Source organism: Metabacillus sp. Hm71 (assembly GCF_051842955.2).
GTDB lineage: Bacteria > Bacillota > Bacilli > Bacillales > Bacillaceae > Metabacillus.
Genome location: NZ_CM200278.1, coordinates 5,590,438 through 5,648,108, shown reverse-complemented (window position 1 = coordinate 5,648,108; position 57,671 = coordinate 5,590,438). Strand labels below are relative to the sequence as shown.

Below are 57,671 nucleotides of genomic sequence, written 5' to 3'. Positions count from 1 at the left end.
TTTAAAAATGGAGAGATCTATTTACATAAACTTTTGTATGATCATCAAGTTCATTCTATTTCTAAGCTGCCGGAAGAAGAAATTATTTCAGTTATAAGAAGGTTTTTTAATTTCCATGCCTTAGAAGAGCAAGGTGAAGTCATTCTCCAGTTAAAAAGTGAAGAATTTGAAGAACTATTAGAAGATGTAAGTCAATCTCATACTTTACAGGAATCAATTATTCAGAAATGGATAAGCAAAAAGGGGTATTCTAATAGTATTCTAGAGTTTTTAAGTGACCTTTCTAATAGAAACGGGAAAATGGATAGTTTATTAAGCTTAAAGTATAACTCAGATAATAATCCAGATGTAATGGATCTTTATTTTATTATTCCAGGAAAAACTGAATGTTGGCTAGCTACAAGAGACAACAGCCTTGACCTAAATTTTCAAAAAGTAAATGAGGCATCTATTAAAAAGCTTTTATCAACGAACAAGATTTTATCAGCTTAAGGAGGTGCACAGTTTGTTAAATGTTAAGAAAGATAATGAAGAAATAAAAATAAAAGGTTCAAAGTTCATGTACGGGTGGATATTCCTTTCTTTAATTGGAGGAATAGCTGCATGTATATTCTTAATTACACACGGTTTGAAATTTGATTCAAAATATTCATTGTTTTATCTTGGCGGCGGTATTATGTGTATGCCTTTTTTCGTTTATATCACTCTCTGGCACTTACCTGCCCTTATCCCAGGGAAGATACTATTAACGATAGTCCAAGGTGAGACCTGCACGATAAAATCGAAAAAAGGGTCAGTTTTAATTAAGAATATCCGGAATATCAATTTAATAAGAAATCCACTAAATTTGATCAATGATATTGTCATTGAAACCTTCGATAACAAAAAAGTAAAAATTCGTACTTATAATCTCCTTGACGACCTAGATTATGAGGTGATGGTTGATAAATATATGTATCCTTATATGACAGAAAATGCAAGAAAAGTATGGGATCGCAAGGTTAACTTAGATTTATTGTTAAAGGAAGTAAAATATGAACGGCAGGAGCAGAAAGTTGATTAAGCTTACTTCTTCTATGTAAATAATGCTACACAATGTCGAAAAATCACTGTTTCTTTATGTATGGTTACCTACTTAGGAGGAAAAAGTTTGGTCAATATAAAAGCAGAAGAAAATTTGATTAAAATCAAAGGCTCAAAGTTCATGTACGTATGGATGGCATTATTTGTTTTAGGTGGTTTAGCAGCCTGTTTATTCTTAATTTTTGAAGGCCTTTCATTTGAATCGAAATATTCGTTGTTTTATATGTTTGGAGGCATCATTTTTTTCCCTATTTTTCTATATTTAACTCTCTGGGCACTTCCAGGTTTTATTCCAGGAAAGATCCTGCTAACAATTGTTCAAGGAGAGAACGGTACGATAAAATCGAAAAAAGGTACCGTATATATTAAGAATATCCGTAATATCGATTTAGTGAGAAATCCACTAAATTTGATCAATGATCTAGTCATTGAAACCTTCGATAACAAAAAAATAAAAATTCGTACGTATAATCTTCTTGAGACCTGGATTATCAGGTGGTCGTAGATCAATATTTGTACCCTTATATGACTGAAAATGCAAGAAAAGTATGGGATCGTAAGGTGAATTTAGATAAATTACAAAGAGTAGCTAAATACGTGCGGCAGGAACAGAAAATTGATTAACTTTCATTTCCTTTAGTATTACTAAAATTAAACCATTTCACTACAGAGGGATAAACCATGAAAGCAATATATTTTCATGGTTTATCCCTGTGTCAAACAAACAGTTAATCTGTTAACACAAGCTAATGAATGTCAGCTTCATAAACTAAAAATCCTCAATAGATTGCTTCTTCAGTCGAGCGATTGCATCTTTTAACAAGCATGCACTACAGTATCATGTCCATCTCAAAATTTCACTTTCTTAGCTCTGCAAAATTCCCGCTTGTTACTAAGGAGTATCCAATTAGAAAGAGAAAAAAATAAATAGGGAGTGAAAAAAGGTGATTCCAGTTTATTAATTTATAAAATCCTAACCATTCAAATAAAGGTTCTCCTATAAATGCACAAAACATTGAATAGAAAAGGCCCTTTAAAATAGAAGAAGTATTTCGTTTTATCTGCATAAGAACAAGAAAAACCACTGGGAGAAGGCTTAAATCCCAAGGTAAGAAAGACGGCAAGAACGGAATAGGTTCAAATCTATAATCCCAAAGATTTAATTCTGCTCCAAACGAATCTAAGAACATCGAAAAGATTATGATAAAAAATGCCCCGTATAATAAACGACTTGTGCTCTCTTTTTTTCTAAATTTCCACCATAAAACCCAAGGGATAACTGTAAGTGTGACACAAAACCACCATTGCCAGGATAGAAACACATATTCAAACCAAATTTCATGATCTTTTTGATCAGCAAAAACTAACATCTTATAGACATCATCTATTTTTTTCGCAGCTTCCTCTGGAATAAACATTTTCCCATTCCTTTACATCAATTCCGTAAATTATTAAAACTACATGAAAGGCTTATTTTCATCTAAAACTTTGATCATTATTCAAAATCTTCAATCACTATATTCATAAGATTTTCCACTTTTGTCTTCATAATTGATGTTATCGGCACTTTAAAAAGGGCTTCATTAGGTATTTATTCGTTTTAAAGGCAATAAAATTAAAAATAACAAGTCCAATTATGTAAAAAAATACCTTTTTTAATTGGATTTTCCCCTTATTCTTATTATTCCCGCTAGTTAATTGTTAGATAGTTTGGAGTTCTAAAATTAATTAAATGGGAAATGTAAACTTTTCACCCTGAACTCGAATCAAAAGCTTGCCTATCAAATTGTGACTCTCTTAGGCTGTGAAATGGGAAGAAGTTCGACATCAGCAGAAGAAATGCGATTATCATTGACGATTTGATTGATACGGCAGGCACTATAACATTGGCTGCGAATGCATTGATAAAGAATGGAGTAAGAGAGGTTTATGCCTGCTGTACCCATCCCGTCCTTTCAGGCGCAGCTATAAATAGGATTGAATCGTCAGCCATCAAAGAGCTGGTTATCACAAATACGATTGATCTACCAGAAGAAAAACAGATTCCTAAAATCACCACTTTATCTGTAGCTCCGCTTATAGCAAGGCAATTAACCGTATTCATAATGAGCAATCTGTTAGCATTTTATTTGAATAGCGTAGTAAAAGGAGATCATGCTCTGTCTTGTTTCCAAGAGGATGACGATCTCCTTTTATACGGAAGGAGTATAACCCCACCAGCATATTTAATCAATGATGTTGTCATCGAAACCTTTGATAACAAAATCAATTCTTATTTCAGGATCCATTTTTAAGGTTTCTTAAAACCATAGGCATTTCCTTTTCTTCTTTTCCTTTCTTCTCCTTAAGCTTCCTATCAGCTGAATTTGCTGATTGAAATCTTGCAGCGTCCATGCCATCGATAATATTCGTCAACCTAACACCTCCTATTTGCATTTATTATTTCCTTCAATGTGAATATTATCTTGATAATTATTCAATTTTCTTCGATAGTTGAATATCAAAAACCATTGATTTCGGATGGCTAAGTCCTTATTCCTTTTTGAAAGCAGCCGTTAAAAAGGAAATCATAACGATTGATGAATTGGTAAATACTAACCAAGAGGTGATAGGTATGGATAAGAATAAATTAAAACTCACATCTTCCGAAATAGGAACACTGTGGGGAGAATATATAAACGGAACAATGACAGATGTAGTAAATAGATATATGTTCTCTATAATTGAGGATGAGTCAATCAAAACTATTTTCGAGGATGCGATCAAGACCTTTGAAAAACAAAAGAAACAAATCGTAGCTTTTATGGAGAATGAGGGATTTCCAGTACCAATTGGATTTACTGAATCTGACCTTAATAAAGGTGCAAGGAAATTGTTTTCTGACATATTTTGCTTGAATTATTTACATATTATGACTCTGCATGGCTTGCTGGGACATACCACTGCATTAGGCGTCTCTGTCAGGGAGGATTTACGTTTTTACTACGACTCAAGTGTTAATGATGCAAAAAGAATGTACCATCAAACCATTGATTTACTGCTTGAGAAAGGGAATTTTCAGAGAGACCCATTATTTTATCCTGCCAAGAACCCTGAATTTATTACTAGCAAAGATTTCACGGATGGAATTTTTGGAAAAGGGAGGCGGTTATCTGCAACAGAAATCATAAGTATTTCTTTAAACCTAAAAAAAAGTATTATGGCTAAAACTCTTTCTATCGGATTTAGCCAGGTCGCTCAAACAAAAGAAGTAAGAAAATTTTTAGAGGATTCCGAGAAAACCTCAGATAGTCAAATACAAGCCCTTTCAAAAATCATGCACGACGATAACTTGCCAATTCCAAGGTCTTGGGAAACAGAAGTGACAACTTCAACGGAATCTCCTTTTTCGGATAAGTTAATGTTGTATCATATTGGTTTCTTGTATCAAGCAGCACAAAACTATCACGGGACTGGTCTAGCATCAGCCATGCGAACAGACCTTGTAGCGACTTATGAAAGCGTCATTCTAAAAAATCTAATGGTAACAAAACAATGGTTTAATCTTATGGTGCAAAATAAATGGTTAGAACAACCACCACTTGCTCCTAATAGAAAAGAAATTGCAAAAGAAAAATAATGAATCGCACTTCCTGAATATCACTTCACTACAGGCAGATAAACCATGAAAACAGCAATTTTCATGTTTTATCGTATGATTCTCAGAGATATACTTTATTTGAAACGTAGATATTCTAAGCGGCAATTTCCAGCAGTGACATGATGTACCTCTTTTGGAGTGGCCAAAGTATTTAACATTTCAATTATATAACCATTTGCTTTTCCAAAAATTATCTGTTATCATTAAGATGAATTATTTTTGTTCGGTCTGTAAGGAAAGATAAGTATTTAAACTTTTCGCCTTTGATATCTAATTGAGCAAGGATAGTATTAAACAGTGGGTATATTCCACGCAGGAGGCAAAAAACATGCAACAAGGTACAGTAAAATGGTTTAATGCAGAAAAAGGGTTCGGATTTATCGAAGTTGAAGGCGGCAGCGATGTATTCGTTCATTTCTCAGCTATCCAAGGCGAAGGATTTAAATCTTTAGACGAAGGTCAAAAAGTGACTTTTGATGTTGAGCAAGGTCAACGTGGACCACAAGCAACGAACGTACACAAAGCATAATGAATGAACAAAGGGACTCTAATACATTTTAGAGTCCTTTTATTGTTTAGGAAAACTTTTTGTGATCGGCGACAATAAAGTTGTTTAATTTTCATGTAAAACACTTTTTCTATACCAAAAATACAACTATAAAATCGTTTAAATTTAAAGGTTATGCAACAATCGCGCCCGTAATATTAGTTTAACCAGTTTTTACTGGTTGAACTTTTTTTATTTGGTTTTATTATAGCGGTAGTCGGAGTAGAACGTAGCGCCCGTGGGACATGATCCCGTCCGCAAAACTGTTCACTCCCTACTTGTATAAGCATGTTTCAGGCTGGTTGGGAAAAGATCCCGTTTAACAAGCGAACCTATGACAGTACAAGCAGCTCTAGGGACAACCGACTAATCTTAATTTCTAAGGAGAAGATGATGATGAATCCAGTAGTAGGTCTGGATGTATCTAGAGGGGAAAGTCAAGTACAAGCATTCTTGGATAAGGGTCAACCGTTTCGTAAAAGTTTTAGTATCAAACATACTGTATACTGTGGAGGGCTTTGAGCATTTATTAGGATTCTTAAAAGAGATTGAAAGAGTAGCTGATGGTAAGCAACCTTCGGTTATCTTAGAATCAACAGGACATTACCACTCTCCTGTTATTCAATTTTTGGAGGAACAGCATTATGTTTATATTATTGTGAATCCCCTTATCTCTCATCGAGCAAGGAGTGCAAGTCTAAGAAAGGTAAAAACAGACGCTGTAGACGCCTATCTACTTTGCGAACTATTCTATAAAGAAGAAATTGAGCCATATAAGAAAAGAGGTATTCAACTCTTAAACCTTCGTAATCTTACAAGGCAACAAGAGACAATTTCAGGAATCTCTACACAAACTAAGGTACAGCTTCTAACAGTGCTAGATCAAGTATTCCCTGAAGATAGAGGTGTCTTCGGTAATTTATATTCGAAAGTCTCTTTACAGACTCTTTCCTTATTTCCTACTTCTGAACATGTACTAAGTACTACCGAATCCGTATTAACTGACAGGATTGTATCGTTATGTACCAGACGTTCAGAAAAGTGGGCAAAAGAAAAAGCACAAAAGCTTATTGAAGCAGCATTACGAAATCCATTTCAAAACAACTTGTATGAAAGCCACATTTATAACCTAAAGATATAACCTAAAGATGTTAATTACCATCGTTCTTCAATATCAAGAGCATCTATCACAACTAGAAGCAGAAATAGATGCCCTCGCAAAAGAAATTGAAGAATATAAGATTATCCAGACTATCCCTGGTATCGGAGAAAAGATTGCGGCAACAATCATTTCCGAAATTGGAGAGATAGATCGGTTTAATCACCCTAAAAAGTTAGTTGCCTTTGCAGGAATAGATCCTAGTGTTTACTCTTCCTCGAGCCCTTTTAAGTAGTGATTCTATAGATGTCTTAACTTTTCCGGATTTGCGACAGTATAGATCGCTTCGATCTTATGATCTCGATAAGCAAAAGAATAAACATATTGAATCCCTTCATCCAAACGAAGGCGGATTCCGGGGAGCCCATTTACCATGAGGAACGAGTACGTAAATTTACCTGCATGCATGTTCAACACATTTTGATGTAATCTCAGCACTTGCTCAAACCCGACAACAGGCACTTGCGCCGCTCTTACTTTGCCTCCGCCGTCCGAGTATAACACAACATTTTCACTAACCAGTTCAAGAAGCTTTGTCGTATTTCCTTGCAACAGCGAATTCACAAACTCTTTAATCTTCTCCTCCGCAATAGAAACCGACGGTTGTTGGTCCGGGTCGAAAAAGATGCTTTTTTTAGAGCGGTGGAAAATTTGCCGGCAATTCGTACTGCTTTTCCCGACTATGTCGGCAATCTCTTCAAAAGAATAATGAAAAATCTCTCGAAGAAGAAAAACCGCCCTTTCAGTTGCACTCAATTGCTGCAGAAGCAGAAGATAAGCCGTAGAAATCGACTCCGACCGCAAATACCTATTGGATGGATCGTCGTCCGAAGCCCCTCTTTCAATCAGGGGCTCCGGAAGCCATGGACCGACGTACATTTCCCGTTTTTTGGCCGACGAGCGCAAAAGATCAAGACAACGATTCGTTACGATTTTATATAAAAATGCCCTTTCGTTTCGGATTGTCCCGACGTCAGACAGTCCGTCATAGCTCAAAAAAGCATCTTGTACGATATCTTCCGCATCCATGACGCTGCCGAGCATTCGATAGGCTAACGAAAACAGCTCCGTTTTATAACGTTTATATAATTCCTCTGTGCTCATAAAAGGCATTCCTCTCCTTACCCTCAAGGGAGAGCATGTGTTGTATAGCTCTTTTGGCACTTGCCGTCGCGGCATCAACCAATACTTCACCGTGCGACGCCCATTCTCCTGCTACATATAATCCTTGTATTTCAGGGACAGCGGGTCCGGGATTCTCATGACGTTTCATATGCATAAAGTCGTGACAAACCGTCATTTTAGGAAGGTATTGCTTGACAATCAATTCTTCCCGCCATCCCGGCTGCATCAAATCCAGCACGCCTTCCAGTTCTTGCAAATCTTTATCCGGGTCCGGTTCTTTCCCTTGGTACTTAATGAGCGATATGACTTGCGCGCCATCGTCGCTTAGATAAGCCGCACGCGAATGATTGCTAAGAAGCACGGTCTGATCAATCCCGTAAGCAAATTGTTGTTTAGGCTTGGGAAGTCGTTTCAAGGCCACATCCAGGCAAGCCGCTGTGATCTCAATCGCTTGCTCTTTCCAGGTATGAAGGGCGGTTACCTCTGCAAAAGGCACGAGCTGATTTGCAATAGAAGGCGCCGTAGCAAGGATAACATAATGCGTATCGATTTTCGTTCCGTCTTTACAGAGAACCTGCCGCACGATCCCGTCACGGGTATCGATGGACGAGACTTTGGTATTTGTTAATAACCGCACTCCCAGGTCGGATGCCTTTTTCCGCAATTCCTCGATCAATTCGCCCCAGCCACGATCCAGGTACAACGCGCCTTTAAGGGCATTCTGCAGCTGTTTCAATACAGGACCGGCGGCTGGCAAATCCGGCCCGACCACATAACTGGCGGCACGAAGTAACGAATAAAAGATATTGCGCGCCATAGGATCTCGCAAATTCCCTTCTACCCATTCGCGGATACTGATCCGGTCAAATTGACGAGTATCCGCTTTTGAAAGTTTCATAAGACAGGAAGCAAACTCCATCTTTCCTTTCCAAGACAACAGCGGGGTCGTAAACAAGGATTTCATATCCGAAGGCAAGGTTTTCAATTTCCCTTTCCAAACGCCATAAGCGAACGATGTAGGCCGCTTTCCTTGCAAGGTCAGCCCCAATTCCCGGAAAGTCGCGTACGCATCTCCCTTATACAAGGAATGCGCGCCCAGATTGAAGTAAGCCCCTTTTTTCTTATTGGAAATGGCTCGGCCGCCTAAGCGATTCTGTTTTTCAATGACCACCGTTTGTTTCCCGGCTATGGCTGCGTAAATTGCAGCGGTTAAACCCGCAATACCTCCACCAACCACGACCACATCAACCTTTTGCATTGCTCATCATCCCTTTCAAATTTTACCTGTATGACGGGCAAGGGATGTGATTTGTGACAGAAAAGCAAAAAAAAATTAAGGGAAATTTCCTCGGTTAACCCGGTTTTCGAATTAGTTCCTTATTCATGCTGATTTCTACTCTTCGCTTTACCACTATTTGTGATACGGTTTACCGTGATGTGTCTAAATGAGGTTCTTCTTTTCCCCCTCTATACATGGTTAATTATCTAATCTATCGTCATTGTAGCTAATTCTTGTTTATTACATTAAAATGCTCAGGGACTGACTTCTTCCCATTCTTTCCTCTATTTACAACATAAAAATCCCAAAGATTTAATATTATATTGATGACCTGAATTTTCTCAATGAAGGAGTGAACTGATGCATTATTTTATTGGTAAAAATCAAAATAATCATGCTCCTATTTCAAATGGTAATGTATTAGCTTGGCTTCAGCAATATGATGTTGTATGTCGTCCAGTTGATAAAATAAGTCAACTTTTTTTCGAAAACTTTGACATGTCAAGTTCACTTTTAGATAATTCAGGTTCTTATATACTAGCAAAAGACCAAAATGAGAGAATTTGGTATGATCCATATGGAATCGTTAAAGAAAAGCTGGGACAAATCGGGGAAATTATTTCAATAAATAGCACAAGGTACAGTCATGGCTATGGAATATATGAAGTAGTCTCTCATAAAGGTAATACAGTAGTTAGGACAAAAACATGGGCTCCTCCTAATAGAAACTCTTTTATACGCTCTATCGAAATTAAAACTCTCCGCAGCAATCCTTCAGAAGTATCGATCTTTCCTGTCGTGCATTTAAAAAACATTGTTCAAAGAATTGATAACACCTTTATTTCACGAATTTCTGAAAACCAATGGCTGGCAACCACTGTTTCCCCCTCTGTAGAAGGAATAACAGGCGATATTTCTAAAGCAGTAACTGGAGGTCAGGTAACGATCTTTGAACACAGCTTGCTCCCTGTTCCCTTGGTCTTTACCATTCCCGCTCAAAAGGTCCCAGGTCCAGAATACAGCAAGCCTGTCTTTCAGGTATTTGCAGCAGGTGCTTCTAAAGAGGAAGCCCTTAAAGAATTAGAGAATACATTAGTTCACATTAATCAAAGTGAACAACAAACATTAAAAGAATGGCAAACATGGCACAGTAAAACAGTAAATATCAAAGCACTCCCTCCTAAACTAGAATATTTTTGGAGAGTTAGTAACACGTTAACAAAAATGAGCCTACAAAAAGATGGAACACCTATTATCATTGGATTTAAACCCTATCAAGGCAATGTATGGATTCGTGATAGCTTGTGGATTGCATCTACTTTAGCGCTAGCGGGGCATCATGAAGACGCCGTAAGGGCATTATACGCAACGTTGAGTTATTTAGTAGAACGCCCCGATGGCAATTATTACTTTGCTTATAATGTAGTAACACGTTTACCGAACGAGCATGCTTATGAAAACGATACGACTGGACTCATTTTATATGGAATATGGCAAGTATGGTCGTTGGTAAAAGATCATTCAATCATACTTGATCTGTGGCCAATTATAAGTCAATCTACCGAATGGATTTTGAAAAATCGTGATTCAAGCGGACTTATCTTCCCAGATGCGGGCATTTGGGAAACATTCGGGCCGCATTTAGGAGAAAAATTCGAACATATGACTTGGACATCAGCTATTTCAGCATTTGGATTAATAAGAGCAGCCGAAATGGCTGAAGCTATCTTTGAAAATGAGAAAGCATATCAATTTAAACTAGGTGCCTCTGAATTAATTCAGGCAATTTCTAAGCATAACGTTCATAACGGAATTGTAACTCGATCTTTGGAATCAAGACGATTAGATGCATCTGTTACTCTATTTTTCTCTGAATTTCCTATATTTCCAAAAGAGTGGCTGAAACCGACACTTAAAGCCATTCAGCAAAGACTTGAAGATCCCTTCATTGGAGGTATTTGGAGACATGAGAGTTTAACGACAGAAGAAGGCGATTTAAAACCGTGGGCTGGGCCAACCTTTTGGTTAGGTGAAGCATTCTTAGTTAACAATGATATAAACCAAGCATGGAAATATTTTAACCATAATTACAATAACAGTGCTTTTTGTGGTCTTTTACCCGAATTATTGTACAGCAAAGGCTGTCCAAGAGGGATTGGGATGCCAAGTTATTCTCAATCAGGTGTGATAAGATCACTATTGTTATATAAAAGTTTATATGGCTGGGAGCCATCATAATTTTCTAAAAAATTAACTCAAAAATTTTTACGGAGAAATCTTTTCAAAAGTCATTCCTATTTATAATCCCCCCATTTGCTCCCACTCAGGAGAAAGTAGTTTAACTATTACTTTCTCCTTTAATTAAGTAAAAACCTTATTTACTTATAATAAGGCTCTCCATGACACATCTAAATGAGGTTAATAAATTTTGTATTCCCTGGTAAAAAAACTTATGGTTTTTGCTAGAAAATCGAGAAATGATGGTAAACTTTTCTTGAGTCATGACCTTTTAAAAGATCTTTCATGCTTAAGCAGCCATTCCTTCCTCCATAAACCACCTGCATAGCCGGTTAATTTTCCATTTGAACCGATAATTCGATGACACGGAATCACAATACTTAACTTGTTTTTACCATTTGCACTTCCGACTGCTCTAATGGCTTTTTCATTCCCAATCAAAACAGCAATATCCTTATAGGATCCTGTTTTAGCGTAGGTTATTTTTGTTAAAGCAGTCCACACTGTTTTTTGAAAATTCGTACCCTCAAAGATATAGGAAAACGTAAATTCTTGACGTATACCTTTAAAATATTCATCAAGTTGATCAAAACAATCCATTAAAACCTTGGGAACTTCGTCCTGCATGACATTTTCTGTTTTGTCCCGTTCAGAGAACATGATTGAACAAATACCTTCATCTGTTCCCAATATTTCTATAACTCCAATCGGAGATTCGTAATCTAATTTATGTAGTTTACTCATATAAGGACCTCCATAGATAAAAGGTAGCATATGCTTGCCAACCTTCCCAATTCGTTGACATTTCTCTTATTTCCTCTATTGTTGGTTTTCGCTCAATCCCTAACTGAAGCATTAATGCATGATGAAGGCCAACATCCGCTATTGGAAAAGCAGATGGATAGTGTAAACATTTCATCATCACATAATCTGCCGTCCATGCTCCTATACCTCTAATACTCATTAAAGATTTTTGAATTTGTTGATAATCTTGTTTTTGGAGCAACATTTCTTTTGACAATTCACCACTTGTCATGGCTTTCGCGACACCAATAATATATTCAGCCTTCCTACCAGTAAATTGAAGTTTCCTTAAATCACTCACTTCTATGGATGCAATTTTTGTGAATTCAGGGAATAACCAGAAAGTGTATCCCTCGATAGTATAACTTTCTCCGAATTGTTCCACGAAACGTTTCTTTAATGTATATGCAAATGTTAAATTGATTTGTTGTCCAATAATCGCCCAGGTCAGTGCTTCAAATAGATCTGGAATACATATTATCCGTAAACCATAATATTTAGGGGCAATTTGTTTCAAAATCATATCTTTACTAGCTACTTCATAAAAATCCCCCAACGCTTGATCCAAATCAAACCATTCCCATATATAGGATACTACTTTTTCAAGAGTGCTTATAGATGGGGTACTCATTGGGAATTCAACTTGAATTGAATGTGAGGTGCTTCCTATTTTTAATAAAACCACTTCTCCGTTCACTTTTACCAGTTTATATAAATAACCATCCTTTATTAGATGCATTACTTCCTGCTCAGATCTACCTAAGAAAACTAAACACTCCTTAAAATTAAATTCGGGAGGCGGATAAATCTCAATAGATAAACCTTTATTGATCCATTTCATTTCTGTCATTCCTTATTTAAGAGTGTTCGATATTCACTTGGTGAGGAATTTTTTAAACGTCGAAACACCTTATAAAAATTTGAAGGACTTTGAAATCCGACCTCATAGCAAATCTCAAGGTTCGTTCGATCTGTACTTGTAAGAAGATAAGCCGCTTTATCAACTCGTATTTTTTCCAAATAGGTACGAGGAGTTTCTGAAGTTTCTTGTTTAAATAACCTTTCAAGATAATAAGAACTTACACCAACATGATTTGCAATATCCTGTAATTCAAGCTTTTGTTTATAATGATTTACTAAGAACGCAACGACATTTCTGACAAGTTCAATATGTGGAGAATGATCAGATTCTGGTTGACATCTTTTGCAAGCACGAAAACCAGCTTTTTCAACGTCTTTGATATCATAGAAGAATTCTACATTTATTTTCTTCGGCTTTCTTGATCTACAGGAAGGACGGCAGTAAATTTTGGTTGTTTTCACTGCCGTAAAAAATAACCCATCATATTTACTATCACAAGCAATGATTTTCTCCCACATTTCTTCAAAAGAAAGATTGATATTAGCACCCAATATACTCTCCGTCCTTTCTAGTTTAATTTTCATATAAATGTGAAGTATCCTTAAACTCTACTAATCGCTCCGCATTCTTTTCCAAAAAAGCAATATAATGGTCAGATAGTGCATTTCCAAAACTAAAACGTTTAACACCTAATTCCCTAAGCTTATTACAATTCGTTAGTCCAGGTAAAGATAATACATTAAGTGGTGCATTTACATTCATAGTAATTTTTCTTATCTCATCATGATCGATCAATCCAGGAACAAATATTCCACTAGCTCCACTCTCCACATAGGACTTGGCTCGATCAATAGCCTCCAATAATGATTTTTTGCTCTGTAAATAAGTGTCCGTTCTAGCGTTAATATAAAAATTTTTATAACCATTTTTATCTAGAGCCGATCTAATTTTTGATAAAAGGTTACAGTGCTCCAATATAGCTCTTAACCCTCTTTGTTTTTTTAATGAATCCTCAATATTTATTCCAGCAACTCCAACATCTGCTGTTTTTAAAACATTGTTAACAATTTGTTCCTTGCTATCACCATAGCCTGCCTCAATATCTGCGGTTACAGGTATTTTAACATTTTCTGTAATTTTTTTGATGATTCCAAGATGTTTTTCAAAATCAATTAATTCACCATCAGCATATCCAAGAGAATTAGCAATCCCCCAGCTCGTCGTTCCAATCGCTTTAAATCCCACTTTCTCAAGTGTTAAGGCGGATAGGATATCCCACGCATTTCCTAAAAATAATACTTCCTTTGACGAATGCAGCTCATTGAATTTCTGAATTTTGTTCATTTTATTGCCTCCTAATGGTTGTTGGACCCATTTTAACAAGGAAGCTATCTTCTTTTCGTCCTCATTCTTGCTCTTATGGTCTATGGAAATAAAAAAGAGAAATTTATTCAATTCCTCTTAAAAAACCTCATTTACTTATAATATGGTTTACCGCTATTAATGCTGAACTACATCCTCCACAATCTGGACCTTATATGCAAAATGGGAACTACTCTTTACTAAGGAATAGCTCCCGATCGGAAGATTGTCATAAGGAGAAAGGAGACACGCCTTTGTGAACATGTCCTCTGATGTTGAGAAATATCATTTTAAGTTTATCGCCACTCAACAATCTCATCGAGATTTTGTCTTGTTTTTGGACGTTTGGGATCCTCTTGCCGATATCCGAAAGCGACCATACAGGCTACACCGAAATCGTTGCCGTTAATGATACCCTCATTTTGCAAAATAGTGGTCACCTGCTTTTTATCAAAACCTTCGATCGGACAGGAATCAATACCGATTTGAGCCGCAGCTGTCATCATGTTTCCCAATGCTATGTATGTTTGTTTGCTTGCCCATTCAAAAATGAGACGGTCATTATCTTCGAGTTCTGTTTCGACGAACGATTTGTAGAAACCGGTAAGAACTTGCACAACCTCTTCAGGCATATGATGAATGTCTTTCATCATTTTAATCACGTGTGCCGAATCGTGCCTTAAACCTTCTTTTCTTCTGGCCAATATAACTACAAAATGACTGGCAGTGGGCAGTTGTCCCTGAGCACCGCCGGATACAGATTTTAATTTTTCGCGAAGCCCTGCATCCTGGATCACGACAAATTTCCAGGGCTCCAAGCCTACTGAACTTGGAGATAATCTTCCTGTCTCCAAAATAAAGTGAAAATCTTCATCCGAAATCTTTTTGTTTTTATCAAATGCCTTGCAAGCATGTCTGAACTGGTAAGCTTTTAAAATTTCTTGTTTTTTACTCTCCGTTCCTACCATGTGGAATCAACCTTTCTTTTCTGTTTTTTTGTAAACAGCTTTTTCAGACAATCACTGGATTTATATTTCCTCTGTTTGATAATAGATCTGCTGTTAGAATAACCAATTTTTGGATTGATGTCCATTAAAGTCTCTTCTCATGAACTAGCTTCTTTACAAAACTCCCGTTAATTGAACAACTTATAGATCGATTTTAATTACGAATAATTCCTTTTCTTATTCAAGAATATGGCTCTTTTCAAATATTTACTATAAAAATCATGTCTCAATTTCCCGCTTAGCTGAGCAAGGAGCTTGTGCTTTTCTGTGGTATAATTGTACATATGACATTTGCGGCTGCATATTGAACTCAACGTCAATAGAGGTGAGATAAAATGGATATTACCATCCTGTTAGTTGCACTAATCACTTTCTTATTAATTTTTAAAGGAGTGAAAAAAGGTACTATAACTTTCACTTGTAAAAAAATTATTCTTGGATTGGTTATAACTTTGTTAACAATTAATGTGATAATGTTTTTTATTATGTAGTAAGCTACTTAAAAAGAAAATGTTAATTACTTAGAAATATTTAAAAAAGATTAATTTCCATACTATGTTAAAAAGTTGGTGCTGCTCCAATAGAGTAACTCCTTTTTCTAAGCATAGGAAAAGAATGTACTAACATGGGATTTTCCGTTCACTTTCCAACAAGTGAGCGAAGAAGCCTTTTTTGTTCTTAGACAATAAAAATCCCCACTCAATAATGAGCGGGGGAGGAAAACATGAAACTAGTATTAAAATGGTGAGTATTTAAACTTTTCGCCTTTGATATCTAATTGAGCAAGGATAGTATTAAACAGTGGGTATATTCCACGCAGGAGGCAAAAAACATGCAACAAGGTACAGTAAAATGGTTTAATGCAGAAAAAGGGTTCGGATTTATCGAAGTTGAAGGCGGCAGCGATGTATCCGTTCATTTCTCAGCTATCCAAGGCGAAGGATTTAAATCTTTAGACGAAGGTCAAAAAGTGACTTTTGATGTTGAACAAGGTCAACGTGGACCACAAGCAACGAACGTACACAAAGCATAATGAATGAACAAAGGGACTCTAATTCATTTTAGAGTCCTTTTATTGTTTAGGAAAACTTTTTGTGATCGGCGACAATAAAGTTGTTTAATTTTCATGTAAAACACTTTTTCTATACCAAAACATGCAACAATCGCGCCCTAAATCGGAATAACAATACCTAATCTAAACTAGCTAGTTTAATTAAAGAGAACAATATAATATACCTAAGCACATTTTTTTGTGCAACAAGGGCCAGATTCCTTGTCACCCTCAAGTATAGGGGAACATTATCTCAGTCTTTACGTCCCATCATTTATTAATCTTTAAAACAATTACATCAAATAATTCCCTATCCGCGTAAAGTAAGAATGCCCATTCGCCTCGTTCAGGAATGGTAACAGTTGATGGGGCATGGACATCTGCACCATTATTCTCTCCACCTAGATCAATTGTCCAGCCATTTTTTAAAACGGAATGGACTGTTCTAGAATCTCTGTGAAATCCGACAACGGTTAGTTCTGAAGCGTCTGTACTCCATAGATGCCACATCCATTTTTGACCGGTTAAGCTTGGCATATCTGCACCTATGATACCTGATTGATTTTCATTTCCGATGATGTTTCCAAACGTGGTTGCTTTTCGATTCCAATTGATTTTTTCAAAATGACTTTTTTGAACGTAATCTGGGATATCTTCGGGTAAAGTGACAGCGATTTCTTCTGCTTTTTCAAACACTCTAACAACAACATCACCGTATGCTTTGCCGTCTAAGTATACCTCATACATCCATAAGCCTCCAAAAGGAACTTGGAATGTAACCGTAAATCGCTGTAAACTTGAGTATCCAGTTGATGGTTTAATTATTTTTTTAGGAGATAATACTTGAATTCTTTCACCGGTTTCCTTATGAACGGCAGAAATGGAAAGTTCCTTTCCTTTAAAAGTGTCAAAGGGCTCTTTGAAACTAAAGATATAGCCATATGGAGTTCCTGCTTTTAACTCAGGGTCAAGAAAAATGCTAAATATTAAATTCTGTTTCTCCTTATATTCGTGTCGTTCTTCCCACATATTAAGAGCACTTGGACCACCATTTATCTTTTCATTATTTTGCATGATTAACATCTCAGTCGAAACGAAGAAGGCTAATAAACAGATGGCAAAAGTGGAAATGACGAATATAACTGATTTATTTGGTCTGTTTGACTTCTCTTTTATATCTGTAAGGACTGCTTTCCTAATATTATTTTTTTGAAATTCCGTAAAGTGAACTCCTTTGTGAGTCGTAGAATCCATCGTTTTCCGTAACTGTTTAAGCTTACTCTCCATCATGCTCCCACCTTTCCATCATTTTTTTCAGCTTTACCCTACCTCCTCAATCTTGTTTTGATCGTATTTTGGTTAACACCTAACATCCCATTAATATCTTCAATTGAAAACTCTTCATAATAATAAAGTGTAACTACTTCCCTATATTTCACAGGCAGAGACAATACACACATAGAAAGAAATTCTTCTTCACTGCGTTTCAATAGATCCTTTTCAGGTGACAATTCCTTTGATGGGAAAAGGGTAAAAAGGCTCGAATTCATCACCACTTTTCGAAAAGCCGAACTCTTCAATACATCCTTTGATTTATTAATGGCTAGTCGATAAATCCACGATTTTAATGAAATAATCTCATCTATTTTTTCATAATTCTTGTAGCACGTGATAAATACATCTTGAACAATATCTCTCTGTTCTATATAAACACCTAATTACTTAATACAAATTACCATACTCAAATTCAACTCTATCTTTTTCCACAAAAAAGACACTTACCTTATTACGGATAAGCGCCTTATGGAATAACTGAGTAGCTTCTATTAGGCTGGTTTTGGGAAATAAGAAAAGAATATTTCTATTTCTGTATATTTAACATAAGTAAGGATTATCAGCAGTTAGTAAAAAAACTATTTTTTCGTATTCATTGCATACAAATAAACAACATAATCAGTCATAACCCCAGGATACCCTAACTGTCGCAACATAGCTGTTATATTCCCACGATGATACGTTCCATGATTGACAACATGCTGTACCAATTCAAAAAAATTGGTTTCCAGCCGACCAAAATGAGGATGCTCATAGAAAGTTGCTTGATCGAGATTTCCTTGACGATCGAAAAATTCCGCAAATTGCTCAGATAAGTTAAAATACATCGTTTCCATCTCTTCAATACTTTTTCCTTTTGTTTTCTCTCGCAGTTGTACTCTCAATTCTGCTTTATCAAAACTGATGCCTGACATGACATTCAACCATATAGTATCGGCAATATAAATATGCACTAATACCTCTGAAATGGAAGAGAAAACACTTTGAATCTCCTTGCGATAAATGTCCTGTGGCAGTTCTTTTAAGTACTCAAAAATTCTTTGATTTGCCCAAACGTGATAATCATACAATTGTAATGCATGAGGCTTCACTTGAATTTCCTCCCTAGTCTGAAATTTGTAACCTATATGGGTTATTCTTCATTGATTTTATAGCACCTTTAAAAGAATAGCGTACCATAGTGTTTTCACAACATGGCACGCCTTTTGAAACTTTATTATCACAAAACACTTGAGCGCTTATTCTTGTTCCAGAATCGCTCCCTTGAATAAGCTAATCTTATATTGCATATTTTTAAGGGTCTGACGTAATAAAACATTGTGGTATAATTAACCAAAAATAGGATGTAGAATTTATATAGAATGATATTCTTTAATTTTAGTTCAATACAGTTTATGAATGGTTGTCTTCTGAAAATCTGATTTGAATCCAAATGAATGTGTAAAGCAAAAATGACCTAATTTTGTTACTTTTTTGCTGAATTTTTTAGCCCTTCCAATAGTTTCGTGATCGTAGCAATTGCGTCTTCTAAGGAGTTTTCATCATCTGGATTATTTGCTATCCAAAGGGCTGCTTCATTCATTGCTCCCGACAGACAGTGGGTCAGAGCATCCACAGATATTGGTTTTAAGTATCCTTGATTTTTTAAATCTTGTAATTGCTCGCGCAAATGTCTCATTGAGTTTTGTTCATCCATTAATCTAAAGACATCCCACCCTAAGATTGCAGGACCGTCAATTAAAAGGATTTTCAAGTTCTGTTCTTCAACTGCAGCTGATAAAAAGGCTTGACAGCCAAGTAGTAATTGCTCCCAAGGCTCTTCACTTTTTAAAGCCTCTTTTTCAACCCGTTCTCCAACTTCCTTTTGTACGAGTTCAAAAATGTGAAAAAAAAGTCCCTTTTTATGTTTAAAATGATGATAGAGAGCACCTCTGGTTAAATTTGTCTCTATAACGATATCTTCTAAAGCTGTGTTAGCATATCCTTTTTCTGCAAAATGTTTCCTTGCAATTGAAAGTAATTTCTGAACAGTTGCATCGGTTTTCATTTTATTTTTTCTCATAATATTAAGCCTTCCTAAATTGTGAGCTGTTTTTATACTTGCTGTGTTGGAATCAGTCATTATTTTTCAGACCATATTTTCTCATTAAATTGAGAACGATATGTCTCATCAGGTGGTATGATTTGAATCACATCGATTAAAATGCCATTCGGGTCACTTGTGATGAAATGTCTTTGACCAAAATCTTCATCTTTAATATCCTGGATGATGGGCAATTTTTCACGATGAATTAATCTTTCATACTCGTCATTGACATTATCAACCTCAAAATTAAGAATCAATCCCTGTACTGATTTACGATAATTTGAAGGAATCGTTTCATGGGTTTTGTCAATGATTGCTAATTCGTAAGGGACAGGATTTTCATTCATTTTTAAACTCACATACCAATCTGATTGGAAAACAGGCTTAAATCCAAAATTCATTTCATAAAAATTGGCAGTCGCTTCTAACTTTTCAGTTAAAATAACTGGATAAAAACCATTAACCAACACAACCATCTCCTTGTTTTAGGTTGATTAATTTTAACATACATTCAGTATGTATGTAAAACGATTACGAACCTAAAAATAGGAAGATTACTGTTAGTAGCAATCAAACATGACAGGTAAGTAGATGTTATTCCTTGTCAAGAATTTGCTGAATTGCCGAGTGTAATGACCTCATCAATTAATGTTGGAAAAAGAAAAGGAAACCTCTCGGCTGAACCCCTGGATAATAACCAAGCTTTCTTTGTAGCAATAAAAGGGTTTAGGAAAGAAAAAGGATGCCAGAAGCATCCGAATAAGGCTAGTGAAATATCTCAACTACATAAAGATAGATTTTTTTATTATTTAGTTGGATTCAGCAACCTCATTAGTTACAGACTGCTTTTCATCTGAATAAGTATTTTCTCTTTTTATTAACAGTACTTGAATGGATGTCAATATCAGCATAAGAGCCAAGAACGCTAACCCAAAGGCGATACTGCCAGTAGCATCATTCAACATTCCTATTACATATGGTCCTACAAAGCCACCGAGGTTACCTACCGAATTGATGATGCCAATTCCTACTGCTGCAGCTTCAGCTGCCACAAATGAAGAGGTGAGTGCCCAATACGGCCCAGAAAAACTATACAAGCCAATTGTTGCTACACACATCATTATAATAGCCAGAATGGGATTATGTGATGATACTAATACTCCGATTAATCCTAAACTTCCAACAACAGGCCCGAATGCCGCATGGTATTTTCGTTCCCCTGTCCGATCTGAGCGCCTAGCCATCAAAACCATTGCAATGGCTCCAAGCAGATAAGGAATCATGGTAATGAGCCCTACTTGGGTATTCGTTAAAATACTAGACAGCGATTGAATAATACGAGGCATCCAAAAACTGATACCATACAATCCGACAACGAAGGTAAGGTTAATAGCTGTGAATTTCCATACGATTCGATTTTTAAAGACTTCTTTAAATGAAAGTTTTTTAACATTTATCTTTTTGGCATGTTCTCGCTGCAACTCATTGTTCAGCCAGTTTTTCTCTTCTGATGTTAACCATTTTGCTTGTTCAGGACGGTCATTTAAATAGAAGAGTGTGATAATCCCTAGAATAACGGCTGGTAATCCAGCAATGATGAAGAGCCAGCGCCATCCTGGCATTCCTGCCCAATGAATATTTTCAACAATCCATGTTGAGATTGGAGCACCAAATGCATTCGCAAGCGGTGGTGCTGTCATAAATAGAGCTACAGCCCTTGCACGTTCCTTAGAACGGAACCAGTAGGTAATATACAAGATCATTCCTGGGAAGAAACCTGCTTCTGCCACCCCAAGCAGGAAGCGAAGAATATAAAGATGTGCTGCACTATTCACCCAAGCGGTAATAACGGTTACAATTCCCCACGTAATTAAAATACGGGCAATCCATTTCCTTGCTCCAATGCGCTCTAGAAAGATATTACCTGGGACCTCAAAAAGAAAATACCCTAGAAAAAAGATACCTGCGATAAGACCAAACGCTGTACTAGTTAAATTTAGTGCTTTGTCCATCCCGCCTATAGAAGCATAAGTAATACTAACTCTGTCAACAAAAGCTACCAGATAGGCTATGAACATATAGGGGATGATTCTCCATGCTACTTTTTTTACAGTCCTTGTTTCTAATGTTTCTGCACTTTTCATTTTTTATTTCCTCCTCGTATAGTATTTGCCTTTAAGAAAATAAAAGCTTATTAATCTGTAATCACAGGAATCCTCTTAATTCTAGGATCTGTAAAAATATCATTTTCATCTGTACTAGTGGAAGAGAACTCAGATACAATGGCGCCTTCCTCCCCTGCTTGGAACCAGTGAAGTGTATTAGGCGGTATCGTATATTGCTCACCTGGGCGTAAAATAATTTCGTGCCAAACAGTCAAATGTTCTTCATACTCTTTCGGAACTTTAGCATGAATCACCTGAGGTTTGGGGCCAGGTACATATAAGTAGACAGTTCCTTTCCGGCAACGGAATGTTTCTTCCTTTCCTGGTAAGTTGTTAATAGGTGGATGCAAATGCTCAGGGCATGTTTGACCAGGCAATAAGATAAGTTCTTTAGCACAATAACGATCTGTATTTGCATATACGACTAACTGAAGTCCCAAATCACGTATATTCCCTAATCCGAAGTCTGCTACTTCAAATGATTCTACTTCTTCCTCTGTAAGAACAATATTGGCCTCCTCTAGGTATTTTAAAGATTCAGATTTAATTAACTCATATTCCTGTCTATTCACAACGATTGTAACCCCTTTCATATTTTTGTTTATTGTATCCTGTAAGGATATAGATGGCGATATCTAAAACACACATCTTGTTAACCAAAATTCAGATATTTGCGCAAGAAGTTATAGATAAAGAAATACATGAGTTTTGGAAAAGAATAACTGTATTTTCGATATGGATAGCTTCAACCGTATCACTTAGACTTGAAATTATTAATGACGCTATATACACAAGCGTCCATTAAAAATAATAATATTAGGGGGTTTTATATATGGTAAGAAAAATGACTGTCCCACCAATGGAATTAGTAGAACAGGATGGACTAGACACTCAAATGTGTGCGGTTATGGATGATGTTGGTTCTATTTCTATTAAGAAAGCGCTTATTCCTGAACCTAAGGAAGGAGAAGTAAGGATTAAAGTAAAGTGGGTAGGAATTTGCGGAAGCGACCTAGAGGTGTATAGAGGAGCCCGGGAGCCTGAATTCATTACTTATCCTACTCGATTAGGGCATGAAGTGGCTGGCGTTATCGATAAAGTAGGAGAAAATGTTATGGGGTTAAAAGAAGGAGATCATGTAGCATTACGCTATGTATGGGGGGCATTTGCAGAGTATATCTGCTGTACTCCGTTTGCTGTAAAGGTATTGCCGAAGGATTTCCCTTTAATTGAAGGATCTCTGATTGAGGTATTACCTCCACTACTTCATACAGCTGAACGTGCTGAAATTTCCCCTAACAAAAATGTGTTAATTATGGGGCAGGGGGTAAGCGGACTTGCAATGACACAAGTTATTAACCTGTTTAGTCCCCGAAACCTGGTAGTAACAGATCTATTTGATGAGAAACTTGAGCTCGCTAAAAAGTATGGTGCTACTCATACTTATAAGCTACCTACACCAGAAACCAAAACTATGGACGTTGTAGGTAAAGACTTTCCAGAAGGGTTCGACGTAGTAATCCCATGCTTACTTGAAGGATCAGGAATGGTGGATGCGATTGATGCGGCAGCCCAAAATGGACGAATTGTTATGTATGGTTGTATAGGAACAAGCCATAAGCCAATTGATTTCTTTAAGGTTCATAAGAAACGTCTGGATATTTTATCGACGGAGCCTAAACGGGACATTGATAATAGAAGATTCTTTGAGGAAGGGTTACGTTTAGTCTTAGACGGACTAATTAACACGAAAGAGACTGTTACTCATATCTTCCCTCTAGAAAAAATAGAAGAAGCCTTTGAATTACGCAACGCCCGTAAAGGGGATACTATCCACGTTATGATTGATTGTGAAGCAAAGTCAGATATGAAAGAATAAGGTGCGATGATATAGTATGCATGATTTAGAATGTTTCTATTGTACAAAGAATCAAGATTTACAAAACTTGATGATTGAAATTGCAAAATTGAAAGTCTCTACACTCTATCTTAACAAGGATCAAACTCATAAAGGACGTTGTATCATTGCATTAGACAAGCATGTAACCGAGTTATTTTATTTAAATAAAATTGAGCTTCTTTATTTTATGGATGATGTTTCTAGGGCAGCAGAAATAATCCAAACTACATTTAAACCGAATAAGATAAATTATGCTATCTATGGAGATCTAGTATCACATCTACACTTTCATCTTGTTCCTAAGTATGAAGGATCTTTAGAGTGGGGAGAAGCTTTTAATCATTCACCAAGCGATAAGCAAATTTTGGGCGATGCTGAGTACCGAGCGATGGTTAGCGATCTCCAAACTAATTTGCTGCAGACTAAGACTGTTGTTTAATAAATGGTTATATACAAAGAACCCAGTAATCTAGATTACTGGGTTTCTATTTTACAAGTAAAGAAAGAATATTTGAACTTAGTTTTAGTGTCTAGCTCCAGCGCCTAGCCCCGAAGCACAGGACGTGCAAGTGCAGTCAAGAGATAAGGACGTCGCATTTTTGACTGCCTCTAGGGTCTAGCCACTCATGAATTGAAGGCAAAGAACGCCTTCTATTCATGAGCGTCTTATTTGCCCTAGGCTGATCAAGACGCTTGCACTTTTCTTAGTAAATGGATGGCTGTGAGTCAATGATAAAATCTTGTTCTAAGACAATGTCTTTGCCTACTACGGTCCGCATTTGTTCCCGAATTTGAGTTGGGGGCATTCCTAAGCGTTCACAACATAGTCTTGAAAAATAAGGCGTAGTAAAGCCGACTAACTCAGCAATTTCCGACACAGAGTATGAGGTAAACTCTAAATACTCTTTTGCTTTCTCCAACCGCAGGGATTGCAGATACTGCATAGGTGTAGTGCCTAAATTTTTTTTGAAAAGTTCGATCAAGTAATGCGGATGGAACCCGAAATGAGCAGCCATTTCTTCTAGACTCACTTTGGATTGTAAGTTTTGCTTTAAATACTGTACCATTGGAAATCCTTCATCTGTCTCCCGGACAGGAATCTTTAATTGGTTTTTAAATGAGTTATATTCAGTAATCTTATCTTGTAACATACCTAGTAAAGCGCTTTTAAACCCTACATCTATTTGAAAAGGAAGCAAATTATTTGGATTCTTAAGGTTGGCACTTGAAAGCTGAAACAACTGCTTGAATTCATCTATATTATTTACTTTACAGGCTCCCATTAGATTACTAGATTCAATTAACTGGATTAGATCTTTACTTAATGAAAATTTAGCATCAATAGTAATAGTTTCTTTTGAAAAGTGGAATTCATGAGGAATATTCTTCTCAAAGATATAACAATGGTTGGCTAATACTGGGTAGCTCTGTCCATTTATTTCTATGATTCCTTCACCATCAATGATTAGCTGAAGTTGATAAAAATCATGGGTGTGCATTTTTACACCACTGTTTTTTAAATAGTCAATACGCGCCATCCATAACACTTGCAGCTGACTGTCTCTTACTTTCATACGTTTTGACTCCTTCTCAACAGAATATTTTTATCTTAGCATAATCAAAAAAGAAATTATATTTGATGCAAATAAAAGAAGGGAGAAATCAAATGACATACTCACTTGGTATTGACCTTTGAACTTCTGGGGTAAAGATTGTATTAGCAAGTCCTAAAGGTATGGTTATTAAAGGAAACATCAAAAACATATCCTTTACATTATCCTCAACCAAGCTGGGTGGAGCAACACCCAGATGATTGGTGGGATAGTATTAGAGACCTAATTTCGGCTCTTTTAAAGGCAAAATGCATCTTCTACTTATGAGCGTCCTATTTGCCCAAGGCTGAGCAAGGAGCTTGTGCATTTCTAATTAGACAATAAAAATCCCCATTCAATAATGAATGGGGGAGGAAAACATGAAACTGGTATTAAAATGGTTAGGTAAAGCATAACACACTATTTGTAGATTACCTAATTAAAATTAAAAATAAAGTGTGAACTAGCTTTCTTCTCATTTATCTTCCGCCATTCCTAACTATTTTTTATTACATGTTTGCCCCTACATGATATAAAAAACAATATAAGCAATAGTGAAACCCTCATCTTTCCAGGTGAGGGTATTGTCTTTATTAAAATTGCACTTGATAATACGAACGTCTGTTCTTATAATATTTCTTAAAGGAGCGTGATGTTTATGTATAGTGATCTTGAAAGGAAAATTTTCCGCATTTACTTTAATACGTCAATACATGGTAAAAGTCCTACACTTAAAGAATTAATGCGATGGACTGGAAAATCGGAAGTAGATGTAAAAGAAACTGTGAAGATACTACTGAAAAAAAGCTTATTGGTTAAGGACGAGAAAAATAATTTGATTGCAAATAGGATTAAAGTCAAAGAATTATAAAGCATTTCCATTTAAGTTTAGCCTCCTGCGATTTACTTGTCTTAGGGTTAAATAATCATAGGAGGCTTTATTTTGTATGATCAAATAATAGATAAGAAAAGACTTCAACATCAGGCACTTATATGATTGAAATCTTAAGTGGGATATTGACCAATTAACACATAGTAGTAACAAGCTGCTGCTTCAATGATCTCTACATCCTTCCTCATCGTGTACAGGGAATTTACCCGATGTGTTTCTTATTTGTACAATTCCTGCAAATCCATCTTTCCTTCCGCTGATTTTGTATTCAACTAGCTCCCTCCTTAAAAGCTGTAAACCGCCATGTTTAGACAAACCTCTACAGGTATTTCGAATATTCAGAATCCAATGACATTTTCAATAAAAGTTATGTACAAACAAAAAGTATGTATGTTATACTAACAACTAACAACTATGATAACAAAAATAACAAAATTAAGTGTGAGGGGGAAGGAGATACAATCATTTTTAAAACAGTTTGTTGGGGGATTTTTATTTTTTAAGTTTTGTAACCGTTTGCACTTTGTGGTGGAGACTCAAAAATCGCAAGGGGATCCATGAAAAGGATGGTTCGCTGAACAAAAGGAGGGGGATTGGTTTTGGGGACTTCCATAAGACGGATGTTCAAAAGTAAGACATCCATATTTTATTTGTTTATTTCTCCATGGTTGCTTGGGTTTTTGGTTTTAGCGGCCGGTCCAATGTTGTTTTCGCTCTATATGTCGTTTACCGATTGGAAAATCTTTGGGGGAACAACTTGGGTTGGACTTGAAAACTATAAAACGCTTCTAAACGATCCGCTATTTTGGAAATCATTGTGGAACACGGTTTATTACACGGCGATAGGTGTTCCGCTAGGGCTTGTAGCCGGGTACTTGCTTGCAGTGCTATTAAATCAAAAGGTAAAATTCATGGGTTTTTTCCGAACGATTTTTTATTTGCCGTCCATTGTTCCGGCGGTAGCAAGTTCTCTGTTATGGATACTTATTTTCCAGCCGGAATTTGGCTTAGCGAATGCGATGTTGGATCAATTTAATCTGCCCACCTCAAAATGGCTGCTTAGTGAGACAATGGTGAAACCAGCTCTCATTATTATGAGCTTATGGGGCGTAGGTGGGGGAATGGTGATCTATTTGGCAGGACTTCAGGGAATTCCAACAAGCTTATATGAAGCGGCTGATATTGATGGGGCAGGAAGCTGGAGCAAATTTTGGCATATTACCGTACCGATGTCTTCACATGTCATCTTCTTTAACCTCATCATGGGGATTATTGGCTCGTTTCAAGTGTTTACACAGGCCTATGTGATGAGCAGCGGCGGACCGAACTATGCATCACTATTCTACGTTCTATACCTTTATAATAATGCCTTTGAATATTTCAAAATGGGCTATGCATCTGCACTGGCATGGGTATTGTTTCTCATTGTTCTACTCTTTACATTGCTTCAGTTTAAATTATTTGGAAAAAAAGTCTATTACGAGTTTGATGATTAAAAAGTAGATTTTTAGAAAGGAAGGAGTTATATGGAGAGAGTAGCTGCTGCAACGAATGGCAATGTGGAAATAAAGTATAAAAGCATGTCTAAAACGAAGCGGTTGCAACGTTTTGGAATCTATACTCTATTAATCCTGTTTTCTATTTTATTTATTTTACCGTTTGTTTGGCTGATCAGTACATCGTTGAAGCATGAGGCGCAAGCGATTACCTATCCGCCTACGATTATTCCGACTGATTTTGATTGGGCAAATTATCAGGAAGTCTTTCAAGTTGTTGATTTTCTCAGGTTTTATTGGAATACCATTTTTATTACCTTTTTCACTGTCATTGGGACGATCTTATCGAGCGCGATTGTTGGCTATGCCTTTGCGAGAATCAACGGAAAAGGGCGTAACTTTTGGTTTGTGATTTTGTTAAGTACGATGATGCTGCCGCAGCAAGTGACGATGATTCCGCAATACATCATTTTTTCTAAGCTGGATTGGGTCAATACCTTTTTGCCATTAATTGTTCCAGCGTTTTTAGGGAATGCCTTTTTTATCTTCCTGCTGAGACAGTTTTTCAAAACGATTCCACGTGAATTAGAGGAGTCTGCCATCTTAGATGGATGTAACACATTTGGTGTCTTTTGGCGCATTGTCCTTCCACTATCGAAGCCGGCGCTGATTACGGTTGCCATTCTAAGTTTTATGTGGACATGGAATGACTTTATGAATCCTTTAATCTATTTGAATGACCCAAATAAATATACCCTGGCACTTGGCATTCAAATGTTTAATGGACAATTGAATATGCTTTGGGGTCCAATGATGGCTGCAAGTACTTTGGTGATACTGCCACTGATTCTCTTATTCTTCTTTGCTCAAAAACATTTTATTGAAGGAATTGCTTTATCGGGCATTAAAGGGTAGTTGGGACTGTCTCCGAAGCCCCATTTTATCAGCGTTCGCCGATAAATTTAGAATTTCGCTGATAAATTTAGAAATACGCCGATAAATAAAAAAAAGCGCCGATAAAATTAGAAATACGCCGATAAATAAAAAAAGCGCCGAAAAATTTAGAAATACGCCGATAAATAAAAAAAAGCGCTGATAAAATTAGAAATACGCCGATAAATAAAAAAAAGCGCCGAAAAATTTAGAAATACGCCGATAAATAAAAAAAAGCGCTGATAAAATTAGAAATACGCCGATAAATAAAAAAAAGCGCTGATAAATTTAGAAATACGCCGATAAATTAAAAAAAGCACCGATATATTTTAAATTTCGCCGATAAATTAAAAAAAGCGCCGATAAAATTAGAAATACGCCGGTAAAATTAGAAATACGCCGGTAAATTAAAAAAAGCGCCGATAAAATTAGAAATACGCTGATAAATAAAAAAAAGCGCCGATATATTTTTAAATTCGCCGATAAAAAGATTTTTTAGCTGATATTTAAGTAAACCGATCGGGGGACAGCCCCAAATAAAAGACCATGAAGGGGGAAGTATGGGATGAAATTGAAGAAGCGTTTCACTTTATTTGTAAGCGTTTTACTAGCATTCGCACTACTGCTGGCAGGGTGCAGTGAGAGCTCTGGAGGGTCTGGAGAATCATCAGATGGGAAGAAAACAACGTTAAGAGTGCTGGTTTGGGGGAATGGGCCGGAAGAATTAAAAGGTGAGGAAGAAATTTATGCGAAGTTTGAAGAGGAAAACCCGAATATAAACGTTGAGTTGATTCATGCTCCTTATGATCAAGTGATGGATAAATTCGTCACCATGTCGGCAGGCGGAGATCAGCCGGATTTAGTTTGGCTGCAGAGTGCCTATTTGCCTGGGTTTGCAGAACAAGGCCTGCTGATGAAATTAGACGATCTTATTGAAAAGGCAGGGATCAATAAAGAAGATTGGCTTCCTGGCGGCGTCGAGATGGGGACTTGGGATGAAACGATCTATGCCCTGCCAAGAGATATTATTTCCCACCACATCGTCTACAACAAAGATATGTTTGATAAAGCGGGAGTTCCTTATCCTCAAGATGGATGGACATGGGATGATTATGTAGAGACGGCCAAAAAATTAACAATCGAAGAGAATGGCAAAATTGTTCAGTTTGGTTCTGCAAGCTACTCTTGGGAAGAAGCTTTAGTTGAAAACGGTGCTGCGAAGTTCTCTCAGGATGGTTCAGAAGTATTAGTTGATTCACCTGAAGCAATTGAAGCTATTCAATGGGCAGCAGACTTAAGCAATGTGCACCATGTCTCACCGACTGCAACAGAATCACAAGGTCTGGGCGATTTATTCCTTGCAGGAAAAGCAGCCATGGCGTTTACCGGTCCATGGAACTGGAGACCTTACACAACGGAAGGCAAGTTTAACTGGGATATCGTTGAAGTTCCAGCAGGAAAAGCAGGAAATAAATCACAATTACTAGGCTTGCCGATTGCGATTGGGGCAAATACGGAGCATCCTGAAGAAGCATGGACGCTGCTTGAATACTTAACACATGGCGGCGGTCAAGAAATCCAGTCAGAAATCGTTGGTGCCTATCCTTCCGTTAAGAGTGCGACTGAAAAATTCTCTGAGGGAGAATATGCTCCGGCAAATGTCGACACGGTGCATCAGGCAATGGAGGAAAATACAGTGGTCACGCCAAACTTCCCGACATACTCTGAAGCGATGAATACACTGCAGCCTGTTATCGATCAAATTATGAATGGGGAAGTAAAGGCAGAAGATGCGCTTCCAAAGGTCGCTGACAAAATACGGAGCCAATTAAATATGAAGTAAATGGAAAGAGAGGAGAACCTTTCGAATAAGGGGGTTCTCCTTTTATTCAAAAATTAAAAAATTTTACTCTATGAAACTATTTCATAACACCTAGGAGGTTACAAATGGGCAGGTCGCTTTTATTTTATGATCAATCGTTTCCATATGCAGGGGTAAGACCCAGCAATGAGGTTTTTATGAATTTATCCAAACAATTCACAATCGTCTCTGCAAATGAGCTGAAGGAGCATTTAGATTCTAGCAAATTTGATTGCTTGATTCATCTTCATGGCGCTTATTTTCCCAAAGAATGTTGGAGTGCGATTCTATCATTTTTGAAAAAAGGCGGGAATCTCCTTCATATTGGCGGTGCTCCCTTTAAACATCCGGTCTATCAGGAAAATGAAAGATGGGTAGTAGAGCAGGCGCAAACAACTTATCATCAAAAGCTTTTGATACATGAAGCTTTACCAGTTGATGTAACGGGCATAAAACAACATAAACATCATCGGGATATTCCATTGTTCGAAGGAAAAGAACATCTTTTCACAATCGAACCTACATATGGGTTTATTCTTCATGTCACGAGACATTGTGATACGCCAAAGGAAATGGGCTCGGCTGGACCAATGGATGCTCACATTTATCCTCTGCTAAAGCTTGTCTCGGATGAAGGACGGGAAGTGGGAGCCCCAGCTGTCTTATTGGAATATACAAAAGGTGATTTTGCCGGGTGCCGGATGATGTTTATCAATCAACCATTACAGGAACAATTTTGGACGAATAATGGAAGTGAAGCATTAATTGAATGGGCAAATTATTGTGCTCAAGGGGTAACAGAGGTGTGGCTGAAATCCAACTATGCGTCCTATGATGCAGGGGACAGACCGACGATCACGATCCAAACGCAGTCATTAAGGAGAAAAGATGGGCTTGCTCCTAAGGAATGGACGTTTGACCTGACCGTTAGGAAGAAGGATGCCCCAAATGAATTGGAATGGAAAAAAACGCTACAAATCGAGACAACGAATCAATTTCAACGAACTCGGATTCCTGTTCCAATTCATGTGGAAAAAGGAATGTATGAGGTAGTTTGTGAGGCTAGGTCCCAAACGGGTGAAAAACGTATCTTTAAACATGGTTTCTGGGGTTTTGATGATCATCTATTGAAGGATGGAAGCCCTTTAAGCTGTGATCGCGATTATTTTTGGAAGGATCAGCGCCCTATGCCGATTGTCGGCATGACGTATATGACGTCTGATGTAGCAAGGAAATTTTTATTCCTACCGAACCCGGCTGTCTGGGACAGAGATATGGCGCAAATGAAAAAGGCTGGGATCAATTTCATCCGCACAGGGATCTGGACAGGCTGGAGAAAGATCATGTTCGAGGATGGTCATGTCCATGAAGAAATCCTGCGCGCGATTGATGCCTTTATTTTAACAGCGAAGAAACATGAGCTTGAAGTAACGTTTACCTTTTTTGCGTTTACCCCGGAAAACTGGGAAGGGGCAAATCCATATTTGGATCCAAGAAGTGTCGAAGCGCAGAAACGATTTATTACGACTATTGTATCGAAGCATAAAGAGACAACAAATGTCCATTGGGATTTAATTAATGAACCATCGATGTTTGACCCTAATCGCATCTTTTCCGGCCCGCGGTCTGCTGGAGACCGGTTTGAGAAGGCTGCTTATTGTGAGTGGGTAAAGAATCGCCATGGGACGATCCGGAATCTCCAAGAAAAATGGAATATGACACCTGATGAATTACCAAGCTTTGAGGCAGCAGTCCCACCGGAGCCGAGTGAGATTAATTTTCATATTCAGGATATGGGAACGGAGAAGAAGGGGACAAGGTGGCTTGACTACTCCCTATTTACGATAGACATGCATAATCGTTGGGCAGCGGAGCTTACATCTGCCATTAAAGCGATAAACCCAAATCAGCTTGTAACGGTTGGCCAGGATGAAGGACTTGCAGGTGGGCGCCCATCGCCATTCTTTTATGAGGAGGTCGTTGATTACACAACTGTTCATTCCTGGTGGCATATGGATGCCCTTGTTTGGGACGGTATTTTTACCAAGACGCCTAACAAACCAAATTTGGTGCAGGAAACAGGCATCATGTATGTCGAAACGCCGGATGGACGTGCGAAAAGGTCTGAAACAGAGTTGCGAAATATATTGGAGCGCAAGTATGCCTATGCTTTTGCAACAGGCGGAGCCGGGGCCGTTCAGTGGATTTGGAATACAAACATTTATATGGATAATATTAACGAATCAAATATCGGGGCCTTACGAGCAGATGGAACGGAAAAGCCGGAAGCGAACGTTTCCTATGATTTTGGCAAGTTTATCGAGGGAATTCGCGACTTGTTTGTCGGAAGAGAACTTGAAGATGTGGCCGTCATTTTTCCTTATTCCAATGACTTTTCGAATCGGAAAGTAGCCTATGACGCCACAACCACCTTAACGAGAATTCTCACATATGAGATGAAGGTGCCATTCCGTGCACTTGGTGAATACCATGTCGATTCTCTATGGACAAATCCACCTAAACTCCTTATTCTTCCTAGTGCCCATAATGTGAGTGATCAGGCATTTAAGAAAATCGTAGAGGCTGTAAAAGAGAAGGGAATCACCTTACTGATGACAGGACCTCTTGGGCTTAACGAGTATTGGCAGCCGACTAGCCGTCTCATTGATGAGCTTGGTCAACGAACGATCTCCAATGTAGTTCGTGAAGAAATGCTAAGACTTGAGGGGGAGCTGCTCCCGGTTTCATTTGGTGCCAGCAGAATTGCCGAACTGAATAAGGAAGTAGTGATGGATGAGAACGGACATCCTTCACAAGTAACGAATATCCATGAAATCCAAATTGGAACAGGATCGCTCATTTGGTGTCCGTTGCCAATTGAGTTGAATGAACGGAAGGACACGATGAGAAAAATGTATGACTATGCCTTAACAAAGGCGAACATTCATCGTCCATTAAAGTGGCATGTTGGTGGTGATTTGCCGGGAATCTATGGACGAAAAATGTCCTTCAGAGAAGGAGCCCTCTTTGTCTTTACATCTGAATATGCATGTGATACTGAGATTGAGGTAACAGATACAGCGACAAACATGACGTACTCCTTTACACTGGAGAGTGAAAGGTCAATCCTGTTTGCGGCAGATCGATCAGGGAGAATTGTCGGAACCTATCGTCCAAATGAGGTCACGATTCAATCTTCCCCATATGTACTGGCATAATCCAAAGCTGCAATCTAGATAACCATTTTGTTAGGTTTGATTGAATGGTATAATAACAACGATTAGTTTCAGAAACGGATAAAATCCCCTTGGTTGGAGGTGGTAGAATGGCACGCAAAGTAACCATGCAGCAAATTGCAGATTACTTGGGGGTATCAAAATATGTCGTTTCAAGAGCACTTTCAGGTAAGAGTGGTGTCAGCCATTCAACCAAGGAGAAAGTGTTTCAAGCCGCATCACAATTAGGTTATTTCGCTCAAAAAAACATGAGTGTTAATTTTGACCATCTGGAGAAGGAAACAGCTTCAGAAATCGAGGAGCAAAAAGAGACCGTATTAGTGTTAATGCCGAATATCCGTCATCAAACGAAAGAATCTTCTTATTGGGGCAGAATTGTTGACGGAATCTCTGCGGAATTAGAGCGGAATGGATTTGGATTAGTAATTATTACAGAAAATACGGTCAAAAGCATCGCAACGATGATAAACCCAAACGGTTTGCTTGGCGTCATCGGAGTAGGGGTTGTATCGACTTCGCTTCTATTAGAGGTTCATCAATTAAACATCCCAATTATCTTAGTGGATCATGAGGATCCTCTCATTCCAACAGATACAATTTTTAATAATAATTTTGATTGCAGTGCCATGCTGACAAATTATTTAATCGGATTAGGCCACAACAACCTATGCTTTGTAGGGGATATCGACTATTCCCGAAGCTTTTTTGACCGCTGGCTCGGATTTAGGAGTGTATTAGAAGCAAATGGTATTTTTCATCATCATCCTGACTTGTTAACCTCAGTAAAATTTTCCGCAAATGAGGATATTAAGCAGCAGATAACAGAGTGGATCCAGGGAAAACCAGTGGATCAATTACCGACAGCCTTTGTTTGTGCGAACGATTCGATTGCATTAAGTATCATTTCTGCTTTGGATGAACTGGGGATAAAAGTACCTGAGCAAATCTCGGTTACCGGATTTGATAATATTAAGGAGTCCTACCAAACAAGCCCGAATTTAACAACTGTAAATGTAGCGAAAGAAGAGCTTGGAAAAAGGGCGGTTGCGATGCTGATAAGCCGGCAAAAAAGCAAGGACTCCCCAACGGAAAAAATTTTATTGTCCGGTGTAATCATGCATCGTGAAACATGTGCTCCGGTAAGAGCGGAGAAGGGTGTAGAACATTCGAAGTGAAGTGGAAAATCATATAATTGAGGTGAAAAAATGGAGTAAGCTGTTAAAGTGCTCCATTTTTTATTTGCATATACAACGTTAAAAACCTAGCTAATCTTCACAAGTGAAGGGTGGATTACTTTCATGGAGAATGGAACAAGCTGTCGAAAAAGGTTTAAAAGGGGTAAAATCATACCCTGGATTACTATTAAAGTCAAGGGCATATATTATACATGTCTAATATAATAAAACCCTATAAAATCAAGGGATTTTCACCTTTAGTCTAGATAAATTCAAAAGCAACAGGATGTAAACTAGGAAAATGGCCAGACAAAAAACGCAACCAATTAAAGATTGCGTTTTACAATTCCATTTATATGTGAGTGACTTTTATGAATTGAAGCCAACATACTCTTTAATCCAAATATTAATTACTCTCTAAATCCTATATAAAATGAATCTTTGTGTAAAATTCGATTATATGCATACCATGCTGCAAGCCAGCGCCCATGAGTATTGTTTGCATCTCTGGGAATGTATCGTACAGAAAACCTGCCATCACCCTTGCCAGCTCCTTCATATGTGCTGGCAAATGGAAATTCATCACATTCATATCCTTCCGGTTTATTAAGATTCTTACATGCTTGATTTTTGGCATTGGTATTCTTGTTATATTGTTCTCTGTCATATGCAGAATAAATTCGGGTGAGTGGAGGCTTAGGCTCCTTCCCTGGGATTAAGCTTCCTTCTGAGGTCAAGGCGTCTTTATGATGCTGAAAAGCTTCTTTCATAATAGTAAAGTACGGATCATTCATATCATAGGTAAAGGTCGGAATGAAATTCGCAAAGATAGCCCCTTCTCTTTTAGAAAAGCCAGGAGTAAACAGATAATCGGCTGAGTCCATTCGAATGGTTTCTTTTGGACCATCGTTTGTGAGTGGAGGATATTTTTGGCTAGGCGGATCTACAGTTATTCTTGGCCACATATCCATGTAACTTACCTGATCCTTATTATTATTCGTAATGGGTGGGGCTTCAGATGTAATATAAAACTGGTAATGACTGCTTGATTCCCAATTTGCCAATGTTCTTGTGACATTTTCATCCGCACCAATACAATCACGGGTTTCTGAAATACCGTCACATTCCGTGCTGAGGGTAACTTTGGAACCTCGCCGCCATCCCTTGCTGTCAAAGTCTGAATCAATATCGTCTATTGTATAATTGTAAGTAACTCCCCGAAATCCGTTATATCCATTTGCAATAACGGTTACTCGAAAGGCAACCCAGTCACAACCAAATGGAAACCAACTTGGACCACATCCGGCTGGATCGCTATACACAACGTAGCTCGACCAACATTGAGAATAACGGTTTTTAATCCAACCTGATGCTGCCTTTTCATTCTCCACACAGGAATCAAATGTTATATCATCGTACTGAAATGAAGGGGGGGTCCAATCATCTCCATCTGAAGCAGTAATGGAATTCGCCATAACAGAATCTTTTCCCTTATCTGTCCTTTCCTCCATTATCGTAACCGCATTTTTCTTAACCTCTGAATTCATTTGCTCCAGCGTTTGTTCTCTTGGGCTGTGCTTTTGACTTGATATTAGCCCTAATGTTTCCGGAGATTTCCCTTGTTTCAGTTGGCTAATAACTTCATCTGCTTTTTTGGGATCACTCGTTGGAATAAAATATAATTCTGGTTTTGCTTGATTGATTTCATTTTTTTCTTTTTCCGTAACTTCTGACGAGGAATTTACTTTAGCCTCCATTTCAACTGGAGCAGCAAAAAACATGCATAACGTGAAAAGTAAGGCTACAAATTTGTAGTACTTTTTCATTATCCTTCCTCCATTTCTTATTTCCAAAAAAATTTCAGTATGAATCCTCGCACCATGCTAAATAACTTTTTTCATTACTCCAAAACAGGAACACCATTGTTTTCATTTTCTTTTGCGTTTTTTTGCATTAACACTTTCATTAAATACAAGTACTGGAATAACCTAAATTAATAATTTCCATTTTTTATCACCCCCATGAGGAAAAATATTACAAAATTATCATATTATATATAAAATAATTTCATAAGGGGATAAATTACTGAATATTCCTAATTTATTTCTCCATATCAGAACTTTCTACATATCACAATTTGCTTAGAGTTTGTTTTCCACCAAAAATTGTTGATTTGAAATAGAGTCGTGATGTTTATAAAAAAGTTGCGAAGCTTTTCCCTGCACCGTTTTGAAATAATCGAACCGTTTGTAAATGTTTGATCAAAAATCCTGTATTGCAGGATTTTTTTATTCAGCAAACGGGCCTAGATAATGGAATAAGGGTTTAAGGAAATCTGTTTAGTTTAAGTTAAAAGACAAAGGATGATTAATTTATTAAATATATTTATAGTCATTATTCGACGTCACTCAGTGGAGATTATATTTTATAATTGAAGAATATAACAAAATCTGAGAAGGTGTTAGTTTTATGGAAGATTGGATAATACTTGTCTTTATTGTTCTTTTAGCTTCATTATTGCAAACAAGTACTGGCTACGGCTTTTCTATTGTTGGTACACCCTTTTTGTTATTAATCTATCCGGGTCATACAGCTATACAAATTAATATTATACTTTCACTTTGTCTTTCTATTTTCATGATTTTTAAAATTGGAAAAGAAGTAGACAAACCTCTGTTAATTAGACTGATTAAAGGAAGTATTATGGGGCTAGTTTTAGGGATCTTTATTTATCTTTATTTAGATATTCAATTGTTAAAGATTGTAGTTGGCGGGCTTATCCTCATTTCAACGGTATTGCTTATTTTAAAACTAACTATACGTCAAACAAAAAACAGAGACTTTTTGGCTGGGGGAATCTCAGGGCTGTTAACTACGAGTATAGGTGTACCTGGACCACCTCTACTGCTGTATTTTTCCGGTGTTGGAACTGATAAAGCAATTCTTCGAAGTACTACCTTAGCCTACTATCTCTTTGTATATTTCATCAGCTTATTCATGCAAATATTGTTTGGTGGTACTAGTAAAGAGGCTTGGATTTCATCCCTTGTTGCAGTACCTTCCCTTTTTGTTGGAATATTGCTCGGGCAGTTATTATTCAAATGGATTAGCCAAAAAATTTTTCGATTAATAACGTACATAATCCTTCTTTTTACAGGGGGCTATTTGTTGGTAACTAGCCTTTAATTATCTTGCAAACCTTTTAACGGTACTTAGTAACCAGCTTTTTTATCATGAAAATTGTTCGTTTAGTAAGATCAGGGTAAAAAAGTAAATAACTATTATTTTGAAGCTTTATAATTCCGGCCGGAAAAAGCGACTTTACGTCGTTGAAAGTAAAGAATTAAATCACTTAAAAGGGTGAGGTAAAACTGGGAAATTTTAATTTCACTAATAGAATGTTAAGAATAATAAGAAATGCAGAAAACGAGGCTGAAGTTTCTAAAAGGAAAGTGTTAAAGCCGGTACATTTACTTTTAGCCTGTTTAAAGGAAAAAACAGGTGTACTTGGGGAAATATCTTTGAAAAGCACGTTAGACGTATCTTCTTTAAGGATTCAGATTGAGGAAATGGATCATTTAATAGATCAAAAATTGACTAGCAGTTCCCTTTTTAATGTTACCGTAACTGAAGATGTTATAAAGGTGTTTGACGTAGCCAATAGTTATATGGAAAAATACAACCAAGTCTATCTAAATGAAGGTCATATTCTTAAGGCATTAATAAAAACTAATGTGATTGATCGTTTTTTAACCGATGAAAACAAGCAGATCATTTTAACTCTTGGTACTACCTCGCGGGATATGATTACACATCTTGGCAATTACACCCTTCCCAAATATAAATTCGCAGCTTGTTCGTAAAGTGAAGTATAACGATTTAAATAGACTTGTTAAGTTTGTAGAACATAATTTTTCATATGAATGGTCACAAACTATAAAAGATGGTTTTTTATTAAGTGAACCTTCGATATATATAGCTACAGATACTGAAGGAGAAATAGTTGGTTTTGCTGCTTTTGATGTATATAAAAATAAAAAATGCTATTTTGGTCCTATGGGAGTATCAATGTCCAATAGGATTAAAGGGATTGGTTATTCATTACTACATCAATGTTTAAAAGATATGAAAGATATTGGTTATGAGTATGCCATTATTGGTGAAGCCGGACCAATAGAGTTTTATGAAAAGGCGTGTAATGCAGTTGTAATTCCATCGGCATATTAAATGACAATTCTTATACAACCAACAGCAAAAATAGGATAGATGATCTTCCACTAAAAGGCGCCATTCTTGAATATGAAGGCGTTTTTTTTTCTAAAGGTCAGCAAGTTTTTTAGTAAGGAATTGAGGGTGATTTTATAATAACTTTAACTAAGGCAGTTGAAGAAGGTATTTCATTAAAAAAATTGAATAATATGTAAAACAAAAAGTCTATTTGAGATATTAATAGAGATATTGAGTCAGGGAGGGTCTGATGAGAAGATTAAATGTGCTAATATTTTTACTTTTACTGTTAGTAGGTTGTCGTTCTACACCGTTTGGTGGTCAAACAATCATAGACTGGGTTGATTTCATTAAATGGAATGGAATAGAGTACAATGGTATATATTCGGGAGTTTTAGCTGACGAGAAATTTATTGGTGAAAAACTAGGAGAAGTAAAGTTTAAAGTAGCAGATAATGTCACTTATCCGGGCTACAAAACAAAAGATGGAGATGCTGCATTCCACGAGAAAGGAACAGAAATTTATAAAATCAAAGGAAACCCCGATTTACTAGCATTAAAGGATAAAAGTGCAATACACGGTTATCGAGTTTATTATGCAATAGATGAAAATGAATATCGATGGCATTTTAAGAATGTACCCATTGAAAAAGTAAATGTAATTGAGATTCATCAATCCTATACACCTATAAAAAAGAATACAGAGTTTAAAGACATAGATGAAGTGAATACTTTACTGAAAATCTTAAACAACAGTAAAGAAAATTCCAATTTTCAACCCGATAGATCAAAAGGCGACCCTACTTATTATGAAATCATTTTATATACAGACGAACCTATTGCATACAAGTATGATATACAGTTTGACGGAACTACTTACTTTTGGCATCCATGGGAAACTTCGATTTTGCCGAATGAGATTTGCATCCCTTTTGTGGCAAGAACAATACCGACGCCGCTTCCACCATCTAGCAGCACACTGGACGGTGTTTCTTTAACTACATTGATTTCTGTTTGCCTTTTCATGATGCCAAGATCGAGCCGTTTCGTATAAATGTCGACCCGGCTAACCCCGTGGGAATCAATGCCTCTTAAATTCGCCAGCACAAGATGACGTGATACAATACCAGCCTGTTCTTCATTTAGGCCAGCGGCTTGAAAAATTTCAAAAACGCACTTTTCAAGATCTTCTTTCCGAACAGTAATCAATTTTCACCCTCCTATTTTTAAAGCGTTTTCAAAAAGGTGTTTACACAAGAAATAAACGGTGTTACTATAATTTCACAAAAGGAATAAATATTACTTCGTTAAAGAAAGTTGTTATTTTTACAACTAATTTTCTTTATATATTAACTGACGAGTCTTAATTCGTCAATAAACCTCTAGAGATAATACAGGAAAAAGTAATAACAGCATGGATTAGTGCATGGAAAAGCAGTGTATACCGTTATTTAGAGGATATACCCGGTTTTTCCTTTTCTTCCTATAGATTAATGGATCATGTTGATGATGTTATGTATTTTGGCATTCCATTGGCCGAAGGAGCTGAAAAAAGGTGGAGGATCAACATCGACTGGGAATTCTTAATCCCGTTATTTTTATTACATGATATTGATAAACCGCTTCTTCTTAATGTAGAGAATGGTGAAATCAAGAAAACAAAAGCAGCATTTGAATTTCCGCATGGTGTCCTCGGAACTATGCTGGTAAAAGACCTGGGATTTTCAGATAAAGTGGTTAGTGCGGTGGCAACACACGCTACTAGCAGCCCGTTTCATTCTTCCACAAGGGAAGCTTATATATTGCACTATGCGGATCTTTTTGCTGCGGATCATGCTTTAATACTCGAAAACAAATTACCGTACTACCAGAAATTAAAGTAAGAAAAAGATTCGGGCTATTATTTAGACCGAATTTTTTTATGTAGAAAAGCAAAAATGTCAGAAAAAATATTTACTTTGCCTGTTATAGATGTTACGATGTTTTTATTAGTAGTAATAAATATTACAAAGTTAATTTTGTTAGTTATTTTTACTACAATAGCAGCATTTGTTTTTTTAAATACAATTTGAAACCGTTCTCAGTTGTTTGAAATCATTTGAAAGGGGAGTTTAAAAATGAGTTATACAGAACCGCTTTTATCACCGAAAGTAGTCGAACGCGCAAAAAAACTGAATACCACACTGATCTCAGATGCAATGGGGTGTACCGGGTCCATGCACTATACGGTAAAACCGGTAGCTCCTGGCATGAAAGTAGTTGGAACCGCTTTAACAGTAGACATGAGAGCCGGTGATAACCTTTTCCTGCATCAAGGTATTTACTGTGGCGGTGAAGGCTATGTTCTTGTGGCAGATGGAAAGGGATACACGGAAAATGCATACATGGGAGAATTAATGGCTGGAGCGGCCAAAGCAATTGGCCTTGAAGGAATTATAATTGATGGCTTTGTTCGAGATAAAGAAATGCTTGGTAAAATTGGCTTACCGATTTTTGCAAAAGGATTTATTCCAAATGGCCCTTTTAAAGATGGACCTGGAGCCATTAACACTCCTATTTCCTGCGCTGGGGTAGTAGTTCATCCAGGAGATTTAATTATTGGGGATGAAGACGGTGTCGTTGTCGTTCCTAAAGACAAAGTTGAGGAAGTTCTACACAAAGCAGAAAACAAATTTGCATATGAAGAAAAGCGACTTCAGACGATTGCAAATTACGAAGAAAAACGAAAACAAGGAAACGCAGATGGAGTCAGCATAGCCCCCCCATGGTTAGAAGAAAAGATAAAAGAATTTGGGTTTTAAGGGGAAAGGAGAAAGAATATGCATTTAGGATTTATTGGATTTGGAGAAGCAGCATTTGAATTGGCATCAGGATTAAAACAGCAAGGACTAGAAAAGATGACGGCTTATGATCCACTATGGAATATGCCAGCATATAGCGAATTGATATTAAATCGAGCAGCAACAGCAGGGGTAACAATTGTTCAAACGCCAGAGGAAATTTTGCGACAGGTAAATGCTGTAGTCGTTGCGGTGCCCGCAGATAAAGCACTGGAAGTAAGCAGTCAGTTAAAACCATATTTACAAAAAGATATTTTATATATAGATGTATCCGCCTCTAATCCTGATGTAAAGAAGAACATTGCTAAAAACGTTCAAGAAAAAGGCGGCAAATTTGTTGACGCTGCAATGATGGGCCCCCTCCCTTTATACAAACATAAAGTTCCTATTTTAGCAAGCGGTGATGGAGCAGAAGTCTTTGTAGAAACCATGCAGACTTTTGGCATGAATATCACCAAAGTCAGTGAGGTGCCCGGAGAAGCAACAGCCGTGAAATTAATTCGCAGCATCTATATGAAGGGTATTGCGGGTCTTTATATTGAACTCCTTGAAGCAGCACACGAGTTCAATGTGGAGACACTAGTTATTGATTCACTCAGTGAAACAATTAATGGCCGGACATTCGAAGAAACAATGAATCGACTTGTTACTGGCACAGCTCTTCATGCAGTCAGACGATCTGTAGAACTTAGTGGAACAATTGCGATGCTAGATTCTGCACATATTGATTCCTCTATGTCAAAAGCAGCAAAGGAAAAAATTGAAAAGCTTGCTTCTTTAAATTTAAAAGATAAGTTTAAGGGGGAGAAACCCGAACACTGGCTTCAAGTAATTGAAGCTTTTAAAGTAATAAACTAAACACATGAGGTGAATGATTACGGCTGCCGGCGATGCCGGTGCCGTATACCGTAATAAATATTATGTGAAAAGAGGTGCCTTATGGGTATTGGAATTTGGGCGTTACTTGTATTTATCGGAATCATTGTGTTCTTTAATCTTGTATTAAAACGAAATATTGCTGAAGCAATGCTTGCAGGCTTTATTGTAACCGCTTTATTTGGTGGTGCTCAAGCACCGGAGTTAATGTGGAATGGATTAGTTTTTGCAGCTACTAATGATGTCCTATATGCTTCAGTAGCCTTTGTATTCATGGCCTATGTAATTGACAGAACAGCAGTTATTGCCAGCCTTATCAAAATTCTCAATTCCCTTCTCGGGCGTCTTCCTGGAGGAGCGGCTTATGTTGATACAATAGCATCAGCTGTGATGGGTACGCTGGCTGGTTCTAATTCAGGAAACACGGCGACAACGGGTGCTATCACAGCCCCATGGATGGTAAGGTCTAATTTTAGCAAAGAACTGTCTGCGACAATTGTTGCAGGTAATGGCGGTCTCGGTGCTGCACTGCCTCCTAGTGCGTCGATGTTTATCATGCTCGGCTTCGCACCGGTTGCGGCAGTAGTTTCCGAAGGAGATTTGTATGTTGCCTTATTTATTTCAGGTGTTTATCAGGTAGTTTATCGAATCTTTTTAATTATGTATTTCGTGAAAAAAAATAATATTAAAGCTATTTCACCGGATTTTATACAGCCTCTTAAAGAGTCTTTACGTACGGACTGGAAATCAACATTAATTTTTTTAGGTGCTTTAATTCCGATTATAGCGACTATCGGACCGCTTGCTGAGAGCTTTGCAGCAAATCCATCTATAGGAGAAAGCGCCCTTGAAAGCATTTCACTTATTACATGGATTCCCATTTTAATTATTATTATTAGTTTTATGGTCGGCTGGGCGCACCTTCCTAAAACAAAATCTGACTGGTCTAATTTTTTAAACAATTCAATTACCCGCTTTTCAACAATAGGAGCCCTTCTTGTCTTTGCATACGCATCAAGTCAGGTATTAACGGATTTAGGGCTTCCAGAAGATTTATCGACCCTGATGGGATCACTAGCAATCTCTAAGTGGCTTATGGTACTACTTATTGGTTTACTCGTTGCACTTGTAGCTGGACCACTGTCTTCAACTGCCACCTTAACAGCTATTGGAATGGTTGCTTTTGCAGGAATGGTTTCTGCTGGAGTTGACCCATTACTTGCAGTCGTCGCAATTCTAGTATTTGCTTCAACGGAAGGTGCTTCTCCACCGGCTTCCGGTTCCATCTTTATCGCGGCATCTTTAGCAGGAGCGCAAGCTGAAAGAACATTTATGCCGCTAATTGTATATTATGTCCTTCCAATTCTATTAATCGGTTATTTAATAGCTATGGGCATTCTTCCGGTTCCAATGTAAAAGAGAGGAGTAGAAATGATGAGAAATATTATTGCTGCTTTATTTAAAACTTGCCTTGTCTTGTTTTTATTAGGAGGTACATGCCTTGTTTTTGGGCAATTGGGTGGTTTGTTTCTGCAAAATGGTGATATGGTTATCAAAACATGGGACATTTTTGCTAATCCGACTTTTACGATTAGCGCTATTGGCGGCATACTCGGCTTTATTTTAGGGTATTTCCCTAAAGAAAAAACAGATGAAGTTGATTTGTATTCTTCAGACGAGTTTAGTGAGGAAGTAGAAAACGTACGCTGATTAATAGATTTAGGCAGACAGTCCAACTGGATACGTCTGCTTTTTTCTTTTTCCTGTATGTTGGAAAGGAGCCAGGAAAGAATGAAAAAAAGAAGACAGTTTAATTCATATCTATTCTTTACATGCACAACTCTCTATATGATAAGTATTGCAGGCAGCAGACCTCTCATTCCATTATATGCCAACAACTTGGGTGCCAGTCATATGGAAGTTGGAATTTTAGTGTCCTTATTCTCTTTTTTACCGCTCTTTGTGTCTATTCAGTTTGGGAAATTGATAGACCGTGTCGGCATTAAGAAACCTTTAATAACAAGTATTATGTTAGGAAGTATGTCTCTGATAACATTGTTTTTATTTGGCAATATAACAGGAGTTTATCTATCACAAATATTTTCCGGACTTTCCCAGTTAGTATTTGTATTGTCGATGCAGGCATATTCAGGGCAGTTTTCAAAAAGCAAACTTCGTGAATACTATATCTCGGTTTTTAGTATTGCTGTAGCAACGGGCAGTTTTATTGGCCCATTAATAGCAGGTTTTTCATCTGATTTATTCAGCTATAATTTTGCATTTTTATTATTAGGAATTCTATTAATCTTTATGCTTCCATTGTCTTTTGTATTTAACGGTAAAAAAAGAATAGAGAAGTCATCGCGGAAAAGAACGAGAAATGCCTTTGGTCTGCTTCGAATCTATGACTTGAGAAAGGCGGTGCTGGTCAGTTCTATCGCTCTGCTTTCAAAAGATATATATATCGCCTTTTTCCCCTTACTTGCATCTGAAAATGGGCTCTCCGCTTTTGTTATTGGCGTTATTGTATCGTTAAATGCAGGAGCCGGCATGCTGATACGTGGCTTTTTGCCATGGATTTCTCAGCATTTAAAGCGGGATGTTATTATGACCCTTTCGATCCTTTTGGCTGGTCTGTCTTATCTTTTACATCCCGTTGCAGAGCATATTATATGGCTCACTATTTTGTCTCTTCTTTTAGGATTTTGTACTGGAATTGCTCAGCCGCTTTCTATCTTTGCCACAATCATTGCACTGCCTAAAAACCGTGTAGCGGAAGGTCTGGGATTGCGGCTGACATTTAACAAATTGACTCAAATCATTGTACCGTTTTCGCTAGGCACAGCTTCAAGTTTTATTGGAATGTCTAGTGTATTCTATATATGTGGAATGATTATTTTGACTGGTACTATTAATTTTCAAAAAGTAATTTTTACAAAAAAAGAATAAGGTGATATTATTTTTTTAAGAGCTAATAGGTGAAAAAATTACAACATTTGATGTCTATTTGGAGAGATAATATGGAAAATCCAATCATTAAACTGCAAGAAAAAATTTCAGAACTGACGGAAACACAAAAGAGAGTAGCAGACTATATTATTAAACACCCGCTTGATGTGGCCTTTTTGACAGTGGATCAATTAGCAGGCATTGTTGGTACAAGTACAACAACGATTATGCGCTTAACTTTTAGTCTCGGTTATACAGGATACACAGAATTCCAAAAAGGGCTCCAAGAGATATTACGTAATCGTGCTGCCCCACAAACACGACTTGAAGCTAATATAAAAGGAATGGGCGAGGACAATTTATGGGGGCAGTATGCAGAAAGCCAGATCAACAGCATTCAGGATACCATGAATATGATATCGTCTGAAGTCCTTGAGGAGACTATTGAGAAAATTATATCTGCTGAACGTATTATCTGCACAAGTGTTAGGAGCGGTCTGCCTGTGGCACAATACTTAACACATGGACTTAACCGGCTTTTGGGGAATACACAACTAATCCTCTCAGATGTAAGTGATTGGGTAGATACTATCGTGAATATGTCAAAAAACGATTTGGTTATTGCCATAAGTTTTCCGCGATATGCAAGGAGGGTTATTGACTTTGCGGAAATAGCAAAGGGGAACGGAGTACAAGTTATTTCTATTACCGATAGTTACTCGTCACCACTAGTGAAGTACTCTGATTTAATTTTACCTTGCAATTCCAGCAGTATCGCTTTTCATAATTCAGCGGTATCATCCATGTTTGTTGCCGATTATTTAGTCAGTGCCATTGCTATCAATTACCCAGAAAGAACCAAGGAACGTCTCGATAAAGTAAATGAGATTTTAACAAACATGAATTATCATTCCTTAAATGAGTAATCCTTAATTAAGATGAGGTATTACTTAATTTTTAAAACAAGTAATTTCATTTTCTAATTTTTATCTAGTGTAACTCTAATAATGTAAAAGCTTTTTAAACTATAGTAATTTAGAAAGTTTCTTTCCTATCAAGAGCAGGTTACTTGCTCTTCTTTTTTATTTAGTTCGGTCTATAGTTTCATTTCAATTTAAACAAACCTTCGTTAACTCAATAAGAAAAGGCTGCAACAACGACAGCACTGATCTTCTACTCTTGCTAGCCGGAGTTATTATATAAAATTACATTATATTGTAAATTAACTTAAAATTTCCAAAAATATATATCAATATCAAGAGGGAGCCAACAAAAAATGGACCGATCAGTAGGGGAATCACTCCTAAAGCATTTGGCTTTACATTGTAATGAAACCACCACCATTTTTTCTTTTCTGCAATAATACTTCCTCCGAACAGATAGAATATGATGAATACATAGGAAGGAATCTTTTTATTGATTTGATTCTAAAAACGGTATAGATAACATGGAAGCAATTTCATTAGTAGGACATAGTTATTTTTCCTATTCATTATTAAAACCACCTTTTGATATATCAATGTATAAATTTTGCGTAAAGGGTATAGATGTATACAATTAACAAATAAATTATCTTACATGAAACTTAAAAAATGCTACAGTTCAGTTATTGAGCACTATTAAATACAAGGTCTTGTTTTCAAGGGGGTAAAACATGGATGACATTTCACCGAAAGAAGCGGTGTTAAAGGTGAAACGGTGGCCTAAAGATACCATAGCGGCGGGGTGTCGTCATACCGTTGGGCTTAAATCGGACGGCACGGTAGTTGCTGTGGGTGATAATAAATATGGCCAATGCGATGTAAGCGGCTGGCGCGATATGGTGGCGGTCGCGGCTGGTAATGTTCATACAATCGGTCTTAAATCTGACAGTACTGTGGCGGCTGTAGGTTGGAATGAGTTTGGCCAATGTATAATGTAAGTGATTGGCGCGATATGGTGGCGATAGCGGCGGGTTGTGCTCATACTGTCGGTCTTAAATCGGACGGCACGGTGACGGCTGTGGGTGATAATGAATATGGCCAATGTGATGTAAGCGGCTGGCGCGGCATTCAAATGCCCAACAACTAGTTTTTAGGTAAAAAGGATACAGTTTCTGCAGCTAATAAATCCAAAAAAAGGATTAAATATAAAAGGTAAAAAATTATAGTTGTTCATCAGTGAATCCCTTACCTGAATCCTTGGAGTTATTATTACTGCTGTTGCTTGGTTCATTTTTCACTGCATTTTTTAGTTTAAAAGGACAATTAAAAACAATTACTTTATCTATTTCTTCTATTGGCCTGTTATTTTTATTAGTCGTATTTATTTTCGTTATTAGTATGATGTTGTTTGGTAACTTTGGGACATAGAGATCTTCGATTCGAAGATCTCTTTTTAGTATCTAGAATTGCGATTATATAAACAAGATTTGTAAACAGTATTCATTTTATACTGGAGGATCTTGTTCAACTAAAAAACCACCTAAAAGGTGGTTTCAGGAGTGCAGCAAATATGTTCTACACCAGAAAGTATAAAATTTGAACTTAGTTTTAGTGTCTAGCTCCAGGCGCCATCGGCTCTAAGGTCTAGTCAATTCGGAATTGAAGGTAAAGAAATCCCTTCTATTCCGATTCGCCTTATGCTTGTCGCCGAATGCTTAGCGCCTTGCGTTTTTCTTAAAAGGAAAGAGAGTATAAAATTTTGTACTTAGTTTTAGTGTCTAGCTCCAGCGCCTAGCCTCTAGAGGTCATAAGCCACTCATGAATTGAAGGCAAAGAACGCCTTCTATTCATGAGCGTCTTATTTGCCCTAGGCTGAACAAGGCGCTTGCGCTTTTCTTATGAAATTGGGAAAACTGTCTTAAATTCATTATATGTAAGAAATTTTATTAGGTGAAAGTTTGGCTGGACTAGCTGGATTCGAACCAACGATCACGGAGTCAAAGTCTGTTGCCTTACCACTTGGCTATAGTCCAACAAAATCCCCTTTGAAGGGGATAAATATTATTGGTAACGGTTTTGTTGATTTTGTTGTTGACCTGAATTTTGTTGTACTTGAGATGTAGCTTGGGCTTGCTGAACTTGTTGTTGTGCCTGTTGAATCTGCTGTTGTGCTTGTTGTAATTGTTGCTGTTGTTGTGCAGAAACTTGAGCCCCTGTTTGGTTTTGTACTTGTTGTAGTTGTTGCTGTGCTTGTTGAAGCTGTTGTTGTGCCTGCTGCAGTTGTTGTGGATTTGCACTTGCTTGAGCTGATTGAATAGCTTGTTGTGCTTGTTGAGCAGCATTGATCGCTTGCTGAAATTGTTGTTGATTCTGATTATTTTGTGTCATTATTAAAAACCTCCTGCACCATTCACCATATTTGCTAAAGGCTAACCTTCAACGCTATTTATTATGTTTAAGTCTTTTGAAATTATGTACAATGTGAGCAAAAAAGTCTGGGAGATTGTAACCCTGACTAGTCGTAATATATGTTTGTTGCAAAGATACATACTACAAGTAATTATTGGAATGATAAAAGTATAAAATCCTTTTATTGGAGGAGTACTTTTTATGAAGGAACAGGGAAAACAGTTAAAGCTAACATCAACAGAAATTACATCACTTTGGACAACTTATATGAATGATAGTGGACTGATATGTCAGTTTCAATTTTTCTTAGCTAAAGTGGAAGATGAAGAAATTCGACCAATCATCAAACAAGCCTTAGATTTATCTCAAGGAAATTTAAAAACTTTAACTGAAATTTTTAACAGAGAAAACTATCCTATCCCATATGGGTTTAAAATAAATGAAGATGTAGATGTGTCTGCTCCTAGATTATATTCTGACACTTATGTTTTACATTACCTTCATGATGCAGCACAAATTGCCTTGCAAGCATACAGTATTAGTTTATCTTTGTCTGTAAGGGCAGATGTTTATAGTTTCTTTAATGAATGTCTTTCACAATTAACTACATTTCTTAGGAAAGCAAAAGAACTTTTATTATCAAAAGGACTTTATATAAGGTCACCATATTTGCCAACACCTGATCATATTGACTTTGTAAAAAGCCAAAGTTTCCTTACTGGCTACTTTGGGGAAAGAAGACCATTAATAGGTACCGAAATTTCAAACTTATATGCTAATTTTCAAAGGAATGCTTTAGGAATTGCCACTTTAATAGGTTATAGTCAGGTTGCAAAGTCAAAAGAAGTAAGACAATTTCTTATAAGAGGTAAAGAAATAGCATCAAAGCATTGTGAAGTTTTGGGTTCAATTCTTAAAGAAGATGATCTTCCCGTACCAATGGGTTGGGACACAGAAGTAACAGATTCCACAATCTATACCTTTTCTGATAAGCTTATGATGTTTTATACAACAGCCTTAATTGCCCTTAGTGTTGGATATTATGGGGCAAGTATAGCAGGAAGCCCTAGGAGAGATTTAGGTACACAGTATAGCAGATTAATATCTGAAATACTAAAATATGCAGAAGATGGCGCAAATATCATGATTAAAAATGGATGGATGGAAGAACCACCAAGAGCAATAGACAGAGATGAGATGGCAAAATTAGATACTTAATTATAGGGAAGTGGAAAGCATTGATTCGGTTAAGCTTTATGCAACAAAAAAGTTAGGTACCTTCTGATATGCAACTTTTTAATTCCCTATAGCAGGTAAGGATAATCAAATAAAATAAGGGTAGTATAATTAAAAAAGGAATAATTTTACATGATTGGACTTGCTATTGCTGTTATTCTTTTTAATTTTATTGCCTTTAGAACTAATAAACGCCTTACTAAAAATCAAATTCTTCATCTCTGGACATTTACAATTTCTTTGCAAGGAATTGTCGATTTATACATCGACTGTAAATATTCAGCTTATTGGTATTTCGAAAAAGGAGTGGATTGGTCTTCTCTTCCTGCTCTTACATTGCTTATTCCACCTATAAATATGATGTTTTTGAATTGGTATCCTTTTGGATCCCCATTACTTAAACATGTTACGTATTACTTTTATTGGGTAATATTCATGCTTATTTATGAAATGATAGCTATGCTGCCAGAACCATGGGGTTATTTTAACTATGGATGGTGGAGTTTATGGCATTCTGCACTTATAGACCCTTTTTTATTATTGTTTGTCTTAAATTATTATAAATGGATATGTAAAATCGAGAAAATTAACTAACATAAAAATGAGATGAAAGAAATTTTGTAAGTGAATGGGGAATAAACATCCCTGAAAATATGAATGGATTAGGATTTAATGAAGAAATAACTGATGAAGATGGGGACATCTTTAAGGGAGAAATCTGGTTTATAAGTGAACGATGAAAATCTTGGTTTCAATTAAAACCAGCCAATAGAAGCTATGATGAATATTCTACAAAAGTGCGCATTTCCAGAGTAAGGAACTGTGCATTTTTTCATACACCAGAAAGTATAAAATTTGAACAAAGTTTTAGTGTCTAGCTCCAGCGCCTAGCCCCTCTTGGGACTAGACAAATTGGAATAGAAGGCAAAGAACGCCTTCGCCTTCTATTCCAATTTGTCTTATTTGCCCTAGGCTGAGCAAGGCGCTTGCGCTTTTCTTATGAAATGGCCACTATATTGAATAAGAATTTGCATAAAACTCTAATTTATGCAGCAAATCAGGATCGTTGATATATCAACGAAGTACTAAAATCATGCATAATAGCAAAACCCCTTGATAAATACTGGGTTTGGAACTCCTTAAAACTGACATGATGCAAACTAGATTTGTATAGAGTTTGCATTCTACATCCCTTAAAAGTATCAAGAATAGAAATAAGGATAGAATGAATAACTAGATGAGATATACGAGCGTGCGGATTAAATCATAAAGGGAGTTTCTAGACAGTGGAGAAAGCAAAAATTAGTGTTATTCAACTATTTTCCTTGTTGTTTTTATTTGAAATGGGAAGCGCACTGGTCGTCAGTTATGGAATAAATGCTAAAAAAGATGCCTGGCTTGCCATACTTCTAGCAATGTGCGGGGGAATTATCTTATTTTTTATTTACTACTTTTTATTTCGGCAATATCCAAACTTGCCATTAACCGGATATGCTAGAAAAATATTAGGTAAATACGTTGGATGGATAGTTGGTTTGCTATATGTCGTCTTCTTCTTGTACGGTGCTTCCCGGAATGTGCGGGACTTCGGTGATTTGCTGCTTTCATCGACAATGTCAGAAACACCGTTATTGGCGTTGAATATCTTGTTTGTTCTTGCCATTTGTTATGTACTTTATCTAGGGATTGAAGTATTGGGCAGAACAGCGGAAGTATTTATTGTTATATTGATCTTATTTGGGATAGTAGGAAATTTTTTCGTCTATTTATCTGGTAATGTAGATCTTAACAATTTGAAGCCGTTTCTGGAAAATGGATGGAAACCTATCTTAATGACCGTTCCGATTACTACTTTTTTCCCTTTCGGAGAAATAGTAGCTTTTACTATGCTGCTTCCTTATCTAAATCGACATGAATTAGTGAAAAGAATGTGGCTATCTTCCGTCATTTCAAGCGGTCTTATCTTAAGTTATACAACAAGTTTAGATATCGCCGTTCTAGGTGTTGAAGCAACAGAGAGAGCGACATTTCCTTTGTTATCAACCATTGGAAAGGTGAACCTTTTCGAGTTTATCCAACGGCTCGATGCTCTCGTTGTCTTTAGCTTTTTAATTACGATGTTTTTCAAGACATCCATCTTTTTATATAGTACAGTGATTGGAATCGTTGATTTATTTAAATTAAAAAATCATCAACAAATTATTTTTCCAATTGGTCTTATTCTCATCTTTTTATCAATGGCAAATGCTTCAGACTTTTCGGAACATGTTGAAGAAGGGTTGGAAATTATCATGTATCCCCTTTATATTCCTTTATTTGTAATCATTCCATTGTTCATGTTGCTTGTTGCTATGATTCGCAATGGTTTCAAGAAGAAAAATCGAAATAATGAAACATAATAATTATGATGCTATATGTTAAAGTCATCGGGTTGAAATAGATCCAATGGCTTTTTGTTTATCGATAAAAAATCGTCTATGTTTACTAAAAATCAATATTAGTTATTTTCCATATGTATAGTAGGAAACTCTAGTTATTAAGCCCTTACTTTGTAAATCATTCTCTTAATATTCTTAACATTAATTTAATGTCATAAAATGACAATTATATCCTTATTTTACCAAAATCCTAGTTTTATCATCCCTCTTTTGCATTCTCACATGATCAATTTCATTACTAATGACTGACTAACTTCATAGGTTGATTCCAAATATTCCCTATATTCTCGTTCTTTTGGATTATTTTTCTTTGCAAACCGCAAAATTACATTTAATTTACATAGTTTTCAAACCCATTTGGTAACGTTTTAGTAGAGCAAATTTCATAGAATATGACTTCAATACTAAAATCATAGGGAGGAATAGGTAGTGAATGGTAGCAGTAAAGGTTTGAACAGACGTGATTTCTTGAAGGTCGGCGGTATGAGTACGGTTGCCTTAACACTTGGAACAACTGGGTTATTGTCATTAAACGGTGCAACAGAAGCTGAGGCGGCGGCTAGAAGCACAAGCGGCGGGTTTGGCGGCTATGGTCCGCTTGTAAAGGATCCAAATGGGATTCTTGATCTTCCTAGAGGCTTTCAGTATAAGATTATTTCTAAAACTGGCGATCCGATGCCTAACGGTGACTTAGTACCTGCGATGCTTGATGGAATGGCGGCATATAAGGGTGAGAAAAATACAACGATCCTTGTACGTAACCATGAGAACGGAACGAATTCTCAATATCCTGTAAACGGGAAAAACCCTTGGAGCAAGGGAGCAGCTGGCGGGACGACAGCTCTTATTGTGTCACCTGACCGTGAAGTGATTGACGAATATGTGACCAACTCAGGAACAATCCGCAACTGTGCCGGCGGAGCTTCCACTTGGGGTACTTGGTTAACATGTGAAGAAACGCGTGAACTTGGTCATGGTTTTGTGTTTGAAGTAAATCCGCTTGATCCTGAGAACGAAATGTCGAAAACACCGATTCGTGATATGGGGTATTTTTCTCATGAAGCATGTGCGGTTGATCCATCAACTGGTATTTGGTATTTAACGGAAGATAGCGATCCAAGCTTCTTATACCGTTTTACACCGCATGATCGCAGCCAAACGCTAGGTTCGCTTCAAAAAGGCGGAATTCTTGAAGCGGCAGCGATTGATGAAATTTCCACTTCATCTCCAAGTCAATTAAACAGCGGACAAAAGTTTGGCATCGTTTGGAAAAAGTTAAATCCTGAGCGTGCTCAGCAGGATGCCAAGGATTTAGGTTGTATTCAATTTAGCCGCTTAGAAGGAGCTTATTTTTCTGCGGGAACATTCTGGTTTGATGACACAAGTGCCGGCTCTAAAGAACTTGGCCGTGTGTATCGCTATTTCCCTGCGACAAATACACTTGAGCTTTTCTATGAATCTACTGAACAAAATGAATTAGAAATGCCTGACAATATCACGATCACTCCATGGGGAGACCTTTGGATTGCAGAAGATGGCGGCGGAAATGACCGCATCGTCGGCTTAACACCGGAAGGCAAAATTTATACATTTGCAGAAAATATGATGAACGGCTCTGAGTTCGCAGGCCCTACATTCTCACCAGATGGAAAAACGTTCTTTGTAAATATGCAAACACCTGGAATTACCTTTGCGATCTGGGGACCTTTCGCTCGCAGAAATACGGCACGTCAACGGACAATGGGACTAGCTGCACCACCAGCATCCTTAGCACCATCTGTATCGGACAAGCTTCTTGCATTTGCTGAAGAGCAAGGAATGTCTAGATTAGAAGCGGCTGCCCTAGAGCGCCACGGCATGCCGATTCTCTAATTGTTTTGACCGATATTGGACGAGCCTTCTTAGTATCCTTAAAAGATTTCGGAATTCGCTGATATAATTTGGAATTCGCTGATATAATTTGGAATTCGCTGATATATTTGGCGTTTCGCTGATAAAACTCAGAACTCGCCGATAAATTACGGATAGCGCCGATAAATTTAGGAACTCGCCGATAAATTACGGATAGCGCCGATAAATTTAGGAACTCGCCGATAAATTACGGATAGCGCCGATAAATTTAGGAATCGCCGATAAATTACGGATAGCGCCGATAAATTTAGGAACTCGCCGATAAATTACGGATAGCGCCGATAAATTTAGGAACTCGCCGATAAAATTCGAATACCGCCGATATATTTGGGAACACGCCGATAAATTTCGAATACCGCCGATATATTTGGGAACACGCCGATAAATTAAGGAATCCGCCGATATATTTAGGAACTCGCTGATAAATTTTGAATTCCGCTGATATATTCCGTATATCGTCGATAAATTTTAGATTACGCTGATATATTCCGTAAATCGCCGATAAAATTCGAATACCGCCGATATATTTGGGAACACGTCGATAAAATTCGAATACCGCCGATATATTTGTGAACACGCCGATAAAATTCGAATACCGCCGATATATTTGGGAACACGCCGATAAATTACGGAATCCGCCGATATATTTAGGAACTCGCTGATAAATTTTGAATTCCGCTGATATATTCCGTATATCGTCGATAAATTTTAGATTACGCTGATATATTCCGTAAATCGCCAATAAAATTCGAATACCGCCGATATATTTGGGAACACGTCGATAAAATTCGAATACCGCCGATATATTTGTGAACACGCCGATAAATTTCAAATTTCGCCGAATAAGCAAAGCGAGGAGAAAGAATAAAAACCGGGAGGGAATAAAGTTGGGTATTAAAAGCACATTAGGAATGGGTTTGGCAACAGCTGTTTTAGGAGTCGGACTAATCAGTGGTGGGACGTTTGCTTACTTTAGTGATACGGCACAAGCGAATAATACATTTGCAGCTGGAACATTAGATCTTTCCGTTGATCCGGAAGTGATTATTGATGTCGATAATTTAAAACCGGGCAGCTGGGAGATTCGTGCCTTTGAAATTGTGAATAATGGTTCACTTGATATTACAGAGGTTCTGATCAAGACAAGCTATGAAGTAATGGATGCACAAGGCGACAATACGGATGACTTTGGTAAGCATATCCGCGTAAATTTCCTGGAAAACAGCGATAAGTCTGAAGAAACTGGTTATAATGACATCATTTATTCGACAACTCTATATGAGTTGCAACAAATGACACCGGATGCTGTTGAGAAAAAGGTAATCGGCTTTGATAATGAACAAAGCGGATTACCAGCTGGTACACAAGATACGATGTATGTTGAATTCGAGTTTGTTGACAACGGAGAGGACCAGAATCAATTCCAAGGTGATCAATTAAAGCTTAATTGGGCATTCGAAGCAAAATAAGAAAACAAAGGTAACTTATGATGAGTGAGGAGAAGATCTCTCCTCCTTTTCTGCATTTTGACGTAAAGGGAGGGACTAACATGAGTGTAAAAGGGAAAATTTTGACTAGTATCGCGATGGCTGCCCTGGGCTTGAGTTTAATGACGGAAGGAACGGTTGCGTATTTTAATGACAAGGAGCCGGTAACGAACACGTTTACGACAGGCATGTTAGATCTTGAAATCAATAAGGAAACGATTTTTCAGCTTGAAGATCTTGTACCAGGTGATACGATGACAGGGAATGTCGAGCTGATTAATGACGGCAGTGTCGATATGAAGGAAGTGAAGCTGCATTCATCCTATGAAGTTGTGGATAATGGTGAACCAAATCAAGGGGATGACTTAGGGAAACACATCCGCGTTGAATTTGTCAGAATGGTCAATGGCAAGCAATCAGTCGTCTTTCAAAAAACATTAGCTGAGCTAAAGGCTTCCCCGCAGCAAGTTCTAAAAGAATTTCCGGCTGGCAGTGATGCAGAAAAATGTATGATTCGCATCACCTTTCTCAACAATGGCAAAGATCAAAATCATTTCCAAGGTGATCAAGTAAAGCTTACCTGGGAATTTGAAGCTGTTCAAAGAGATGGGAAACCGATTCGAAGATAGATGAAAAAGGAAAGCCGGAGGTTAATATGAAACACATCCGTAAACAAACATCCACGTCACAAAATTGGTTGTTAACGGCGTTGGTTTGGTATGTCTTGATTCTATTTGCCGGATCTGTAACGAATCCTACATCAGCCTATTATCGTGACGAGAAGCAGATGAATGGGAGTATCACGATTGGTACGTGGGAGAGTAACCAGCAGCAAACAAGTGATGAGGAATCAACTGAGCGCAAGCAGAACGATGAGTCAAATCAAACAGCAGAATTAAACAAAGTAATAGAAAAAGAATCGGAGCAAAAACAAGTTTCTGAATCAGCCAAGGAAAATAATCCAGAGGAAGATATAGATCCTGCAAAGACTGAAGAGGAAGGTGAAATGGTTGAAAATGAAGAAGCTGATAACATGGATTAATCGGATTATTACAGGTGTTCTCATGGTTTGTATTGTAGCTGTAGCCGGAGTGGTTCTTTCATCTAAAATGTCCGGCGGGATGCCCGAAATCTTCGGCTACCAATTGAAAACCGTCTTATCCGGTTCGATGGAGCCTGGTATTCAAACCGGATCCGTCATCGCCGTGAAATCTCTTGGTGAAGAGGAGCGAACTCAATTACAAAAGGGCGATGTGATTACGTTCAAGGAAGATGAAAATATGCTCATCACTCACCGAGTCATCGATGTCCAATCGACAAATAGCGGAGTTCAATACACAACAAAAGGTGACAACAACAATACACCTGATTCCAACCCTGTTTTAGCTGAAAATGTCGTTGCTGAATATCATGGATTCACGATCCCCTTTGCCGGCTATCTCATCAATTTTTCCCAGTCCCCTAATGGTAGTATTTTCTTTATGATTGTACCTGGCGTGCTCATGCTGGCATACTCGATCATCACCATTTGGCGAGTTTTGAGACAG

Annotated in this window: 51 protein-coding genes, 1 tRNA gene and 5 pseudogenes (2 of these 57 only partly in view); 36 read left to right on the top strand and 21 right to left on the bottom strand. The window is 37.3% G+C overall.

All coding sequences use genetic code 11. The features are described from left to right. The 3 genes and pseudogenes from ACSVDH_RS27690 to ACSVDH_RS27680 form a co-directional block, all read left to right on the top strand. Window positions 1-492, top strand: partial view of a YfjC family protein gene (locus tag ACSVDH_RS27690; protein WP_439250744.1) — the 3' portion only. It extends 306 nt beyond the left edge of the window; 492 of the gene's 798 nt are visible here — the last part of the coding sequence; its start codon lies off the left edge, out of view; it ends in the stop codon at window positions 490-492. 13 nt (window positions 493-505) lie between these two features. Continuing rightward, window positions 506-1,063, top strand: coding sequence for a DUF5381 family protein (locus ACSVDH_RS27685; RefSeq protein ID WP_439250743.1), 558 nt, complete (start codon window positions 506-508; stop codon window positions 1,061-1,063). A 60-nt stretch (window positions 1,064-1,123) separates the two neighbouring features. Further along, window positions 1,124-1,707: pseudogene (locus ACSVDH_RS27680) on the top strand (DUF5381 family protein). Between the two features lie 233 nt (window positions 1,708-1,940). Here ACSVDH_RS27680 and ACSVDH_RS27675 read toward each other — a convergent pair. After that, window positions 1,941-2,501, bottom strand: a complete 561-nt coding sequence (locus ACSVDH_RS27675) for a CBO0543 family protein (RefSeq protein WP_439250739.1) — start codon at window positions 2,499-2,501, stop codon at window positions 1,941-1,943. A gap of 423 nt (window positions 2,502-2,924) precedes the next feature. Here ACSVDH_RS27675 and prs point away from each other — a divergent pair. After that, window positions 2,925-3,220, top strand: a pseudogene (prs, locus tag ACSVDH_RS27670) (ribose-phosphate diphosphokinase); the annotation flags it as partial. A gap of 140 nt (window positions 3,221-3,360) precedes the next feature. Here prs and ACSVDH_RS27665 read toward each other — a convergent pair. Next, complete coding sequence (locus tag ACSVDH_RS27665; protein WP_299093897.1) at window positions 3,361-3,498, bottom strand: hypothetical protein; 138 nt, start codon at window positions 3,496-3,498, stop codon at window positions 3,361-3,363. Window positions 3,499-3,697: 199 nt separating this feature from the next. Here ACSVDH_RS27665 and ACSVDH_RS27660 point away from each other — a divergent pair, with 199 nt between their 5' ends. From ACSVDH_RS27660 to ACSVDH_RS27650, 3 genes and pseudogenes are all read left to right on the top strand, one after another. Beyond that, entirely contained in the window at window positions 3,698-4,702 is a 1,005-nt protein-coding gene (locus tag ACSVDH_RS27660; protein WP_439250738.1) for a DUF3231 family protein, read from the top strand. Between the two features lie 349 nt (window positions 4,703-5,051). Then, entirely contained in the window at window positions 5,052-5,252 is a 201-nt protein-coding gene (locus ACSVDH_RS27655; RefSeq protein WP_046515012.1) for a cold-shock protein, read from the top strand. Between the two features lie 414 nt (window positions 5,253-5,666). Next, a pseudogene (locus ACSVDH_RS27650) lies at window positions 5,667-6,646 on the top strand (IS110 family RNA-guided transposase); the annotation flags it as partial. 23 nt (window positions 6,647-6,669) lie between these two features. Here ACSVDH_RS27650 and sigJ read toward each other — a convergent pair. After that, complete coding sequence (gene sigJ / locus ACSVDH_RS27645; protein ID WP_439250737.1) at window positions 6,670-7,533, bottom strand: RNA polymerase sigma factor SigJ; 864 nt, start codon at window positions 7,531-7,533, stop codon at window positions 6,670-6,672. Further along, a complete protein-coding gene (locus tag ACSVDH_RS27640) occupies window positions 7,511-8,812 on the bottom strand; it encodes a phytoene desaturase family protein (protein WP_439250736.1) in 1,302 nt (433 codons plus the stop codon). Before ACSVDH_RS27640 ends, sigJ begins: the two co-directional genes overlap by 23 nt. Window positions 8,813-9,193: 381 nt before the next feature. Here ACSVDH_RS27640 and ACSVDH_RS27635 point away from each other — a divergent pair, with 381 nt between their 5' ends. Beyond that, a complete protein-coding gene (locus tag ACSVDH_RS27635; RefSeq protein WP_439250733.1) occupies window positions 9,194-11,071 on the top strand; it encodes a glycoside hydrolase family 15 protein in 1,878 nt (625 codons plus the stop codon). 261 nt (window positions 11,072-11,332) lie between these two features. Here the strand turns inward: ACSVDH_RS27635 and ACSVDH_RS27630 are convergent, their stop codons facing one another. The 5 genes from ACSVDH_RS27630 to ACSVDH_RS27610 all read right to left on the bottom strand — a co-directional run bounded on the left by ACSVDH_RS27630 (window position 11,333) and on the right by ACSVDH_RS27610 (window position 15,067). Then, window positions 11,333-11,815, bottom strand: a complete 483-nt coding sequence (locus ACSVDH_RS27630; protein WP_439250732.1) for a methylated-DNA--[protein]-cysteine S-methyltransferase — start codon at window positions 11,813-11,815, stop codon at window positions 11,333-11,335. Then, entirely contained in the window at window positions 11,808-12,716 is a 909-nt protein-coding gene (locus ACSVDH_RS27625; RefSeq protein WP_439250731.1) for a DNA-3-methyladenine glycosylase family protein, read from the bottom strand. The genes ACSVDH_RS27630 and ACSVDH_RS27625 overlap by 8 nt, the downstream gene beginning before the upstream one ends. Window positions 12,717-12,721: 5 nt before the next feature. Further along, window positions 12,722-13,321 (bottom strand): bifunctional transcriptional activator/DNA repair enzyme AdaA, encoded by a 600-nt coding sequence (locus ACSVDH_RS27620; RefSeq protein ID WP_439250730.1) that lies wholly within the window; start codon window positions 13,319-13,321, stop codon window positions 12,722-12,724. Next, the gene (locus ACSVDH_RS27615; protein WP_439250729.1) at window positions 13,311-14,081 is read right to left on the bottom strand and encodes an isocitrate lyase/PEP mutase family protein; all 771 of its coding nucleotides are present in this window, start codon (window positions 14,079-14,081) and stop codon (window positions 13,311-13,313) included. The genes ACSVDH_RS27620 and ACSVDH_RS27615 overlap by 11 nt, the downstream gene beginning before the upstream one ends. Before the next feature lie 314 nt (window positions 14,082-14,395). After that, window positions 14,396-15,067 (bottom strand): NAD(P)H-dependent oxidoreductase, encoded by a 672-nt coding sequence (locus ACSVDH_RS27610; RefSeq protein ID WP_439250727.1) that lies wholly within the window; start codon window positions 15,065-15,067, stop codon window positions 14,396-14,398. A gap of 871 nt (window positions 15,068-15,938) precedes the next feature. Between ACSVDH_RS27610 and ACSVDH_RS27605 the strand changes: the two genes are divergently transcribed. After that, a complete protein-coding gene (locus ACSVDH_RS27605; protein ID WP_439250726.1) occupies window positions 15,939-16,139 on the top strand; it encodes a cold-shock protein in 201 nt (66 codons plus the stop codon). A 288-nt stretch (window positions 16,140-16,427) separates the two neighbouring features. On the opposite strand, the gene ACSVDH_RS27600 is transcribed toward ACSVDH_RS27605, so the two are convergent. From ACSVDH_RS27600 to ACSVDH_RS27570, 7 genes are all read right to left on the bottom strand, one after another. Then, complete coding sequence (locus tag ACSVDH_RS27600) at window positions 16,428-17,444, bottom strand: DUF4871 domain-containing protein (protein ID WP_439250725.1); 1,017 nt, start codon at window positions 17,442-17,444, stop codon at window positions 16,428-16,430. A 38-nt stretch (window positions 17,445-17,482) separates the two neighbouring features. After that, window positions 17,483-17,803 carry a sigma-70 family RNA polymerase sigma factor gene (locus ACSVDH_RS27595; protein WP_439250927.1) on the bottom strand — a complete coding sequence of 107 codons (321 nt, stop codon included), beginning with the start codon at window positions 17,801-17,803 and terminating at the stop codon, window positions 17,483-17,485. 267 nt (window positions 17,804-18,070) lie between these two features. Then, entirely contained in the window at window positions 18,071-18,583 is a 513-nt protein-coding gene (locus tag ACSVDH_RS27590) for a DinB family protein (protein ID WP_439250724.1), read from the bottom strand. Between the two features lie 374 nt (window positions 18,584-18,957). Continuing rightward, a complete protein-coding gene (locus ACSVDH_RS27585; protein ID WP_439250723.1) occupies window positions 18,958-19,554 on the bottom strand; it encodes a TetR/AcrR family transcriptional regulator in 597 nt (198 codons plus the stop codon). A gap of 59 nt (window positions 19,555-19,613) precedes the next feature. Further along, entirely contained in the window at window positions 19,614-20,048 is a 435-nt protein-coding gene (locus tag ACSVDH_RS27580) for a VOC family protein (protein WP_439250722.1), read from the bottom strand. A gap of 339 nt (window positions 20,049-20,387) precedes the next feature. Continuing rightward, a complete protein-coding gene (locus tag ACSVDH_RS27575; RefSeq protein WP_439250721.1) occupies window positions 20,388-21,722 on the bottom strand; it encodes an MFS transporter in 1,335 nt (444 codons plus the stop codon). A gap of 50 nt (window positions 21,723-21,772) precedes the next feature. Then, window positions 21,773-22,336, bottom strand: coding sequence for a D-lyxose/D-mannose family sugar isomerase (locus tag ACSVDH_RS27570; RefSeq protein WP_439250720.1), 564 nt, complete (start codon window positions 22,334-22,336; stop codon window positions 21,773-21,775). Between the two features lie 239 nt (window positions 22,337-22,575). Between ACSVDH_RS27570 and ACSVDH_RS27565 the strand changes: the two genes are divergently transcribed. After that, entirely contained in the window at window positions 22,576-23,622 is a 1,047-nt protein-coding gene (locus ACSVDH_RS27565) for a zinc-dependent alcohol dehydrogenase (RefSeq protein ID WP_439250719.1), read from the top strand. 16 nt (window positions 23,623-23,638) lie between these two features. Next, complete coding sequence (locus ACSVDH_RS27560) at window positions 23,639-24,082, top strand: HIT family protein (RefSeq protein ID WP_439250717.1); 444 nt, start codon at window positions 23,639-23,641, stop codon at window positions 24,080-24,082. 265 nt (window positions 24,083-24,347) lie between these two features. Here the strand turns inward: ACSVDH_RS27560 and ACSVDH_RS27555 are convergent, their stop codons facing one another. Next, on the bottom strand, window positions 24,348-25,217 hold the full coding sequence (locus tag ACSVDH_RS27555) for a helix-turn-helix domain-containing protein (protein ID WP_439250716.1): 870 nt from the start codon (window positions 25,215-25,217) through the stop codon (window positions 24,348-24,350). A gap of 1,509 nt (window positions 25,218-26,726) precedes the next feature. On the opposite strand from ACSVDH_RS27555, the gene ACSVDH_RS27550 reads away from it, so the two are divergent. From ACSVDH_RS27550 to ACSVDH_RS27530, 5 genes are all read left to right on the top strand, one after another. After that, window positions 26,727-27,623 (top strand): carbohydrate ABC transporter permease, encoded by an 897-nt coding sequence (locus tag ACSVDH_RS27550; protein ID WP_439250714.1) that lies wholly within the window; start codon window positions 26,727-26,729, stop codon window positions 27,621-27,623. Between the two features lie 30 nt (window positions 27,624-27,653). After that, a complete protein-coding gene (locus ACSVDH_RS27545) occupies window positions 27,654-28,538 on the top strand; it encodes a carbohydrate ABC transporter permease (RefSeq protein ID WP_439250713.1) in 885 nt (294 codons plus the stop codon). Between the two features lie 583 nt (window positions 28,539-29,121). Further along, a complete protein-coding gene (locus tag ACSVDH_RS27540; RefSeq protein ID WP_299093904.1) occupies window positions 29,122-30,399 on the top strand; it encodes an ABC transporter substrate-binding protein in 1,278 nt (425 codons plus the stop codon). Between the two features lie 104 nt (window positions 30,400-30,503). After that, window positions 30,504-33,635 carry a beta-galactosidase gene (locus ACSVDH_RS27535; protein ID WP_439250711.1) on the top strand — a complete coding sequence of 1,044 codons (3,132 nt, stop codon included), beginning with the start codon at window positions 30,504-30,506 and terminating at the stop codon, window positions 33,633-33,635. 107 nt (window positions 33,636-33,742) lie between these two features. After that, a complete protein-coding gene (locus tag ACSVDH_RS27530; RefSeq protein ID WP_439250710.1) occupies window positions 33,743-34,828 on the top strand; it encodes a LacI family DNA-binding transcriptional regulator in 1,086 nt (361 codons plus the stop codon). A 410-nt stretch (window positions 34,829-35,238) separates the two neighbouring features. Here ACSVDH_RS27530 and ACSVDH_RS27525 read toward each other — a convergent pair whose 3' ends face one another. Beyond that, window positions 35,239-36,654, bottom strand: a complete 1,416-nt coding sequence (locus ACSVDH_RS27525) for a NucA/NucB deoxyribonuclease domain-containing protein (RefSeq protein WP_439250709.1) — start codon at window positions 36,652-36,654, stop codon at window positions 35,239-35,241. Window positions 36,655-37,297: 643 nt separating this feature from the next. On the opposite strand from ACSVDH_RS27525, the gene ACSVDH_RS27520 reads away from it, so the two are divergent. The 3 genes from ACSVDH_RS27520 to ACSVDH_RS27510 all read left to right on the top strand — a co-directional run bounded on the left by ACSVDH_RS27520 (window position 37,298) and on the right by ACSVDH_RS27510 (window position 39,055). Next, the gene (locus ACSVDH_RS27520) at window positions 37,298-38,014 is read left to right on the top strand and encodes a sulfite exporter TauE/SafE family protein (RefSeq protein WP_439250708.1); all 717 of its coding nucleotides are present in this window, start codon (window positions 37,298-37,300) and stop codon (window positions 38,012-38,014) included. Window positions 38,015-38,226: 212 nt separating this feature from the next. Beyond that, window positions 38,227-38,691, top strand: coding sequence for a Clp protease N-terminal domain-containing protein (locus ACSVDH_RS27515; RefSeq protein WP_518617447.1), 465 nt, complete (start codon window positions 38,227-38,229; stop codon window positions 38,689-38,691). Between the two features lies 1 nt (window position 38,692). Beyond that, window positions 38,693-39,055, top strand: coding sequence for a GNAT family N-acetyltransferase (locus ACSVDH_RS27510; protein WP_439250707.1), 363 nt, complete (start codon window positions 38,693-38,695; stop codon window positions 39,053-39,055). 876 nt (window positions 39,056-39,931) lie between these two features. Here ACSVDH_RS27510 and ACSVDH_RS27505 read toward each other — a convergent pair. Continuing rightward, window positions 39,932-40,264, bottom strand: coding sequence for an Ldh family oxidoreductase (locus ACSVDH_RS27505; protein WP_439250706.1), 333 nt, complete (start codon window positions 40,262-40,264; stop codon window positions 39,932-39,934). 305 nt (window positions 40,265-40,569) lie between these two features. Between ACSVDH_RS27505 and ACSVDH_RS27500 the strand changes: the two genes are divergently transcribed. The 8 genes and pseudogenes from ACSVDH_RS27500 to ACSVDH_RS27465 form a co-directional block, all read left to right on the top strand. After that, a complete protein-coding gene (locus ACSVDH_RS27500; RefSeq protein ID WP_439250705.1) occupies window positions 40,570-40,938 on the top strand; it encodes a hypothetical protein in 369 nt (122 codons plus the stop codon). A 234-nt stretch (window positions 40,939-41,172) separates the two neighbouring features. After that, window positions 41,173-41,856: an RraA family protein gene (locus ACSVDH_RS27495; RefSeq protein ID WP_439250704.1), complete on the top strand. Its 684-nt coding sequence runs from the start codon at window positions 41,173-41,175 to the stop codon at window positions 41,854-41,856. Window positions 41,857-41,874: 18 nt separating this feature from the next. Further along, complete coding sequence (locus ACSVDH_RS27490; protein WP_439250703.1) at window positions 41,875-42,753, top strand: prephenate dehydrogenase/arogenate dehydrogenase family protein; 879 nt, start codon at window positions 41,875-41,877, stop codon at window positions 42,751-42,753. 81 nt (window positions 42,754-42,834) lie between these two features. Next, window positions 42,835-44,187, top strand: coding sequence for a TRAP transporter large permease subunit (locus tag ACSVDH_RS27485; RefSeq protein ID WP_439250702.1), 1,353 nt, complete (start codon window positions 42,835-42,837; stop codon window positions 44,185-44,187). 18 nt (window positions 44,188-44,205) lie between these two features. Beyond that, window positions 44,206-44,481, top strand: a complete 276-nt coding sequence (locus ACSVDH_RS27480) for a hypothetical protein (protein ID WP_439250701.1) — start codon at window positions 44,206-44,208, stop codon at window positions 44,479-44,481. Window positions 44,482-44,562: 81 nt separating this feature from the next. After that, window positions 44,563-45,720: an MFS transporter gene (locus tag ACSVDH_RS27475; RefSeq protein ID WP_439250700.1), complete on the top strand. Its 1,158-nt coding sequence runs from the start codon at window positions 44,563-44,565 to the stop codon at window positions 45,718-45,720. 71 nt (window positions 45,721-45,791) lie between these two features. Beyond that, a complete protein-coding gene (locus ACSVDH_RS27470) occupies window positions 45,792-46,646 on the top strand; it encodes a MurR/RpiR family transcriptional regulator (protein ID WP_439250699.1) in 855 nt (284 codons plus the stop codon). Window positions 46,647-47,374: 728 nt separating this feature from the next. Next, window positions 47,375-47,772 (top strand): annotated as a pseudogene (locus ACSVDH_RS27465) (hypothetical protein); the annotation flags it as partial. An 830-nt stretch (window positions 47,773-48,602) separates the two neighbouring features. On the opposite strand, the gene ACSVDH_RS27460 reads toward ACSVDH_RS27465, so the two are convergent. Further along, window positions 48,603-48,676 (bottom strand) — tRNA-Gln (locus ACSVDH_RS27460). A gap of 28 nt (window positions 48,677-48,704) precedes the next feature. Further along, entirely contained in the window at window positions 48,705-49,031 is a 327-nt protein-coding gene (locus ACSVDH_RS27455; protein WP_439250697.1) for a hypothetical protein, read from the bottom strand. Between the two features lie 222 nt (window positions 49,032-49,253). On the opposite strand from ACSVDH_RS27455, the gene ACSVDH_RS27450 reads away from it, so the two are divergent. The 9 genes and pseudogenes from ACSVDH_RS27450 to sipW all read left to right on the top strand — a co-directional run. Further along, window positions 49,254-50,270 carry a DUF3231 family protein gene (locus tag ACSVDH_RS27450; protein ID WP_439250695.1) on the top strand — a complete coding sequence of 339 codons (1,017 nt, stop codon included), beginning with the start codon at window positions 49,254-49,256 and terminating at the stop codon, window positions 50,268-50,270. A 150-nt stretch (window positions 50,271-50,420) separates the two neighbouring features. Then, window positions 50,421-50,882, top strand: coding sequence for a hypothetical protein (locus ACSVDH_RS27445; protein WP_439250694.1), 462 nt, complete (start codon window positions 50,421-50,423; stop codon window positions 50,880-50,882). Window positions 50,883-50,905: 23 nt separating this feature from the next. Next, window positions 50,906-51,028: pseudogene (locus tag ACSVDH_RS27440) on the top strand (DUF3916 domain-containing protein); the annotation flags it as partial. 546 nt (window positions 51,029-51,574) lie between these two features. After that, on the top strand, window positions 51,575-52,687 hold the full coding sequence (locus ACSVDH_RS27435; protein WP_439250692.1) for a GerAB/ArcD/ProY family transporter: 1,113 nt from the start codon (window positions 51,575-51,577) through the stop codon (window positions 52,685-52,687). Window positions 52,688-53,155: 468 nt separating this feature from the next. After that, window positions 53,156-54,598, top strand: a complete 1,443-nt coding sequence (locus tag ACSVDH_RS27430; protein ID WP_439250691.1) for an alkaline phosphatase PhoX — start codon at window positions 53,156-53,158, stop codon at window positions 54,596-54,598. 926 nt (window positions 54,599-55,524) lie between these two features. Next, window positions 55,525-56,106 (top strand): TasA family protein, encoded by a 582-nt coding sequence (locus ACSVDH_RS27425; RefSeq protein ID WP_439250689.1) that lies wholly within the window; start codon window positions 55,525-55,527, stop codon window positions 56,104-56,106. An 80-nt stretch (window positions 56,107-56,186) separates the two neighbouring features. After that, window positions 56,187-56,753, top strand: a complete 567-nt coding sequence (locus tag ACSVDH_RS27420) for a TasA family protein (RefSeq protein ID WP_439250688.1) — start codon at window positions 56,187-56,189, stop codon at window positions 56,751-56,753. A gap of 26 nt (window positions 56,754-56,779) precedes the next feature. Then, entirely contained in the window at window positions 56,780-57,166 is a 387-nt protein-coding gene (locus ACSVDH_RS27415; RefSeq protein ID WP_439250687.1) for a hypothetical protein, read from the top strand. Next, on the top strand, window positions 57,141-57,671 hold the 5' portion of the coding sequence (sipW, locus tag ACSVDH_RS27410; RefSeq protein WP_439250686.1) for a signal peptidase I SipW. It continues 45 nt past the right edge of the window; only the first 531 of its 576 coding nucleotides appear in the window; its start codon is at window positions 57,141-57,143; its stop codon lies beyond the right edge, outside the window. Before ACSVDH_RS27415 ends, sipW begins: the two co-directional genes overlap by 26 nt.

Excerpts from the sequence above, each read along its gene's own strand:
- ACSVDH_RS27640 (WP_439250736.1), bottom strand. The coding sequence starts at position 8,812 with ATGCAAAAGGTTGATGTGGTCGTGGTTGGTGGAGGTATTGCGGGTTTA.
- ACSVDH_RS27535 (WP_439250711.1), top strand. The coding sequence starts at position 30,504 with ATGGGCAGGTCGCTTTTATTTTATGATCAATCGTTTCCATATGCAGGG.
- ACSVDH_RS27585 (WP_439250723.1), bottom strand. The coding sequence starts at position 19,554 with ATGAGAAAAAATAAAATGAAAACCGATGCAACTGTTCAGAAATTACTT.
- sigJ (WP_439250737.1), bottom strand. The coding sequence starts at position 7,533 with ATGAGCACAGAGGAATTATATAAACGTTATAAAACGGAGCTGTTTTCG.
- ACSVDH_RS27475 (WP_439250700.1), top strand. The coding sequence starts at position 44,563 with ATGAAAAAAAGAAGACAGTTTAATTCATATCTATTCTTTACATGCACA.
- ACSVDH_RS27615 (WP_439250729.1), bottom strand. The coding sequence starts at position 14,081 with ATGAACAAAATTCAGAAATTCAATGAGCTGCATTCGTCAAAGGAAGTA.
- ACSVDH_RS27520 (WP_439250708.1), top strand. The coding sequence starts at position 37,298 with ATGGAAGATTGGATAATACTTGTCTTTATTGTTCTTTTAGCTTCATTA.
- ACSVDH_RS27420 (WP_439250688.1), top strand. The coding sequence starts at position 56,187 with ATGAGTGTAAAAGGGAAAATTTTGACTAGTATCGCGATGGCTGCCCTG.
- ACSVDH_RS27415 (WP_439250687.1), top strand. The coding sequence starts at position 56,780 with ATGAAACACATCCGTAAACAAACATCCACGTCACAAAATTGGTTGTTA.
- ACSVDH_RS27495 (WP_439250704.1), top strand. The coding sequence starts at position 41,173 with ATGAGTTATACAGAACCGCTTTTATCACCGAAAGTAGTCGAACGCGCA.
- ACSVDH_RS27675 (WP_439250739.1), bottom strand. The coding sequence starts at position 2,501 with ATGTTTATTCCAGAGGAAGCTGCGAAAAAAATAGATGATGTCTATAAG.
- ACSVDH_RS27560 (WP_439250717.1), top strand. The coding sequence starts at position 23,639 with ATGCATGATTTAGAATGTTTCTATTGTACAAAGAATCAAGATTTACAA.
- ACSVDH_RS27635 (WP_439250733.1), top strand. The coding sequence starts at position 9,194 with ATGCATTATTTTATTGGTAAAAATCAAAATAATCATGCTCCTATTTCA.
- ACSVDH_RS27450 (WP_439250695.1), top strand. The coding sequence starts at position 49,254 with ATGAAGGAACAGGGAAAACAGTTAAAGCTAACATCAACAGAAATTACA.
- ACSVDH_RS27530 (WP_439250710.1), top strand. The coding sequence starts at position 33,743 with ATGGCACGCAAAGTAACCATGCAGCAAATTGCAGATTACTTGGGGGTA.
- ACSVDH_RS27540 (WP_299093904.1), top strand. The coding sequence starts at position 29,122 with ATGAAATTGAAGAAGCGTTTCACTTTATTTGTAAGCGTTTTACTAGCA.
- ACSVDH_RS27660 (WP_439250738.1), top strand. The coding sequence starts at position 3,698 with ATGGATAAGAATAAATTAAAACTCACATCTTCCGAAATAGGAACACTG.
- ACSVDH_RS27575 (WP_439250721.1), bottom strand. The coding sequence starts at position 21,722 with ATGAAAAGTGCAGAAACATTAGAAACAAGGACTGTAAAAAAAGTAGCA.
- ACSVDH_RS27470 (WP_439250699.1), top strand. The coding sequence starts at position 45,792 with ATGGAAAATCCAATCATTAAACTGCAAGAAAAAATTTCAGAACTGACG.
- ACSVDH_RS27605 (WP_439250726.1), top strand. The coding sequence starts at position 15,939 with ATGCAACAAGGTACAGTAAAATGGTTTAATGCAGAAAAAGGGTTCGGA.
- ACSVDH_RS27625 (WP_439250731.1), bottom strand. The coding sequence starts at position 12,716 with ATGAAATGGATCAATAAAGGTTTATCTATTGAGATTTATCCGCCTCCC.
- ACSVDH_RS27480 (WP_439250701.1), top strand. The coding sequence starts at position 44,206 with ATGAGAAATATTATTGCTGCTTTATTTAAAACTTGCCTTGTCTTGTTT.
- ACSVDH_RS27500 (WP_439250705.1), top strand. The coding sequence starts at position 40,570 with ATGTATTTTGGCATTCCATTGGCCGAAGGAGCTGAAAAAAGGTGGAGG.
- ACSVDH_RS27485 (WP_439250702.1), top strand. The coding sequence starts at position 42,835 with ATGGGTATTGGAATTTGGGCGTTACTTGTATTTATCGGAATCATTGTG.
- ACSVDH_RS27565 (WP_439250719.1), top strand. The coding sequence starts at position 22,576 with ATGGTAAGAAAAATGACTGTCCCACCAATGGAATTAGTAGAACAGGAT.
- ACSVDH_RS27610 (WP_439250727.1), bottom strand. The coding sequence starts at position 15,067 with ATGGTAGGAACGGAGAGTAAAAAACAAGAAATTTTAAAAGCTTACCAG.
- ACSVDH_RS27600 (WP_439250725.1), bottom strand. The coding sequence starts at position 17,444 with ATGGAGAGTAAGCTTAAACAGTTACGGAAAACGATGGATTCTACGACT.
- ACSVDH_RS27555 (WP_439250716.1), bottom strand. The coding sequence starts at position 25,217 with ATGAAAGTAAGAGACAGTCAGCTGCAAGTGTTATGGATGGCGCGTATT.
- ACSVDH_RS27570 (WP_439250720.1), bottom strand. The coding sequence starts at position 22,336 with ATGAAAGGGGTTACAATCGTTGTGAATAGACAGGAATATGAGTTAATT.
- ACSVDH_RS27655 (WP_046515012.1), top strand. The coding sequence starts at position 5,052 with ATGCAACAAGGTACAGTAAAATGGTTTAATGCAGAAAAAGGGTTCGGA.
- ACSVDH_RS27490 (WP_439250703.1), top strand. The coding sequence starts at position 41,875 with ATGCATTTAGGATTTATTGGATTTGGAGAAGCAGCATTTGAATTGGCA.
- ACSVDH_RS27630 (WP_439250732.1), bottom strand. The coding sequence starts at position 11,815 with ATGAGTAAACTACATAAATTAGATTACGAATCTCCGATTGGAGTTATA.
- ACSVDH_RS27620 (WP_439250730.1), bottom strand. The coding sequence starts at position 13,321 with ATGAAAATTAAACTAGAAAGGACGGAGAGTATATTGGGTGCTAATATC.
- ACSVDH_RS27525 (WP_439250709.1), bottom strand. The coding sequence starts at position 36,654 with ATGAAAAAGTACTACAAATTTGTAGCCTTACTTTTCACGTTATGCATG.
- ACSVDH_RS27545 (WP_439250713.1), top strand. The coding sequence starts at position 27,654 with ATGGAGAGAGTAGCTGCTGCAACGAATGGCAATGTGGAAATAAAGTAT.
- ACSVDH_RS27455 (WP_439250697.1), bottom strand. The coding sequence starts at position 49,031 with ATGACACAAAATAATCAGAATCAACAACAATTTCAGCAAGCGATCAAT.
- ACSVDH_RS27515 (WP_518617447.1), top strand. The coding sequence starts at position 38,227 with ATGTTAAGAATAATAAGAAATGCAGAAAACGAGGCTGAAGTTTCTAAA.
- ACSVDH_RS27445 (WP_439250694.1), top strand. The coding sequence starts at position 50,421 with ATGATTGGACTTGCTATTGCTGTTATTCTTTTTAATTTTATTGCCTTT.